The sequence below is a fragment of the Mesorhizobium sp. WSM4830 genome (assembly GCF_055811495.1).
The window spans coordinates 55,283-110,454 of sequence record NZ_JBVVQI010000017.1 but is presented as its reverse complement, the minus strand read 5'-3'; the positions used below and the strand labels follow the sequence as shown (position 1 = coordinate 110,454).

The following is a 55,172-nucleotide window of genomic DNA, read 5'->3' as shown; positions in this document are numbered from 1 at the left end:
GCTGCAGCCGCTGAACGCCGCGCATCTGTCGGTCTCGGCGCTTGCCGAAGTACAGACCAGCGACGAAGGCAGAAACCTGGTCCGCCAGGTCGAGCGATCGCTGGAGACGATGGAGGACCTGCTCCGCACCTTGCTCGACATTTCCAAGCTCGATGCGGGCGTCGTGCAGCCCGACATCACCGATGTCAGCCTGGAGACGCTGTTTTCGTCTCTGCGCTCGGATTTTCAGCCAGTCGCGGAGATGAAGGGGCTGACGCTGAAGTTCCGGCCGGTCAATGCGCTCGTTCGTTCGGACCGAACCTTGCTGCGCCGCATCCTGCAGAACATCCTGTCCAATGCACTGCGCTATACCCGCTCGGGCGGCGTGTTGGTCGGCACCAGGCATCGCGGCGACACCATCCGCATCGACGTCGCCGATACCGGCTGCGGCATCCCCGACGACCAGCGCGAGGCGGTGTTCGAGGAATTCCATCGCGGCGTGATCCCGACGGATGCCGGGCTTGCCGCCGGCGGGCTGGGGTTGGGGCTAGCCATCGTGCGCCGCATCGCCGCGGCACTCGGCCATCCCGTCACGTTTTCGTCGAAGGTCGGACATGGCACGATTTTCCATATCGACGTTCCGGTCGGGATCGGCGACACGGCCGATCCAATCGCCAGCACGATCGACATGGAGCGGCCGCGCGGCTACGGCCTGTTCGGCACAAGGGTGCTGCTGGTCGAGAACGACATCGACGTGCTGCAGGCGATGACCTCCCTGCTCGAGCGCTGGCAATGCCTGGTGCGCCCCGCCACCTCGACCGGTGATGCGCTCGACTTGCTTGGCGATACCGACTGGTTGCCAGATATTGTCATAGCCGACCAGCATCTCGACGCCGGCGACCTCGGCACCACCACAATCGCCGAGGTCCGTGATTATCTCGGTCGCGCCGTGCCGGCGCTGATCGTCACTGCCGACGGTTCGGAGACAGTCGCCAACGCCGCCCGCGCCGCCGGCATCGAGCTGATGCGCAAGCCGCTGAAGCCGGCCCAACTAAGGGCGCTGCTGGCGCATCTGCTGGCTTGATCCCTTGTGAGGGCATGGGCGAACTGCACCAGGCAGAACCAAATTTTGAAAAGGCCAAGGATGTATTGGAGAATTGAAGAAAACGCCCGAGACTACTGTATTCTCGTCGACGACGGAAATACAAATGGATCCCAGGCTTTCCTCGAGATGGAGGAAGCCGGGCCTATCGACAAAAGTAAGTTGCTTTTTCGCTTTGATGACGAGCGGCTGCTACCTATCCCGGATTTCGTACCAGGCTCTCATCCAGGCGTCTTGTTTGCAAAGCGCGAGATATTCGAGGCGTTTGGTCCGATTGTTTCGAGAAGCAAGCACCTCCTTTATACGGCCAAGACGGACAGAGGCGACTTGAAAATATATGTACCCATGGAGGAGATAAGTGGGTTCGACTTTTCCAAATCTATTTTCGAAACATTTGAGGACGGAGACATATACCGCATTGATCAGCTAAGATTGGTCGATGATTTCTCGACCGAGTTTGACATTTTTCGCCTGAATGATAATTTTGGGACGAGATTCCATATAATTGTTTCTGACAAATTCAAGTACATATATGATTCGCAGGGAATGACGGGGCTGCGGTTTTCTGCGACATGAGCCGCTGAAGCCGGCGCGACTGCGCGGCGTGCTGGCGCATGTGCTGGCTTGACGTCTCAGAGGCGTTAGCCTTGCGCAAGGGTCAGGTGTTCCATGTATACAATGAACACGACGAACGCTCGTTATTGGATTTCCGCGCATTAGTCCTTGTTCACTTTGAGGATATGTAGGCAGTGCAAGAATTCCAGTTGCGATACGATCATGGTCTGTGGCTCTTGGAGACGAGCAAGGGCTCCTACTCTCTCAGCGAGGTGAGAGATTTTTTCCGCCTTTTCATCCTCTTAGACGAACCGTTTGAGCGAGCGTCCAATATCATCGCTCGATCGCTAATTAGAGGCAGCGGCCAGCAGTTTCCTCTTTGGAAAATTGTGGCGGCGGCGTTTTTCAATGCTCAGAAGGCTCTGGTTTGGCTGCCGTCACTTTCGAGCGAGGATCGACAAGAATTGCAGCCGTATTTGTCATCAGTGTCATCGTCCCGATCGGCCAACCAGACGACGCGCCACCTCGTAAGGAAATACGTCAATCGTGTTTCTTGAAGCGACAAGCTGGAGAATTTGGAACAAGCAATGACGCCAGGAGTGAACGTTCGGATCTAATAGAAGCAAATACGGTGACAGTGCATTTTTACTGTTCGCCCGGCCGTCGTTGTCCGTAGATTGACTGCATGGTTCGCCTCGCCCGCATTATCGTTCCTGGTCTGCCGCACCAGGTAACGCAGCTGACCGGATTGCGGAGCAAATAGGCAAAGCCGTGAACCCACGAAAATGAGGCAGGTGACGAAGAAAAATGGTGCGCTGTCACCGGACTTGGATTGCAGACATTGAAGCCGTCGCGGGCAAGGCCAAGAATGACGCTGCGGGGGAACAAGGAGGCAATGAAGGTGGTGGCGAAGATGGCGGCGAACAAAACAATGACCAACCGCAATAAGAAAAAAGTTGAACACTATACATCTCCCTTTTGGCGCATTCTTCGAGGAGAGGCTGTGTACCAACTTGATGAAACGTCAGTGCCGGAAGCCATCAATCGGGCGCTTGGTCCCGACCCTTTTTGGGAGAAAGGGGAGAATATAATGTGCTTCGACGACCTCGAGGTCGGACTAGACGAAACAAACGAATTGAAAACTGTTGGGTACTACGGCTTATATCCTTGGAAAACGAGCAAGGGCGAGGTCAGCCTTCCAAAGCTTGATAGCGAAATAATTTCCAAAAAACTATTACAAATGAGTAACGTTCTAGAATATCTGATGATTAACTCTGTCGGATTCAACTACGATAAAACGTTTGACAGCGATTCCGACCGCGGTCTTCGCCTGCACGATGGAGGAAGTATTCATTTCTATAACAAAGCTGGAATATTCTATCTTGGTGCAGTTTTTTTGATGAAAATTTAGAACAACAGAAGGGGTGAAGTGTCCATCTTTGTTCGCAGGCGACCGGGCGATCAAAACCCCGCCTGGTCCCGAAACAGCTCAGCATTGTCGAGCTTCGAGACCTCGATCACCGCCTGTGTGCGGCTGTAGACGTTGAGCTTGCGCAGGATTTCGGAGACATGCGCCTTGACGGTGGTCTCGCCGACCTGCAGCTCATAGGCGATCTGCTTGTTGAGCAGGCCCTGGCGCAGCATCTGCAGCACCTTGAGCTGCTGCGGCGTCAGCGTAGCCAGGCGCTGCACCATCTCGGCGCGGTCGGTGCTGTCGGCGTCGGGCGGCCGGCCCTCATAGGTCCCAGGGACATAGATCGCGCCTTCCATCACCGAGCGGATGGCCGCGGCAAGGTCGCTCTTGCGCGCCGATTTCGGGATGAAGCCTGCCGCACCATAGGACAGCGCCTCGGAAATGATCTTCGGTTCCTCATAGCCGGATACAATGACCACCGGCAGGCGCGGATAACGCGTCCTGAGCTGCAGCAGCCCGTCAAACCCATGCACGTCGGGCATACTGAGATCGAGCAGCGCCAGGTCGAACGGCTTGGCATCCGTCAGAAGCTCGAGCGCCTCGGCAATCGAGCGCGCTTCCACCGTGTCAACCTCCGGATAGGCCATCTGGACGGCGCTGTGCAGCGCCTCGCGAAACAGCGGATGGTCGTCAATGATCAGGAATCTGGCGCGATCGGTCATCAGCTTCATTTCGGTTTGGTCTGGCCTAGAATAGTCCTGCAACCATGGCCAGCTTATTGGCAAATAGTACATTGCCATCTTGGCCGGCTAAAGCAGAATGTGCCCATGATTTCCGCGGTGCCACGCGGCAGATGTGGCCGTTCTGAAATGCAATGCCTTGCCCGGTGGCCCAAATCGGCCGAACTGGGCTGCGCCAAGTCAGAACCGAATGATCGCAGTCGCTGATGTTGAAGCCACACGATCCGGTTGGACCAATTCCAGCGTATTCCCGTTGAGCCCAACGCCCCCGAGGCTGACAGCACGTCGGCAATGACTTACGAAGCGCGTCCGTCTACGCGCTCGCCTGCGTTCGTTCCAACGCATGGGACCGGGCGATTTCGTCCGGCCCCCAAAGGATAATGTCTGATTGGTCGTTAGGCCGGCAACGCGCCGGATCTTTTTGCCGTCCAGGTGGCGATATAGTCCATCAGGCCGGGATTGAGGCAATCATAAGGTTCGAGCCCGATCGACTTCAGCTGTGACCGGATACCGTCCATGCGGCTCGGATCGACACCGGATTCAATGATCGACGAGACAAAGGCGGTGAAGCCCGGCGGCGACCAGCCGTCTTCCTGGAAGCGTTCCGGATGAATGAAGGACAGCCCCTTGAACGCGTGGTCGCGCTCGACCGGGCCGTGCATGTGGACGCCGCAGCCCGTGCAGGCATGGCGCAGGATCAGCGCGCCCGGATCGACCACCTTCAGCTTGTCGCCGTTTTCGGTCACCGTCACGTCGTTTGTAGCGGCAACCGCCACGACCGAGAACAGCGCGCCTTCCGGCTTCCAGCATTTGGTGCAGCCGCAGGCATGGTTGTGGGCGATCTGGCCCTTGACCTTCACCTTGACCGGGTTGCTGGTGCAGGCGCAGACCAGCGTGCCGCCGGCAAAATCGGCCTTTTCCCTGGGCAGTCCATTGTCGATTTTAGGATGCAGTTTTTCCGGCATTTTTGTCTCCTCCCTTGGTTCTATGCTGGTTCCGTTTCGATTACCGCTTCAGTTTCCATGAAGTGCACCTTTAGCAAGTGGTGTACCTCGGGCAGGCTCCTCTTCAAAAAAGTGTCGCGCACGAGAAAGGTAATTTCATCCACCGCACGATCGATCTCGCCCAAGTCGATCTGAATACGGTTATTATCCCTGAAGCTGCGCCACAGATCCTCTCCGAAATTCTGTATTCGATGGACCTCCGATCTCTCCCAATCGACGAACCGGATACGAACACGAATTTGAACCTCTTTCACGAGTAAACCACCACGCTCCTGATCGACTTGCCTTCATGCATCAGGTCAAAGCCCTTGTTGATGTCCTCGAGCTTCAGCGTGTGGGTGATCATCGGATCGATCTCGATCTTGCCGGCCATGTACCAGTCGACGATCTTCGGCACGTCGGTGCGGCCGCGCGCGCCGCCGAAGGCGGTGCCCATCCAGGTGCGGCCGGTGACCAGCTGGAACGGCCGCGTCGAGATCTCCTGGCCGGCGCCGGCAACGCCGATGATGACCGACTTGCCCCAGCCGCGGTGCGACGATTCAAGCGCCTGCCGCATGACTTTGGTGTTGCCGGTGCAGTCGAACGTGTAGTCGGCGCCGCCGATCTGGTCGGCGCCGCGCTTGGTCATGTTGACCAGATGGGCCACGACATCGCCATCGATCTCCTTCGGATTGACGAAATGCGTCATGCCGAATTTCTCGCCCCATTGCTTCTTGTCGTTGTTCAGGTCGACGCCGATGATCATGTCGGCGCCGGCAAGGCGCAATCCCTGGATGACGTTGAGGCCGATACCGCCGAGGCCGAAGACGACCGCCGTCGCGCCTTGCTCGACCTTGGCCGTGTTGATCACAGCACCGATGCCGGTGGCGACGCCGCAGCCGATGTAGCAGATCTTGTCGAAAGGGGCGTCGGCATTGACCTTGGCCACCGCGATCTCGGGCAGCACGGTGAAGTTGGAAAAGGTCGAGCAGCCCATATAGTGGAACAGCTTGTCCTTGCCGATCGAGAAGCGCGAAGTGCCGTCCGGCATCAAGCCCTGTCCCTGCGTGGCGCGGATGGCGGTGCACAGATTGGTCTTGCGCGACAGGCAGGACGGGCACTGCCGGCATTCCGGCGTATAGAGCGGGATGACATGGTCGCCCTTCTTGACCGAGGTGACGCCCTTGCCGACGTCGACGACGATGCCGGCGCCCTCATGGCCGAGGATCGCCGGAAACAGGCCTTCCGGGTCGGCGCCCGACAGCGTGAACTCGTCGGTGTGGCAGATGCCGGTTGCCTTGATCTCGACCAGCACCTCGCCATCACGGGGACCTTCGAGGTCGACCTCCATGATCTCCAGCGGCTTTCCGGCGGCAACGGCGACAGCGGCGCGCGTTTTCATCAGGCAATCCTCCCAAGACAACCCATAGAGTTTCACATTCCGGCATTGCTGCGGATGATCTCGGAGTCGAAGACCGCAACACGCTCATTCACCGCCGTATATCCCCGAAAAGCTATAGGACTAAAGCAGACACGTAAGTCCACTTGCAGGGCTTTGATAAATCTTGTGGGGTCCGCTAAGCTCATTGTGGGCACCTTGAATTCGCGCTGGTCCGGGAACAATCGGACTTTAGTGCAAGAATGGGCAGTTTTATCGATGACGAGCGCGGTGCCAGGCACTCTCGCGGCCTTTTTGTGCTTTTTTTTCCAGACCGCCAATGCTGCGGACCTGATGGCCCAGGAAGCGACGGGCAAGCAACCGGTCGCAACCGACAGGCCGGAAAGAAAGATAACCGAAATCAGAATAGGTTATTTGCGGGCCTACGCGCCGCAATTGGCGCTTTCGCTTCTGGACCTGCCGCCACGCGACGAAGGTGTCGCCGGCGCCAATGTGGCGATCGGCGACAACAATACGACAGGAAAGTTCCTCGGCCAGAAATTCAGCCTCGACATAGCCGAGGTCAAGCCGGACGCCGACGCGGTTCGGGCGTTCAACGATCTGATTGCCAAAGGTGACCGCTATGTTGTCGCGGACCTCTCAGCCAAGCAATTGCTGTCGATCGCCGACACCGCCCGCGACAAGGGCGTTCTGGTCTTCAATGTCGGCGCCACTGACGACAGCCTGCGCGAGGAAGACTGCCGCATAAACATTTTCCATGTGGCGCCGACGCGAAGCATGCTGGCCGACGCTCTGGCGCAGTATCTCGTGGTAAAGAAATGGCCGAATTGGGTGCTGCTCTATGGTTCGCACGAGCGGGATCATCTCTATGCGGCCGCGTTGCGCCGCGCGGCGGCCCGCTTCGGCGGCCAGATCGTCGCCGAGAAGGAATTCAAAGACACTGGCACGGCGCGCCGCACCGACACTGGCGCCACGCAGATACAGCATCAGATTTCCGTGTTCACGCAGGATCTGCCGGAGCATGACGTGGTGCTTGTTGCCGATGAGAGCGAGGTGTTCGGAACCTATGTGCCCTACCGCACCTGGACACCGCGGCTGGTCGCTGGCACGGCCGGTCTTGTCGCATCCTCCTGGCATCCCGCGAGCGAGCAATGGGGTGGCATTCAAATGCAAAGCCGTTTCCTGAGGACGACCGGCCGGCGAATGCTGTCCAAGGATATGTCGGCCTGGACGGCGGTGCGGGCGGTGGGCGAAGCCAGCACGCGCACCAATGGCGACGATCCGAAGAAGATCAGCGACTACATCCGCTCGGATGATTTCTCGGTCGCCGCCTTCAAGGGACAGAAGCTGACCTTCCGCAAGTGGAACCATCAGCTTCGCCAACCAATCCTGCTCGGCGACACCAAATCCGTGGTCTCGACATCGCCACAGGAGGGTTATCTCCACCAGATCTCCGAGCTCGATACGCTCGGCGTCGATCAGCCGGAAACCAAATGCGTCCTTAAGTAGAACCAATTGGGAGGAATTTTCGTGCAGAGACGAGCTTGCGCACTCGCCATTCTCGCAACCGGCTTCATGGTCAATCCGGCGTGGGCTTACACCGTTTATGTCTCCAACGAGAAAGACAATACGATAACGGTCGTCGACACGGCGACGATGCAAGTGGTGAAGACCGTCGAAGTCGGCCAGAGGCCGCGCGGCATCACCATCTCGCATGATGGCAAGTTCATCTATTTGTGCGCCAGCGATGACGATACGATCGAAATCATCGATACCGCGACGCTGCAGATCGTGGGCACGCTGCCATCCGGCCCCGATCCCGAACTGTTCGTGCTATCGCCCGACGGCAAGACGCTCTACGTCGCCAACGAGGACGACAATCTCGTCACCGCGATCAACATCGAGAGCAAGCAGGTCATGACCGAGATTCCCGTTGGGGTGGAGCCTGAAGGTATGGCCGTCAGTCCCGATGGCAAAACCATGATCAACACCTCCGAAACCACCAGCATGGCGCATTTCATCGACACCGACAGCCATGAGGTGACCGACAATGTCCTGGTCGACACGCGTCCGCGCTTTGCGCAATTCAAGCCCGACGGATCACAGATCTGGGTCAGCGCCGAAATCGGCGGCACCGTCAGCGTCATCGACAGTCTCAAACGCGAGGTGGTGAAGAAGATACAGTTCGCGATTGCGGGGCTGCGGCCCGAAACCATCCAGCCGGTCGGCATCGCGATCAGCGCCGACGGCAAGAAAGCCTATGTCGCGCTCGGCCCAGCGAACCACGTCGCCGTCATCAACACCGAAACCTACGAGGTGGAAAAATACATCCTGGTCGGCCAGCGCGTCTGGCATCTCGACTTCACCCCCGATCAGAAGACGCTGATCACCACCAACGGCAATTCCAACGACATCACCTTCATCGACACGGCGACCGACGAGCCGGTTCAATCGATCACGGTGGGCCAGCAGCCTTGGGGCGTGGCCATATCGCCCCACTAGACCGCATCGATTATCAGGGAGGCCGACATGACAAATCTTTGCCGCCGGGCTGTTGCAAGTGCACTAGATAACCAGCGCGCCCCGAAGGAGCCAGCCGCATGCAGCATGTGAGGACAGGCGAACCTGGAGAGGAGGTGGCGGCGCTCGATGTTGCCGGTATCAGCCATTCCTATGGTCCGAAGCGGGCGCTCCACGACGTCTCATTCTCGATCGCACCGGGAACTTTCACCGTTCTGCTCGGCCTCAACGGCGCCGGCAAGACAACTTTGTTTTCACTGATCAGCCATCTTTACGGCACCCGCCGCGGATCGATCCGCATCTTCGGCCATGACGTCAGCCGCGCTTCGGGCGAAGCGCTCAGGCGTGTCGGCATCGTGTTCCAGGCACGCACGCTCGACCTCGACCTCAGCGTCCACCAGAACCTCTCCTACCACGCCTCGTTGCATGGCATTGGCGGACACCAAGCCCGGCAGCGCATTGCCGCACTGCTCGATACAGTCAACATGCAGGGCCGTCAGCATGACAAGGCACGTAGTCTTTCCGGCGGCCAAATGCGGCGCATCGAGATCGCGCGGGCGCTGCTCCACCGCCCTTCCCTGCTGCTGCTCGACGAGGCGACGGTCGGACTCGACATCCAGTCGCGTGCGGGCATTCTGGCCACCATCCGCAAACTCGTCGAAACCGAGGGCATCGGCGTGCTGTGGGCGACGCATCTGATCGATGAGGTCGAAGACGGCGACCATGTCGTCGTGCTGCGGCAGGGCGAGCTGGTTGCCAAGGGTAAGGTCACCGATGTCGTTGCGACCAGCGGTGCCAGTTCGATCCGCGACGCCTTTTCCAGGCTCAACCGCATCGAGACAAGCGGCATCGCGGAGATGTCGCCATGAGCGCTCCGGCAATGCCCGCAAAAGTCGCCGCCCTCACGCCGGTGAAGTTCGAACAATTTGGGCTCCGCCACTACCTCGTTTGCCTGAAAGGGATCGTCGTGCGGGAGTGCCTGCGCTTCCTGCATCAGCGCGAGCGCTTTATATCCTCGCTGGTTCGGCCGCTCGTCTGGCTGTTCATTTTTGCAGCCGGATTCCGCCAGGTGCTCGGCGTATCGATCATCCCGCCCTACAAGACCTACGTGCTCTACGAGGTCTACATCACGCCGGGCCTGTGCGGCATGATTCTACTGTTTTCGGGCATGCAATCTTCGCTGTCGATGGTCTATGACCGCGAAATGGGCAACATGCGCACTCTGCTGGTCAGCCCCTTCCCGCGTTGGTTTTTACTGATCTCGAAGATGCTCGCCGGTGTCGCCGTGTCGATCGCACAGGTTTACGCGTTCCTGATCGTTGCCTGGTTCTGGGGCGTCAAGGCGCCGCCGCTTGGCTATCTCACCGTGCTGCCGGCGCTGTTCCTGTCAGGCATGATGCTGTGCGCGCTCGGCATGCTTTTGTCCTCAATGATCAAGCAGCTCGAAAACTTCGCTGGCATCATGAACTTCGTCATCTTTCCCGGCTATTTCGCTTCTCCGGCACTCTATCCCTTGTGGCGTATCCAGGAGGCTAGCCCCCTGCTCTACAAAATCTGCCTCGCCAATCCGTTTACTTACGCCGTCGAACTGATCCGCTTCGCCTTCTACGGCCAGGTCGACTGGCTGTCGCTGGGCGTCGTTGCCGGCTGCACGCTGCTGTTCCTTGCCGCCGCCATCATCGCCTACGACCCTTCGCGCGGCCTCATGACCCGCAAACAGGACACGGGAGGAAATGCCTGATGGCGCGAATGATTCACGTTCGCGGCCTGGCGCTGGTTGCCATGCTCGCGCCGGGCGTCAACGCCATGGCAGCCAACCCCGATCCAGACTGGCCCTGCATACAGCGCAAGGTACCGCAACTCTCGCTCGGCCAGATCTGGAGCGGACCGGACCTTCCTTCAGTGGCGAAGGGCTGGTCGAAGGACCCTACCATCTCCGCCTTGGTCGAGGAGCTGGCAGCTCGCCGCATGCCGATTGCGGAAGCTCAAAAGAAGATCAGGGATTTCGCCGCTTCCTTGCCGGCCGAGCAACTTGCACCCAAAATGGCGATGCTGGTGCAAGGTATGTTCGATCACATGGACGCCGAGCGCTCGCAGGTGATCTCCGGTATTTCCCGTTACGCCCACAAGCAGCTCGAAATGGCCGCCGCGTTGCGCAAGGAAGCGTCCGATGTCGATGCGTTGCGGGCAAAGCCGGATGCGGATCCCGAAGAGATCGATCGGCGAACCGAACAGCTGAAATTCGCAACGCGAATTTTCAATGAACGCGTCCAATCACTGACTTACGTCTGTGAAGTGCCGACGATAATCGAGCAGCGGCTTTATCAATTGTCCAAGGTCGTCTCGGAAACGCTGGCCGCGAAGAAATAGAACCTCATTCGGTCTTCGCGGCGGATATCACGATCCGCGGCCGGGCAGCACGCGCCAGCGCTGAACGAAATAACCGGGATGCGTCCCGATCCACTGGGCTACCAGCGATTGCGCCTGCATGAAGGCGGTCCCGGGATTCATCGCCAGGCCGTCCACCATCTGTTCGCGTTGTTCACAGGTCTGCGGCACATCCGTCAGGCAGACCATCATAACGAGCGTGTAGAGCATTACCCCTTGTCCCCATCGAATCCCGAACCCCATGCCCGGGAGCTTCCGTGATACCGACCAGTCTGCAGGGGTCGCACATACGGATCACTTACGGGTGTGAAAGGAACGTGGCCCCCGCTCTTTCGCGCCGCAATATAACATGGCGCTAATCTAACGCCAATGACCGCAGGGCTAAGTCGCGGACGCTGGCGCATCGAAGATGCGCGTCTGGCTGTGCCAGCGCCAAAAAATGTGAACTCCTGGAACGCGCGCTCGCATAGGTTCGACCGAAACAGGAATATCATTGTTGTCGACCTCAGACCGGAAGCCCGTTCTGCTTTCGCAGGCTTTTGTCGAATGCGGATGCCGGGACGAAACGGCGCAGGAAACTGACCTGGCGCGCCATTTTTCCAGCCGCATAGCGCCTCTTCGGAGCGGGATCGGTCGCAGCCGCCAAAACGGTCCTGGCCACCACTTCCGGCGCATCGCCTTTTTCCATCGCTTTCCGCACAGCTGCATTCATGCCGGCGCGCGCAGAGTCGTAGATATCAAGCAACTGGTCCGGCCTGGCGAGATTTTCTTCAAATGAGGTGCGGGTATAGGCGGGCTCCACCAACACGACGCGAATTCCGAAATTACGCAGTTCGTGGTCGAGCGATTCGGAATAGCCCTCAACGGCATGTTTGGTCGACGAATAGAGCGCGAAATAGGGAGCTGGAATGAACCCCTGCACCGAGCTCAAATTGACGATTCTGCCCTTGCCTTGGGGGCGCATTGTCGGCAACACCGCTTTGGTTACTCGCATAACGCCAAAGACGTTCACGTCAAATAATGACTTGGCCTGGGCCATCGAGGACTCCTCCGCGCCACCAAGCAGGCCAACGCCGGCATTGTTGACGAGCAGGTCGATGCGCCCGGTCTCGGCCAGCACGTCCTGGACAAGTTTCGCCACGGACGTGTCATCGGTCACGTCGCAGGCCAGCATGGTAACGCCATCGGATCGGTCGACGACCGCGCGACGGCTGGTTCCGAACACGCGAAAGCCCGCGTCCTGCAGGGCTTTGGCCGTCGTGTGCCCGATGCCGCTGGATGCCCCGGTCACTAGGGCGACGCCTAGATTGGTCTTGTTCATGGAGGTCACTTCTTTCTTCGTATTGAATTGGCGTGGGGGAAGTCCGAAAGGTCGGAGCGAAAGGCGTCAATCATGAGCGCCTCCGGTGCTCGCACCGGCCAGATCATCCGTCCAGCGCCGGAACAGCGCGCTGGCATTAACGCCTCCGAAGCCGAAGCCATTGGAGATTGCATAGCCCATCGCCATCGGCCGGGCCCGGTTTGCGACGAAGTCGATCCCGTCGCCGGCTGGATCGGGAGTGCTCAGATTGAGGGTCGGCGGTGCCATCTGATCCCTAAGTGCCAGGATTGCGAAGATAGCGCCGAGCCCGCCGGCGGCTCCGAGCAGGTGTCCGGTCGCCGATTTCGTTGCACTGACAGCTATCGCGAAATCGCGCCCGAACACGCTCTTGATCGCTTCGATCTCACCGAGGTCGCCTACCGGCGTGGAGGTCGCATGGGCATTGAGATGACGAACCTCACGCGGCGAAATCCCTGCTTGGGCGATTGCGATCTCCATGGCCCGGCGCGCGCCATCGCCGTCCTCGGGACCGGAGGTGACGTGATGGGCATCAGCCGTCGTGCCGTAGCCGACAAGCTCGGCCAGCGGTCTTGCGCCGCGCGCCAGCGCGTGGGTCAATTCCTCGATGACCAGAATGCCGGCTCCTTCGCCCATGACGAAGCCGTCGCGCGACTTGTCGAACGGTCGGGAGGCCTCATCAGGACGGTGATTAAAGGAGGTCGAAAGAGAGCGTGCCGCGGCAAACCCACCGAGGCTGACAAGATTCATGCATGCTTCCGTCCCGCCGCACACGGCAATATCGGCTTCATTGGCGCGGATTAGGCGAGCCGCATCACCGATCGCCTGAATGCCGGCCGCGCACGCCGTCACCGGTGCACCGAGCGGACCTTTGAAGCCATAGCGGATCGAGACGTGGCCTGCCGCGAGGTTCACCAGGAAGGACGGCACCGTAAAAGGTGATAGCCGGCGGACGCCGCGCCGGTCGACCGTGCGCACCGCCTCGGTTATGGCCGGGAACCCGCCGACGCCCGAGGCGATGATCGTGGCCGTGCGCAAGCGATCCCGTTCCGAGGCGGGGACCCATCTTGCTTGGGCAAGCGCCTCTTCTGCCGCCGCCAGGGCAAAGACAATGAACCGGTCTACCTTACGCTGATCCTTCGGCGGAAGGACGGCTTCCGGATCGAAACCAGCGTCCGGATCTTCTTCTGCGGAGGGCACTACCCCGCCGACCTTCGCCGGCAGGTCGCCCACCACATCATCCACAAGCCTCCGGATGCCCGAGCGGCCGGCCAGGAGACGCGACCAGGACGTTTCAACATCGGCAGCAAGGGGCGTGACCGCTCCCATGCCCGTAACAACAATCCGTCGCATCTATTTTCCTATCAATTCGGGCGCGCCGCCACGCCGTTCAAGCGCCGGCTGATTCACGAACGTGATTGGCCGCCGCATCCAGAAAGGCCTGCGCGAGCTCAGGATCGTTGATGACGCGCGATAACATCAGCGCACCGACCATCGTCGAGAGAATGGCCATGGCCTTACCATCGAACTCCCCGCCATTGGCCTCGGCAAGGAAACGGCCGAGGATCTCGAGATGCTCCTTGATCCCGGCTTCGAACGGCGCTTTCACGTCCTTGCCCTGTCTGGCGGCATCCGAGCCGAGCGCCACGATCGGGCAGCCGTCCATCTTTTCTCCCCGATGGTCCATACTGAGGTAGAACGCGATCACCGCACCAAGTGGATCATCGGGGTTTGCCGCAGTCGCGGCCGACCATCGATGCGTGGCGCTCTCCATCGCCCGCCTGGACGCCTGCGCCGCCAGGTCGTCCTTGGATGCGAACTGCTTGTAAAACGCGCCTTGGGTCAGTCCGGCACCCTTCATCAGATCCTTAAGGCCGATACCGTCAAAGCCGCGCTCCCGAAAAAGGCGGCTTGCCACGTTGATTACGGTTTCGCGGTTTTCCGCTGCCCGAGTACGACTTACGCGCATCGTTGACCTCTTTTTTAGATTGCGTTGGTAATCTATAGCCTGTATAGAGTTCGAACGCAATCTAAAAAGGAGATATGAAAATGTTCCGCGAAACCCTGAACGCATCGCTCCTGGCCGCGCTGTTTCTTGCGACCCCGGCTTTTGCCGAGGAAGTCACCATCGGACGCCCGATCGAGGGCGGCAGCCTGCACGAGGGACACCTTGACATGGTGGTCTACTACGTCCCGGTCGACGGCGACCTCCTGGAGGTCACCGCCACTTTCGCGCCGAAGACCGGGGGCGATCCGCTGCGCGTCGTCATGGGTCTCGCCGAAAATGACTCCGTGGCCTTTTCCATGCCGGGCTACCAAGGCTCGCTTTACGCGTTCTCAAGGTCCGGCGAGCAGGTGACGGTCTCGACCGAGACTGACATGGATCTGCGAGCCGACGCGACAATACGCTGACCCGACGTGCAGACCGCAACCTGCGTGCTGCTGACCGTGCGCTCTCGCTCCGCGCGGCCGACATAGAGGTCGAACGCAATCTACTCGATATGAGGAGATGGGCATGAAAACGAGACCCGCCATTGTGCTGGCGGGCGTCCTGTTCGGATGGTCCTCTCGAGACCGCCAGGAGCAGGCAAAAGCCGTATTAGAGACGGCCACGGCAGCGGCCACCGGACAGAAACCAGTAAGGTTCCACCGGATCAACGCCAGCGTTCCCCAATGGCGGCGAGCATCATCAGAATCAGCGGACGGAGCGCCACGGTGCCCTCGATCACGCCATCAAATAAGCTTGGAAGAGAGGTCAAATGCTATACAGTTATTTTGTCGAGAAATCGATCCGAGAGAGCTTCGACCACGTCAACAACCATCGCTGGGATGAGGCGGTGAAGGCACTCGCGCCGCATGTCCATCACCGCGTTTCCGGCGCCCACGCGCTTGGTGGTGAGCGCCACGACAACGAAGCCATGCGCCGCTGGTTTGAGCGCCTCGGCCGCGTCCTGCCCAATCTCCATCTCACGGTCAACCACATCTGGGTGAAGGGCTGGCCGTGGCATACTACCGTGTTTGCCCAGTGGGACGGCACCGCAACGCTGCTCAATGGCGACGCGTCGTACACCCCAAGCGCTACCTCGCCGTGCAGGAAATCTTGAAACAGCGGCATCGACGTTTTTACCGCAGTCAATATCCAGCACATCGAGAGCCTGAACGATGTCGTTGCGCAGATTACACGAATCTGCGTTCAGGAGACGGTTCCGGATTCGATCTTCGACGGGGCGGATTCCGTCGAGTTGATCGATCTCACCCCTGACGATCTCATCAAACGCCTTAAGGAAGGCAAGGTCTACATTCCCAAGCAGGCAGAGCGGGCGCTGGAGCATTTCTTCTCGCCAGCCAATCTGACGGCGCGGCGCGAGCTTGCCCTGCGCCGCACGGCTGATCGCGTCGACGAGCAATTGCTGACGCAGATGCAGGCACGTGCCATTGTCGGACCATGGCCGGCCGGCGAACGCATTCCGGTCTGCGTCAGCGAGGATCCACGCGCCGCAGGGTTCGTACGCTATACCAAACGCCTCGCGGATCGCCTGCACGCTCCTTGGACGGCCCTCTCAATCGAAACGCGTCGCAGCTTGCAGCTGAATGAAGAACAGCGTGACCGGATAGCAGATACGCACCATCCCACGGGAGCGGGTACAGGAGTCTCCGGATGGCCAATACCATATTTGCGAGAATACCGAAGATACCTACGACATAACTAATCAGCCGTCTTTGCGTTGCTTTTTCGCACCCCGTGTCCTGTCTCTACTGAAATTATGCGGCAAGTAAGTGGAACCGCCGTCGATCATGGACCGTACCGAAGACGAAGGTATGGCGCGGCAATCAAAGCCCCCGCAACATTTGAATTTCGTCTGTGGGTCAATCTTGTCATCGTACCCATCGTGGGCGTTAGCGGCCGTTGCGACGGCAATGCACATTGCCGTAAAGATGAACCTTCGCATGGCTTTCCTCAAGTATTTGGCAGGCCCTGATCGTTCGAGCGTCTATGTGTATTAGCCTTCAATTAACGATACTTTGGCCGGGGTTGATAGGCTTATCCATCTTATTCGTCATGGGTTGGCTCAACCCGCATGCACCGCCAAACTCACTATCGAGTCCCCCTAAATGAAACGCGCCGTAATCGGTCCTACCGTCCTATCAGCGCGGCGGCAGTTATGTGTCTGTACAATGGGACAGGGCCCCCGATAGGCCCTGCGTCACCTATGCATTGGTTTCAATGAGTTATGCTGGGGAATGTGACGATGCAGCACCTCGCCGAGTATCCATTTTCAAACGTCTGGCCACAAATGGGCCAGAACTCAAAGTGCCCTGCTTCCTCGTTGGCCGGCGGACCGCGAAGCCTGCCTTGATGGGTTTGTCGGTTCTAGCTCGTCTCACGTCGTCACCGTCCGGCCTGAGGGGACGGCCCGACAGCATTTCGGGGGACGATTTGACCGCCGCTCACCGGCTGAGAGCGTCAGTGGGCGCCAACAAAGGGCGGTAAGTCTATTCGACCGATGGAAGCCGTCTTGGTGGCACAGCCGCCCGAGTAGGACGGATGGACTCATGAATTCAAATCGACGGCTCTCAGTTCACCGTCGATGCCGACGGCGCGCGGATCATCACCCGGCTAGCAGGAGGGCGAAGGACGGAGACGTACCAACCTCTGGTCAATAAACGGTGCGGTGACGGCCGATCGCGGCTTCGCACCAAGCGCCAGCATAGAAGCCCAGGCACGCGGCGGACGAGCACGAGCGTCGGCAGGCGCTTTGCGCGAAGGCATCATCCAGAAAAGTAAGTCTCGTAGTAGTGAAGCTCGAGCAGCAGGCACCCGGTGTGCGACCGGAAGGGACCGTGATAGATGCCAGGCGGCGGCAGGCGTAGTGTTCGCGGCAAAACTCAGCGACGGCTCTGCGACCGAAGATCCGCCGATGACGAGATCTCCCGATACCGGATAGACCTCTTCCCAGTACTCTTGCACGAACGGCACCGTCGTATAGGCGCCCGGCGTCTTGCCCGCCTCGTCGAGCCGGCCGGCGGAAATGCTTCACCGTGGCAATGAACAGCACATGATCGCCGGCCTCATGCCTGGCCCAAGTTCGCACTCGAACAGCGCCGCCACCCCTTGCAGCACCGGGGCGCCAAAGCCGCCCTGCTCGAACCGCACCCCTTCCCATTTGTTGGAGAGCGGTCGCGCGAAACGGTTGGCAATGTCCCTCTGGTTTTCCGAAAGAACAGGCTAGCTGAACGACGGTCGATGCTGAACAGGACGAGGGCGGGTCGAGAGACAGCGAGTTGAACGAGCTTATCGATAGCGTACCATGTGGGGGCCCGACAGCGACATTGATAGCATCCAACGAATCGATTTAGCGGCATGTCACCGGCGTGTCCTAGATATTGGTTGCCAGCTTCGGTAGATTTTGTTAATATATTAGCAAAGGGACATATTATCCCTGCTGACGTCGTACTGGAGCACGACAATGAGTGCTGCCGATTTGCACAGGCCAAGTATTGCGGCGATTTTGCGCGCTGCGGAGGGTGCTTCACGCGAAAGAGTCATGAGAGGCCCGGCGGCCTAGACTTGCTGCTGAAGGCCTCATAGCTTCCGCATCTTCCAAACGATAGTCGATCAAAGTAATCGAGGGCTTTGTCGCGCCCTCATGCTGCCGACCAGTGCCAGAGATGGCCTGCGCAGCACGCCTTTGCTCTGGCAAACTTGGGAGGAAAACATGATTATTGGATCTAGTGGCTTAAAGGTGGCCGCGGCTGCGGCTTTCATTGGTGGGACACTGTTGCTCGGAACAGGCGGAGCGCTGGCACAGAACACCTGTCCTGGCGTGTCGGCGACGCAGTGCACAGACTTCTGCGGCACCGCTGGCGTGGCTTCCTGTACAAAGACGGGATCGGTTCCGGACTGCGTATGCAATGAGACTACGAAGGATGTGAATGGCAATGCGTTCGGCACGGCAACGCAGGATACGGCTGAAGGCAAGGGCAATGTCGGCAACAAGACCGAGACGGGCTGCGAGGGTAACCCAGGTCAATGCAAGCAGTAACAGCCGAAATATTCGAATCAGTGTCTATGTGGTTGGCCGCTCATGAACTTATTCTATTGCGGTGTGATCTCCGCTGCGTCATTGCCAACTACAGATTTAAGAGCCGGAAGGGATTACCTTTCCCTTCCGGCTCGGAGGTGGTCAGAACATGATGCGCAGCATTCTGTTCGTTACGGTAATCCTCGGCGTAGCGGTGACGCCCGAGAGCTCGATGGGACCGACGCCATCGGCGACTTCCGGCCAGGTTTTGTCGGTCTTCAATCACCTCTCGGCTCTCCTCAAGCCGTCCTCGATCCGGCCCGATACCGCTGCTTATCGCACGCAAGTCGTGGAGCGCGGCGACGTCGTAACAACTGTGCAGGCGGCTGGCACGCTGAACGCACTTGTTATGGTGGAAGTCGGCTCTCAGCTCTCGGGTCGGGTGAAGGAACTCTATGTCGACTTCAACTCCAAGGTCACCAAAGGCCAAGTCATCGCCCGGGTTGACCCGGAGATTTACGAAGCAAGAGTAGCGCAAGCCCTCGCCGAGCGAGAGATGGCCCAAACGCAGGTTTCCGTCCATCGGGCACAGATCGAGCGGGCCAGGGCCGAGATGGAGACCGCCGAGGCCAGATATGATTCTGCCGCGGCACAGACTAGACGCGCTGAAATCACACTGGATGGTGCGGCGCAGGAAGTGAACCGCAAACGCTCGCTGGCTAAGCAGAAGATTATTGCGGTGGGTGAGTGGGAGCGGGACAACACCGCGCATAATTCCGCCAAGGCGCAGGCGAGCGCCGCCCAAGCGGAGGAACTGTCGCAATCGGCAGCCGTTCGAGCCGCCAAGGCGACACTCATTATGGCCGAAGCGGAGCTCGCCAATACGCTTGCCCAGGTGAAGCAGAAGGAAGCCGTGCTTCAGCAGGCCCAAATTGACCTTGATCGCACTTTTGTACGCGCGCCGGTCACCGGTACAGTGGTCAATCGCGCCGTCAGTGGCGGTCAGACCCTGGCGGCTAGCCTGCAGACGCCGATATTGTTCACCATCGCTCAGGACCTGACAGAGATGCAGGTGGAGGCTTCGGTGGTGGAAGCCGATATCAGCCGTTTTGCGATTGGGCAGCCGGTCACGTTCACCGCCGATGCGTATCCAGACCGAATTTTCACCGGCACGGTGAAGCAGATTCGCAAAGCGCCGCAGGTCGTTCAAAACGTCGTCACATACACAGTGGTCGTTAGCGCCGAAAATCGCGATGAGCTGCTGTTGCCAGGCATGACAGCCAATCTCAGCGTGATAGTGGCTAAGCGACAGGGAGTCTTAAAAGTACCCAATGCGGCCCTGCGCTTTCGGCCGCCGAGCGATACCGGGGACGAGGGGCGCTCAACCGCGCCGCCCATCGAAACAGGCGCAGGAGTGGGGAGCCCGGGCGAGGTATTTGTAATTGGCCCAGACCGCGAGCCGAAGCTAGTTTCGCTCCGGCTTGGAATCACCGACGGTCGTACAACAGAGGTGCTGGCAGGCGACCTGACCGGGGGGCAGCAGGTCATCACAGGGCTTGCCACTGCTCCGCATCGGGACGATGAGGCGTCTTCCGTCCTGGTCAAGTTCCGGTTGCGGTGAGGCATCCATGGCTCTCATCGAAGTCGACCGGCTGCGCCATTGCTACCGCATTGGCGGAGGGCCGGTGTGGGCGCTCGAAGGGGTGAGCGTGTCGATTAAACGCGGCGAATTCGTCGCGGTGATGGGACCTTCTGGATCAGGCAAGTCTACCTTTATGAACATTCTGGGCTGCCTCGACAGTCCCATCGAAGGCGGCTATCGGCTGAACGGGGTTAACGTCAGCGGACTTCATCACGATGAGCTCGCTGCGATCCGCAATCGCAACATCGGTTTCGTGTTTCAGTCGTTCAATCTGCTGCCGCGGGCCAGCGCGTTGGAAAATGTGGAACTGCCGCTTGTCTATCGCCGCATGTGGGCCGGAGAGCGGCGGCGCGCAGCCCTGGCGATGCTGGCCAGGGTAGGGCTCGCCGATCGGGCCAGACATACTCCTGCCGAACTCTCAGGCGGACAACAACAGCGCGTTGCCATTGCCCGTGCTTTGGTGACCGAGCCTTTACTTCTGCTCGCCGATGAACCTACAGGTGCGCTCGACAGCCAGACCGGGCTGGAGATCATGGCAATTCTGCGCCGCCTCAATGCGGAGGGCCTGACCATTGTGCTGGTCACCCATGAGGCGCAGATTGCTGCCCATGCCGATCGCATTGTGGCCTTTCGAGATGGTCACGTCGTGTCCGACACTCCTGTCGCGCAACAGGCCCGATCTCGCCATCTATCGCTGGCTTACAACGATGTCCGGTAGCACAAGAACGGCACTGCGATCGTTACGCTCCCATCATCTGCGGAGCGCGCTCACCATGTTGGGCATCATCATCGGTGTTGCAGCCGTCGTGGTGATGATCGCGATCGGAGTTGGTGCGCGCGAACGCATCGCAGCCCAGATCCGCAGTCTCGGCGCCAACCTCATCAGCATCAGTCCGGGCAGTGCCAAGATGGGCAGTGTTCGGCTTGGGGCCGGTGGCGCGCCGCGGCTGAGTGAAGAGGATGCGGCGGCAATCGGAATGGAAATTTCGGGCGTCGTAGTGGCCGCGCCACTCCTCCACGCCCGCGAGCAATTCACGATCGGCTCCAGCAATTGGCAAGGAGTGGTGCGCGGCGTGACGCCGGACTATTTCTCGGCCCGCGAATGGCGCGTTATCGCCGGGCAGGAGATAACCCCCGCGGACAACAAACGGGTCGCCAACGTGGTGCTTCTCGGAACGACGATGCGGGAGAAGTTGTTCGGAAAAGCCGATCCGGTAGGCGCTGCGATTCGCATCCGCGACGTGCCGTTCACGGTGATCGGACTGCTGGAGCGGAAGGGTCAGAGCGTGTGGGGCGATGATCAGGACGATGTGGCACTTGTGCCGCTGAGGACCGTCCGCCGTCAGTTCATCGGCACGAGCCGTGCCAATCCGACGTTCGTCCACAACATCACCGTCAAGTTTGCCGATTGGGCCTCCGCCGAGGACACGATGGCAGCTATCCGCAACCTTCTGTGGCAGCGCCACCGATTGCGGACGGGTCAGGAAGACAGCTTCCTGGTGAGCAACCTCGCCGAAGCTGCGAATGTCGAGGGTTCGACGACACGCGTGGTGTCGCTGCTGCTTTCGGCGGTGGCCTCAATTTCGCTGGTGGTGGGCGGGATCGGCATCATGAACATCATGCTCGTGACGGTGACGGAGCGGGTCCGCGAGATCGGACTGCGGCTTGCGGTCGGCGCGCGACGGCGAGATATCCTTGCCCAATTTCTCGTTGAGGCAGCAGCGCTGGCCTTGCTCGGCGGCATTCTAGGTGCGGCTATTGGGATTGCTGCAGCAATCGCCGTTGGCGCTATCGCCCAATGGCCCGTGATCATCGACCTCAGTGCCGTCCTGCTGGCTATCGGCTTTGCCGCGGCTGTAGGCGTCTTCTTCGGGTATTATCCCGCCCGCAAGGCTGCAAGATTACAGCCGATCGAAGCGCTGCGCGCAGAATGATCGGCGCGATAGTTGAATCCTCTGCGTGCCCGCAAAAATCGAGAGAGCTTTTTGGGGGCACTGCGCGATAATCAGTCAATTTCGAAACCGCCAACGCTTCCCACAAATATCCAGGGACGGAACAGTCCTGTCCGATCCCGCGCCGCGTGATGGGCGGCCACACGCCGTATTTGCCAGAGGCCGACTATTTGAACGAGTGGATCAGGTCCAGCGACGTGACGTACGTCAACCGTGGTCTCCACGTGTTCACCCTGCGGTGGGGCAGAGTCTATGCACTTGAGGAATTCTACGATTCACAAGCAGCAGCCCGCGGTCTTGCCGCCCAAGCGGCAGCTGGCCTCGAAGAAGCTGTCGCCGAACCAATTGTTGGCTAGCAGAACTCAGTCAAAGCCCACCCGTTCCGTGAACGCGGGGGCGCTACCCCGTGGCCCAGCGCTTGGATCGGGTCGCCTCGGCTCCGCAAATGCGTGCCACCAGCGAAGCCTCCCGATCCTCGGCTCGTGGACGTCGGTCTGGAGATCACAGCCGATCAGCCGCTGGTACGCACCATCGTTTGTCTGAAGTGTTTGCCTTGGGCCGCGCGCCCTAACTCGCGCGACGTTCGGTGTTCGGCTCCTCGTGCGGATAGAGCTTGCCGAACAGCGGCAGGTACATCGCGCCCTTGCGCATCAGAAAATCGTGAAAGGTCGCCATCGCCGGCGAGATCGCGTGATCGCTGCGCATCACCGAAAACCATTGCCGGCGGATCGGCATGCCGACGACGTCGAGGATGACCAGCCGGCCAGCCTCGATTTCCGAGGCGATGGCGTGGGCAGAGATGAAGGCGACGCCGAGCCCGGCCATCACCGCCTGTTTGATCGTCTCGTTCGAGCCCATCTCGACGCCGAGATCGTCAATGCGGCCAGGCACGTCGCTCAAAAATATTTCCAGCGAGATGCGCGTGCCGGAGCCGGACTCGCGAATGAGGAAATGTTCCTGGGCGATCCGCTCCTTGGATATCTCGCGCACCGAGGCCAGCGGGTGGTCGGGCGGCGCGATGATGACCAGCGGATGATCGCCGAAGACCGAGGCACGCACCGGGACTTCTTTCGCCGGGCGTCCCATCAGCGCGATGTCGATGTCGTGATTCTTCAGACTGTCGATCGTCTCGGCGCGATTGCCAATGGCAAGCCGCATGTCGATGTCGGGATGTTCCTTCATGAAGGCAGCCATCAGCCGCGGTGCGAAATATTTGGCCGTGGAAACGACACCGAGTCGCAAGCTGCCGGCGCGCACGCCCTTGATCGCATCCATCTTGTCTTCGAGCAGACGAAGCCGCTCCTCGATGGCCTGTGCCGTTTCGACGAAGGCAAGACCTGCGGCAGTGGGACGCATACCGTCCGCCGTCCGATCAAACAAGGCCAGCTGGAACTCTTCCTCAACCTGCCGCAACTGGATCGTCACCGCTGGAGGAGACAGGCCTAACACCTTGGCTGCACTGACGATTTTCCCGTGGGCGACGATTGCCTGAACGGTCTTGAACTGCTTGAGCGTGAGGTTTCTCATATAGCATACTAAAATTTTTTTAGTGGCAAAGTAAAGTTATTGAATTTTACTTATCCAGCGTCGTTTGTTTTCATTCCCCAATCCGGCCGATCCGAGGAGAGGCGGCTGGATGGGGAGGTTACGATGCCAGCGGCAACGCTCGACGCTTTTCTGAACTCCTATCTCGGCGAGCCGGACGAACTGCGCGCCGCGGTCGTAGTGACCGTCCGTCGGCTGACGCAGGCGGCCACCACGATTCGCAACACCATCAATCAAGGGGTACTCGGCACCGCCTTTGCCGGAACCCGTGGCGCCAATGCTGACGGCGATGTTCAGAAGGATCTCGATGTCTTCGCCGACGACATCTTTCTCGATGCCATGCGCCACGCTCCGGTCGCGCTCTACGCTTCCGAGGAACTGGAGCAGCCGGTGCTTCTCGACCCGCAAGCGCCTCTCGCCATCGCCATCGACCCGCTCGACGGCTCTTCCAACATCGACACCAACGTGTCGATCGGAACGATCTTCTCGCTTCTCCCTGCAATTGGTGCGCCGGATAAGAATCCGGCCGCCACATTTTTGCAGGCAGGGGTGAACCAGCTGGGCGCCGGTTTCTTCATCTACGGGCCGCAGCTGGCGCTCGTTCTGTCTCTCGGCAGCGGCACGCATGTCTTCGTTCTCTCAGCCAGGCTCGGCACCTTCGTCCAGGCCTACGAGAGCCGGGTCATCCCCCAGCGTACCCAGGAATTTGCCATCAACGCCGCCAACTACCGGCACTGGGACGAGGCGGTGAGGCTCTACATCGACGACTGCCTCGAAGGCACCGAAGGCCCACGCGAGAAGGACTTCAACATGCGCTGGATCGCCTCCCTGGTCGCCGACTGCTACCGCATATTGATGCGCGGCGGCGTATTCCTGTATCCAGGCGACAAGCGCAAGGGCTACAGGCAGGGGCGACTTCGCCTCGTCTATGAGGCAAACCCGATCGCCTATCTCATCGAACAGGCGGGCGGTGCCGCCACCGATACGATCACCCGCATCCTCGAAATCGAACCCGAGAGCCTGCACCAGCGCGTGCCCATGATTTTCGGATCGGCGCGGGAAGTCGCGCGCATCACCCGCTACCACACCGAGCCGAGCGCCATTGGCGAGCGCGCGCCGCTGTTCAGCCGCCGCGGCCTTTTCAGGGCCTGAAGATCATGTCGGCAAAGCACCCCATCATTACCATCACCGGGTCGTCGGGCGCAGGCACTACCTCTGTCAAGCGCATCTTCGAGTTGATCTTCAGGCGCGAGAACATCGGGGCCGCCTTCATCGAAGGCGATGCTTTCCATCGCTACGACCGCGCCACGATGAAAGCCAAGGTGGCCGAGGAGGAAAAGGCAGGCAATCCGAACTTCACCCACTTTCATGCCGAGGCCAATGAACTGGCAATCCTCGAAGAGGTATTCGAGGAATATGGCCGCCGGGGAACCGGAAAGACCCGCACCTACATCCATGACGAGGATGAAGAGAAGCAGTACGGCACGCCGCCGGGACATTTCACCGAATGGCGCGAATTTCCGCCGAGCGACCTGCTCTTCTACGAGGGCCTGCATGGCTGCGTCGTCACCGACAAGATCAACCTGGCCAGGCACGCGGACCTCAAGATCGGTGTGGTGCCGGTCATAAATCTCGAATGGATCCAGAAGATCCATCGCGACCGCGCAACGCGCGGCTATTCCACCGAGGCAGTGATGGACGTGATCCTGCGCCGCATGCCGGACTATGTCCGCTACATCGTCCCGCAGTTTTCGCAGACCGCCATCAACTTCCAGCGCGTGCCGATCGTCGACACGTCCAATCCATTCATCGCGCGCTGGATTCCGACGCCCGACGAATCGATGCTGGTTATCCGCTTCGCCAATCCCCGCGGCATCGATTTCCCCTACCTGCTTTCGATGATCCACGACTCGTTCATGTCGCGGCCGAATTCCATAGTGGTGCCCGGCAACAAGCTCGACCTTGCCATGCAGCTGATCCTGACACCGCTCATCCTGCAATTGATCGAACGCAAGAACCGTGTGTCGTGAGGAGGACGCCATGAACAGCCAAGCCGCAGCATTGAAGCCCGTCGCCGCCGTCTCGGAACGCGACATGGCCAACGCCATTCGCGCATTGGCGATGGATAGCGTCCAAAAGGCGAATTCCGGTCATCCGGGCATGCCGATGGGCATGGCCGACGTCGCGACGGTGCTGTTCAGCCGCTTCATCAACATCGATCCGTCGGCCCCCAACTGGCCCGATCGCGACCGCTTCGTGCTTTCGGCCGGGCACGGCTCGATGCTGCAATATGCGCTGCATTATCTGCTCGGCTACGCAGACATGCCGATCGAGGAATTGCAGCGGTTTCGCCAGCTGGGCAGCCGCACCGCCGGACATCCGGAACATGGCCATGCGCTTGGCATCGAGACGACGACCGGTCCTCTTGGACAAGGCATTTCGACGGCTGTCGGTATGGCGCTGGCAGAGCGCATGCTTGCTGCCCGCTACGGTGCCGATCTCGTCGACCATTTCACCTACGCGATCGCTGGCGACGGCTGCCTGCAGGAAGGCATCAGCCATGAGGCGATCGATCTTGCCGGTCACCTGAAGCTCTCCCGGCTGGTCGTCTTTTGGGACGACAATGCGATCTCGATCGACGGACCGACTTCGCTGTCGACGTCGATGGACCAGCCGGCACGGTTCAAAGCCGCTGGATGGCATGTCCAGTCGGTGAACGGCCACGACGCCGAAACCGTTGCGGCGGCAATCGAAGCGGCACAGCAATCGGACCAGCCGTCTCTGATCGCTTGCCGCACGGTGATCGGCAAGGGAGCGCCCAATCTGGCTGGTTCGGAAAAGACGCACGGCGCCCCGCTGGGCGATGCGGAGATCGCCGCGACGCGCGAAAACATCGGCTGGGCCTACGCGCCGTTCGAGGTGCCGGACGATATCCTTTTCGCCTGGCGCGAGATTGCCGGCCGCGGGCAAGCGGCACGCCGCGCCTGGCAGCAGCGGCTTGCCACCTCGCCGCAGCGCGAGGCCTTCGAGAGCGCGGTCGCGGGCACCCTGCCCGATGCGGTCTTCGAAGCACTCGGCGCTTTCCGCAAGGAGCATGTCGAGAAGGCGACCAAGGTTGCAACGCGAAAAGCCTCCGAAATGGCGCTCGCTGCGATCAATGGCGCAACCGACCTGACCGTCGGCGGCTCCGCCGATCTGACGCATTCGAACCTGACGATCACCAAGGGGATGGATCGCATAGCGCCTGATGACTATGCCGGCCGCTACATTCACTACGGCATCCGTGAGCACGGCATGGCAGCAGCCATGAACGGCATCGCGCTGCATGGCGGCTTCGTGCCTTATGGCGGCACCTTCCTGTGCTTCGCCGACTATGCGCGCGGCGCGATGCGGCTCTCGGCGCTGATGGGCCAGCGCGTTGTCTATGTGATGACGCATGATTCCATCGGTCTCGGCGAGGATGGTCCGACCCACCAGCCGGTCGAGCATCTGGCAATGCTGCGGGCCACGCCGAACCTCAACGTCTTCCGTCCGGCCGACATCATAGAAACGGCGGAGTGCTGGGAACTGGCGCTGAAGAGCGAGAACCGGCCGAGCGTGCTGGTGCTTTCGCGCCAGACCCTACCGATGCTGCGCCAAGCACAAAGCGACGAGGCACACAGCGACGAGAACCGGTCGAGCCGGGGCGCTTACATCCTGCGCGAGCCAGCCGAGCACCGCGCCGTGACGCTGATCGCCACCGGGTCTGAGGTCGAGATCGCCGTTGCCGCCGCCGAACGGCTGGAAGCCGAGCACGGCATCGCCGCCGCGGTCGTCTCGATGCCGTGCTGGGAACTATTCGAGGAGCAGGATGCGGACTACCGCAAGTCCGTCCTCGGCTCGGCGCCGCGCATTGCCGTCGAAGCCGCGGCGCGGCTCGGCTGGGACCGCTGGATCGGCGACACCGGCGCTTTTGTCGGCATGGCCGGTTTCGGCGCCAGCGCCCCTGCCCCGGATCTCTACCGGCATTTCGACATCACGCCCGAAGCCATCGCCGCAGCGGCGCTGAAGCTCATCATCTAGCCCAACTTCCGCAGCTAAGAGGACCCGACAATGGCCCGCATCACCCTTCGCCAGCTTCTCGACCATGCCGCCGAGCACGGCTATGGCGTGCCCGCATTCAACATCAACAACATGGAACAGGGCCTCGCCATCATGGAGGCCGCCAGGGCCTGCGATGCGCCGGTCATCATCCAGGCCTCGCGCGGCGCTCGCTCCTATGCCAACGACATCATGCTGGCCAAGATGATGGAGGCGTTGACCGAAATCCATCCGGCCATTCCGCTATGCATCCATCAGGATCACGGCAACAACGAAGCCACCTGCCTGTCGGCGATCCGCCACGGCTTCACCTCGGTGATGATGGACGGGTCGCTGATGGCGGACGCCAAGACGCCGGCGAGCTACGATTACAATGTCGCCATCACCGAACGCGTCGCACGCATGGCGCACTGGGTCGGCGCTTCGGTCGAAGGCGAGCTCGGCGTGCTCGGCTCGCTGGAAACCGGCCAGGGCGAGGCCGAGGACGGGCACGGCGCCGAAGGTGCGCTTTCCCACGACCAGCTTTTGACCGATCCCGATCAGGCGGTCGACTTCGTGACCGCCACCCGGGTCGACGCGCTGGCGATCGCCTGCGGTACTTCACACGGCGCCTATAAATTCAGCCGCAAGCCCGACGGCGGCATCCTGGCCATGCAGGTGATCGAGGCGATCCACGAGAAACTGCCCAACACTCATCTGGTCATGCATGGATCTTCCTCCGTGCCGCAGGAACTGCAGGACATCATCAACAACTATGGCGGCGAGATGCCCCAGACCTTTGGCGTCCCGGTCGAGGAAATCGAGCGCGGCATCCGCTACGGCGTGCGCAAGGTCAACATCGACACCGATTGCCGAATGGCCATGGCCGGGCAGTTCCGCCGCGTCGCGACGGAGGACCCGCGCGAATTCGATCCGCGTAAATTCCTGAAACCCGCCATGGACGCCCTGCGCGACCTTTGCCGCGATCGCTTCGAACGCTTCGGCACCGCAGGCCACGCGTCGAAGATCAGGGTGATCGCCATGGATGAGATGGCGAAACGTTACGCCGCAGGAAAGCTCGACCCCCAAATCGCAACCGCGAAAGCCGCCTGAGCGGCAAACAGGAGACCTGCCATGAACAAGATCGACATGCCCTCAGCAGGCACGCTCAAGGAAGGCAAGGAACGCTACAGGTCGGGCGTCATCCCCTACAAGAAGATGGGCTACTGGGAGCCGGACTACCGGCCCAAGGAGACCGACCTGATCGCCATGTTTCGGATCACGCCACAGCCCGGCGTCGACCACGAGGAGGCGGCCGCCGCCATCGCCGGTGAATCCTCTACCGCGACATGGACCGTGGTATGGACCGACAGGCTGACCGCCTGCGAGCTCTACCGCGCCAAGGCGTTCAAATCGGAGCCGGTGCCGAACACAGGTCCAGGCACCAGGATCGAGCAACAGTACTTCGCCTATATCGCCTACGACCTCGACCTGTTCGAGCCCGGCTCCATCGCCAACCTGACTGCATCGATCATCGGCAACGTGTTCGGCTTCAAGGCCGTCAAGGCCTTGCGGCTCGAGGACATGCGCATCCCGGTGGCTTACCTCAAAACCTTCCAGGGCCCGGCGACCGGCATCGTGGTGGAACGCGAGCGGCTCGACAAGTTCGGCCGGCCGCTGCTCGGCGCGACGACGAAGCCGAAGCTTGGCCTGTCCGGCCGCAACTACGGCCGCGTCGTCTACGAGGCACTGAAGGGTGGCCTCGACTTCGTCAAGGACGACGAGAACATCAACTCACAGCCCTTCATGCATTGGCGCGACCGTTTCCTCTACTGCATGGAGGCAGTGAGCAAGGCGTCGGCCGCTACCGGCGAAGTAAAGGGCCATTATCTAAACGTCACCGCCGGCACGATGGAGGACATGTACGAGCGCGCCGAATTTGCAAAACAGCTTGGCTCCTGCATCGTCATGATCGACCTCGTCATTGGCTACACGGCGATCCAGTCGATGGCCAAGTGGGCACGTCGCAATGACATGATCCTGCACCTGCACCGGGCCGGCAATTCGACCTATTCGCGCCAGAAGAACCACGGCATGAATTTTCGCGTCATCTGCAAATGGATGCGGATGGCCGGCGTCGATCACATCCATGCCGGCACGGTGGTCGGCAAGCTGGAAGGCGACCCGCTTATGATCAAGGGGTTTTATGACACGCTGCGCGAGGAGCGCACGCCGCAGAACCTCGAAACCGGGCTGTTCTTCGATCAGGACTGGGCCTCGCTCAACAAGGTGATGCCCGTCGCCTCGGGCGGCATCCATGCCGGCCAGATGCACCAGTTGATCCATTATCTCGGCGAGGATGTCATCCTGCAGTTCGGCGGCGGCACGATCGGCCATCCTGACGGCATCCAGGCCGGCGCGACGGCCAATCGCGTCGCGTTGGAGGCGATGATCCTCGCCCGCAACGAGGGCCGCGACTACCTGCGCGAAGGAACCAAAATCCTCGAACAGGCCGCCAGATGGTGCACGCCGCTCAAGGCGGCCCTGGAGACGTGGAAGGACGTCACCTTCAACTACGAATCGACCGACACGGCCGACTTTGTGCCAACCGCAACGCCGAGCTTCTAGACGAAAGGAACCGTCGCCATGATGACCAATCCCGGAAACAAGGTCACGCAGGGACAGTTTTCGTTCCTGCCCGAGCTGACCGATGAGCAGATCTCGGCGCAGATCAAATACGCGCTGAAAAACCACTGGGCGGTCAGCGTCGAATACACCGACGATCCGCATCCGCGAAACACCTATTGGGAAATGTACGGCAACCCGATGTTCGACCTTAGGGACCCGGCGGGCATCCTGCTTGAAGTCAACAATTGCCGGAAAGCCATGCCCAACATGTATGTCCGGGTCACCGCCTTCGATTCGACCAAGGGCTGGGAAGCGCCGCGCATGTCGTTCATCGTCAACCGCCCGCCCAATGAACCCGGGTTCCGGCTGCTGCGCCAGGAGCGTGACGGCCGCAGCCAGGGCTATTCGATCGTGCCTTATGCGACCGACAGGCCCGAAGGCGAACGGAGCTAGGCAAAACCATGCTGGACACGATAGCAAAGGGCGCTGCCGCGCAGGGCGAATCGGTTGATCTGCAGGCCGAGTTCGAGGCATCCAACATCGACGAGGTGATGGAAAAGCTCGACCGCGAACTCGTTGCCCTGAAGCCCGTCAAGAACCGGATCCGCGAGATCGCCGCGCTGCTCCTGGTCGACCGGCTTCGCCGCAAGTTCGGGCTGATCTCGGGCGCGCCGACGCTGCACATGAACTTTACGGGAAATCCCGGTACGGGAAAGACCACCGTGGCGCTCAGAATGGCAGAAATCCTGCATCGTCTCGGCTATGTCCGCGAAGGGCACATGGTCGCGGTGACGCGCGACGATCTCGTCGGCCAGTATGTGGGCCACACCGCGCCCAAAACCCGCGAAGTGATCAAGCGCGCCATGGGCGGGGTGCTTTTCATCGACGAGGCCTACTATCTCTACAAGCCCGAGAACGAACGCGACTACGGCCAGGAATCGATCGAAATCCTGCTGCAATGCATGGAAAACAACCGTGACGATCTGGTTGTGATTCTTGCCGGCTACAAGGACAAGATGGACCGCTTCTTCGACAGCAATCCCGGCATGCGCTCGCGCATCGCCCATCACCTCGATTTTCCGGACTACGGGGTCAGCGAACTCAAATCGATCGCCGAGATCATGCTGGCGCAACAGAATTACCGTCTCAGCGAAGCGGCGGCTAAGGCGCTCGACGAGTATCTCCCGATCCGCATGCGGCTGCCGCATTTCTCCAACGCCCGCTCGGTCCGCAATAGCCTCGACCGGGCGCGGCTTCGCCAGGCCAGCCGGCTTTTCGCATCGCGCGACCGGGCGTTGACGAAAACCGACCTTATCACCATCGAGGAATCCGACATTCGCGGCAGCCGCGTATTCGCGGAAGGTAAGCTCGAAGGCGAACCGGAGACGAAGGTGCGCTGACAAGACGACGCCGGTTGGGTGTGCAGCGACCAGAAACGGACGACAGAATGGGAGCCGACGATCATGGATACCAAGACAATCATTGCGCCCTCGGTGCTTTCCGCGGACTTCTCACGGCTCGGCGACGAGGTCGAAGCGGTCGTCCGGGCAGGCGCCGACTGGATTCATCTCGACGTGATGGACGGCCATTTCGTGCCCAACATCACCTTCGGTCCGCCGGTGATCAAGGCGATCCGTGATCGAACGGACAAGATCTTCGACTGCCACCTGATGATCGCGCCGGCCGACGCCTATCTCGGCGCCTTCGCCGATGCCGGCTGCGACATCATCACAGTGCATGCCGAGGCCGGACCGCATCTCGACCGTTCGCTGCAGGCAATCAGAAACCTCGGCAAGAAGGCCGGCGTTTCGCTGAACCCCTCGACGCCAGAAAGCGTCATCGAATATGTGCTCGACCGGCTCGATCTGGTGCTTCTGATGACGGTCAATCCGGGCTTCGGCGGCCAGGCCTTCATTGCGGCGGTCGTCGATAAGGTCAGGCGGGTCAAGGCCCTAGTCGGCCATCGTCCGATCGACATAGAGATCGACGGCGGCGTCACGCCCGAAACCGCTCCGCTGGTCACCGCGGCCGGCGCCAATGTGCTGGTCGCCGGCTCTGCCATCTTTAGGGGTGGCACCGAGGCTGCCTATCGCGCCAATATCGGCGCCATCAGGCAGGCGGCCGACGGGGCGATCCGGAAAGCTGCATAAAACCGTTTCATCCGAGGGCAACTATGGCGGCAATTCCACCTGTCTGCGATTTCGGCTGGCGAGCCATCGACGCCGTTTTGCCTGGTGTCGACGGCACATCGCATTCGATCTTAAGCCATGCCGGCCCGAACGGGCTGGTCGTGGCCTTCATCTGCAATCACTGCCCCTATGTGAAGGCGGTGATTTCACGCATCGTCCGCGATGCCAACGACCTCAAGGCGCAAGGCATCGGCTTTGTCGCGATCAACTCAAACGATGCCGACGCCTACCCCGACGATTCCTTCGACAACATGAAGCGCTTCGCCATGACGAACGGCTTCACCTTCCCCTATCTCCACGACGAGCGCCAGACGGTGGCGCGCGCCTATGGAGCCGTTTGCACTCCGGATTTCTTCGGCCTCAACAGAGATTTGACGCTGCAATATCGCGGCCGGCTGGACGCGTCGCGACGCGACGCCGAATCGCCCGGGCTGAGGCGCGACCTGTTCGAGGCGATGAAGCAAATTGCCCGAACCGGCGACGGACCGCTTGACCAGATGGCGTCGATCGGCTGTTCGATCAAGTGGAAGGATGCTGCATGAACGTCGGCGCAGGCAGGCCGTTTCGCTCGCCGAAGGCGATCCTGTTCGATCTCGACGGCACACTGGTCGATTCGGCGCCTGATATAGCGGCCGCCGTCAACGAATTGCTGGCCGACCGCGATCTGCCGCCGCTGCGGCTGGATCAGGTCAAGGCCATGATCGGCGGCGGCATCAGGAAACTGGTCGAACGAGCCTTCGCGGCTTCCGGCACGCCGCTCCTCGGCAGCACGCTCGATGAGGCCAACCGCGTCATGGCGCCGATCTATCGCAGGAATCTGACCGGGCGCACGAGGCTGATGCCTGGCGTCAGGGAGGTTCTCACGCACTTGCATTTGAGCGGAATGGCCATGGGCGTGGTGACCAACAAGCCGCAGCTGGCGGCTCGTGAAATTCTGCTGCATTTTCGGCTGACGGATTATCTTGGCGCGATCGTCGGCGGAGACGCGGTGACATACTTGAAACCGGCGCCAGACGCGCTGTTGCTGGCGCTCGACCAGCTTGAGGTCGAGCCTCGTGACACGTTGATGGTCGGAGACAGCAGCGCCGACGTGGCCGCCGCCCGCGCCGCCGCCATGGCAGTCATTCTGCTGCGTGGCGGATACAGCCAAATTCCCGTTGAAGAGCTTGGCGCCGACCTCGTTTGCGACAGCCTGTTCGATCTGCCGTCCGCGATGCAGAGGCTGCAAGACGCTGCGTGACCCCAAGCGCAAGGCCCAGTCAACGCCGGCCGGGCGCAGTCCAATGGCCGGCGGTACCGCGTTATTTCGAGAATTGCTTCAGATAAGCAATGACGTTGGCGATGTCCTCGTCCTTCTTGAGGCCGGCAAACGCCATCTTGGTTCCCTTGACCATCGCCTTGGGATCGCGAAGGTAGGTCGTCAGTGTGGCTTCGTCCCATTTGACGCCGGACTTGCCGGCCTCGGTCATCGCCTTGGAATAGCTGAACCCCGGATGCGTCCCGGCCGTTCGGCCGATGACGCCATTCAAGGACGGACCGACCTTGTTCTGGTCCTTGTCGGCGACGTGGCAGATCTTGCATTTGGCGAAGACCTTCTCACCCGCCGCGGCATCCTGTGCCTGAGACTGGGTAGTGACAAAGGTGGCGACGGACACGGCGGCGAAAAATGCGACTGCGCGCATGGCATTTCCTCATTGATCGTGTGAGTGCCCTGGACACTTTACGCGTGTCGATGCCTTGATCGCCGGCATCCGTTTTTACGCGGGAGAGCGAACTATTCGTCCTTCCGCCCCGGGCCGGCAGCACCTGCACACCTCGAAAAGCTAGACTGCCGATGAAGGAAGTCAATCGTACAAAGGTCCTGTTTCGTTTCCCGACCGCGCGAAGGGGAAGTGTGTACCGACACGCGGTACACATCATTGACGCCTATTGGCCGAACGCGTAGCCTCACTCCAACCCGTTTCCTGTTTGGGCACCTTCAGGAAATCCGATGAAACTCCAAAGCACGAACTCTGGAGAGATCGCCGTACAGGCGACGATAGGTGCTAAATGGATATGGTCGATCTCATATTAACGGTGTGCCTGAGCGCCAATCCGGGCAATTGCCGAGATGAACACCTCTATTTCGAGAGCCGCGGCTCCCTGTTCCAATGCATGTTCCTGGCGCCCGCCGAGATCCCAAAATGGTCTCAGGAACATCCGAGTCTCAAGGTCGTGCGCTGGAAATGTGCCGTTCCGAGCAAGGAACGAGCGATTTGATCGACATTCCTGGTTCGTCGACGACCCTGAAAGAGGAGACGCGATGATGATTTCGCGGCGCATGATGCTACGCTTGGCGGCTCTTGGGGCCATCCTCGCCTCAAAGCCGTTTGCCGTCTTTGCGGCAGCCAAGGTCCGGATTGGTGTCCTGAAGTTCGGCACCGTGAGCTGGGAACTCGATACGCTGAAACGTCACAAGCTCGACGAGGCCAACAGGATCGATCTGGAAATTGTCTACTTCGCCGGGGAGGATGCGACCAACGTCGCGCTGCTGGCCGGCGCGATCGACATGATCGTGACCGACTGGCTGTGGGTCTCGCGCCAGCGCTCCGAGGGCGGCGACCTTACATTGGCCCCTTATTCGACCGCCGTGGGGGCAATCATGGTGAAGGAGGAATCGCCGATCCGGGCGCTCGCCGACCTCAAGGAAAAGAAAATCGGTGTCGCCGGCGGCCCGCTCGACAAGAGCTGGTTACTGGTCCAGGCGCTGGCCAGACGCGATCACGGCCTCGACCTGCCGACAGCCTGCGACGTCGTCTTTGGCGCGCCGCCGCTGATTTCTGAAAAGGCGATGCAGGGCGAACTCGATGCCGTGCTCAATTTCTGGCATTTCTGCGCCCGGCTCGAGGCCAACGGCTTTCGTCGGCTGATCGGCGCGGATGACGCGGCGAAAGCGCTTGGTGCCTCGGGCCCCGTATCGGCACTCGGCTACGTCTTCCACGACCAATGGGCGAACGACAATCCGGATGCCGCCCAGGGCTTCGTCAAGGCGTCCATGCAGGCCAAGGACTTGCTGGCCAGATCCGATGATGAATGGCTGCGCCTGGCGCCACTCATTCACGCAGAAGGCAAGGAGCTGGAAAAACTGCGTGACCGCTATCGCCAGGGCATCCCAAGACGGCCGGTCGCCGAAGAAGCGGCCGATGCGGGCAAACTCTATCACGTGCTGGCCGCGATAGGCGGCGAGAAGCTGGTTGGCAGGGCGCCCGAGATGGCGCCCGGCACGTTCTGGCCGGAACTCGCGAAATGACCGCAACGGAAGACAAGTCGGGTCGATCCGGCATTGCGACGCCGCTGACGCCAGCGCTGACGGTAACGGTTTCCCTGCTGGGACTTTGCCTGCTGTGGAGCCTCGCGGCCCATCTGTGGCAAAGCCGTGCTTTCCCCTCACCAGGGCAGGTCTGGCAGGTGCTGCTCAGGGAAGCGGCGAGCGGCGAGCTTTTTTATCATCTTGGCGCGACGCTCGGACGGGTTGCTGCGGCGTACGTCGTCGCAATGATCATCGGCTCCGTCATCGGTGTCATTCTCGGGAGCCACCGCGGTGCGGACCGATTCTTCAGTCCGTGGGTGGTCCTGTTTCTCAACATTCCCGCGCTGGTGGTCATCGTGCTCGCCTATATCTGGTTCGGCCTCAACGAGGCGGCGGCGATTGGCGCAGTTGCCGTCAACAAGATCCCGAACGTCGTGGTGACAATGCGCGAAGGCGCCAGGGCGTTTGATCCGCGTTATGCCGAAATGGCCGCCGTCTACCGCTTCGCCCCGCTCGAGCGCATCCGCCATGTCCTGCTGCCGCAACTGCAGCCCTATTTTGCCGCGGCCTCGCGGTCCGGCATCGCCCTCATATGGAAGATCGTCCTGGTGGTCGAACTGCTCGGCCGCTCCAATGGCGTCGGCTTCCAGATCTATCTTTATTTCCAGCTCTTCGACGTCGCCGCCGTTCTTGCCTACACGCTGGCTTTCGTGGCGGTGATGCTTGTCATCGAACTTGTCCTGGTGCAGCCCATTGAACGACATGCAACCCGTTGGCGCCGCCGTCCCGCTTAGGGTCGACATCGCCGAAAAAACCTTCAGGTCCGCGCAAGGCGTGTCGATCACGGCGCTTCAGGGTCTGTCCTTCGAGGTCCGGCAGGGCGAATTCGCTTGCCTGTTTGGGCCGTCGGGCTGCGGCAAAACCACGACGTTGCGCATCCTGCTTGGACTGGACAAGGACTTTTCCGGCTCTTTCCAACTGCCGCAGGGCGGCTCGAACCGCATCGCCGCCGTGTTCCAGGAGCCTACTTTGCTGCCGTGGCGGACGGTGGAGCAGAATGTCAGGCTGGCGCTGCCGAAAAGCCTAAGAGCGAACAGTCTCGACGAGCTGTTTGACACTCTCGGCCTCGCTGGCATGCGCTCGCTCTATCCGGCGGAGCTTTCGCTCGGCCTTGCGCGCAGGGCAGCGCTTGCCAGGGCCTTCGCCACCGAACCGGCGGTGCTTTTCCTGGACGAACCCTTCGCCTCCCTCGACGAACGGATGGCCGAGCGGCTTCGGCAATTGCTTTTGAGCGTCTGGTCGGCGCGGCCCACGACCGCCTTGATGGTAACGCACAATCTGCGCGAGGCACTGATGCTGTCGGACCGCATCATCGTGCTTGCGCAGCGCCCAGCCCATGTGCTCGGCATGTTCGACGTAAGAGTGCCGCGACAACATCGCAATCCACTGGTGATGAGCGACCTTTTGCGATCATTCCAGCAAAAATTTCCGGGTGTGGCCTGATCGCCTTGCCGTTCGGAATGCATATCGGAGAAGACATGCTTATCTGACAGCGTACGACGCAAGCTTGTGAACGGCTTCGCCTGCACCGCGGCCAGCGCCGCGATGCTGCCTTGTTGCCTCGGGCGGGCCGCTCTCGCCGCTAGGTCAGGAAAGTCGCCGACAACGTCTTTGTTTTTCCAGGGTGCGGATGAATTGATGAGCGCCGCCAACCAGGGCGCGATCTCGAACCTGGCCGTCGTCGTCAGGACTGACGCCGTTGCCGTCATCGACAGGGGCGGCAGCCTGATCGAGGCGCACGCCTTCATCGCCGCGGTCGGCAAAATAACCGCCAAGGCGGTTCGCTACCTGATCAACACTCACATGCACCCCGACCACGTCTTCGGCAACGCTGCGTTCCGGGAGATCGGCGCGACCATCGTCGGCCATCGACGGATCGCTGCTCGGCTGGCTCCGCCAGATGCACGCGCTCGCCGCGATCGCCGCCGCGCGGGCCGTGCCGAGTCACGGCCCGGCGCCGGCGGCTGGCCGGAGGCGCTGACGGCGGAGCGGCGCTATTTCGACATCCTGCCGCGCGACATTCGCAAGGCGATCGCGGAATGGTTGCCGCTCAGCGAGGCCATCAAGACCGCCGGCCAAAGCGAACGCGGCAATTGGCATCTGTTCGACGACTACAACGTGCGCAACGCGACAGCGGGTTTTGCCGAGCTCGAATGGGAATAAGCGACAACGACAATGCTGGGGGTGGCCGTTCGCAAATTTACCGGCCGTCGTCTGCTGCGCTACGATCGCTTCGAGGCGCGTTCCGTCGCGGGCTACTTGTGCCCGCCGGGCGAGCCAGGCTACCGTCCGCTTGCAGTGTCTGTGGTGCGACTAAGAGAGGTCGCGGAGGTTGTCGAGTTCGCGGGGCTGATGAGTTTCCGCTCCGACGCCATTTCAACAAGGATTAGGTCGAACATAGGAGGTCGGATGAAGGTCGCGACTGAGCAGGAGTGGCAGGCTGCCCGCAAGGAGCTGCTGGCGGCCGAGCAGGAGCTGGCAGCGCACGAACGGCGCGTGACTGAGCAACGGCGAGAGTTGCCCTGGGTGCCGGTCGAGAAGCACTACGCCTTCGCAACCGAGGAAGGGCCAAAGTCCTTGCCGCAGCTGTTCGATGGCCGCTCGCAGCTCCTCATTTACCACCTAATGTACGGAGAGGACTGGAAGACGGCGTGCCCGGGGTGCGCCTCGGTCGGCGATGGGCTGGGCGGCATGATCACGCACGTGAACGGCCGCGACGTGACGCTCATCGCGATGTCGCTGGCGCCGCTGGAGAAGCTGATGGCAACTAAGACACAGCGCGGGTGGACGATGCCCTACGTGTCGGGCTACGGCGACGACTTCCTGTTCGACTACGGCTTCGCATTCCGCCGGGAGGAGATGTCCGGAATCGCCCGCGACGAGTTCGACATGGGGCAGCTGCTCCGCGAGGCCCCGCAATGGCTGCAGGATTACCGGGACGATGTAGGTGCGCCGGACCTCCAGTCGGCCGTGTCGGTGAGCGCAGGGTGGAGCGTCTTCGCGATGGAGGACGGAGCGGTCTACAACACCTACCGCCGCTATCCGCCGCTGGTCGGGCCGCCGTACGCGCCGTTGCTCGAGTTCGTGCCAAAGCGGTGACACCCGGTATTTCATTCCCGCGCACTTCATCCACGAACTGTCGATCTCTCAAGGCGACCAGCCGATTCTCTTGATGGAGGGCGGAATATCGATTTCGGAGGATGCCAATTTCCGGTTCGATTTCACCGCGCACGGCAAAGGCGAAATCCGTGTCGAGGCGACAGACACGGATGGCAACATATTTCGCGGCCACTGGCCGATGGAAAACGGCGGGACTGTGAGGCGCACGGCCACGCGTACCCGTTCCGGCTGATTAAAAGCAACGTACGTCGGCTTCAGCCTGCGCGCGTTTCAGTTCGGTGCGCGCCGCCTTGGCTGGCGCGCTTTCGCGAAACAACCCTGCCGCCTCCCCTGTCGTCAACGACATGCTTTTGAAGGTCTCCGCCCTCTCATAGTGATCGTAAGGAAGGATCGAGGCGATAACATCGATCGAGCAGGAACAGCTTTCAAGCGCCTGACGTGTCTGGCCATTTGTTTGCATGCAGCCGAGCACGTAGTCGGCAATCGTTGCCGTCGGGTAGTCTCCCGCGGCGTTAGCCGAGTTCGCAAAGGCCAGCGACCCCGCAAAGGCCACCGCCAAGGTGAGAGATCCAACAGACCTTATCATGAGGAACCTCCAGTTGGCCTGGACACCATGCATCCAGACGGGATCATCGCTCCAATTTGGCGACGTGCCGCAATGCCCGTCAAGCTCCAATGGCCTGCGTATAGGACCAAAGGAGGAATGCCCCATCGGCCGTCAAGAGCCAGCTTCATGACCCGCTGCGCACCCTCCTTCACGCGTTCATTTCATGCTTCGCTCACTATCGGGAGCCAGCGAGATGCACGCATACTTACGCCGAGGTGCCCCGTAGAATATATCGAAATAAAGTCAAATGTGTATCACCTCGAGAATACGGGAATAATATGGTTGCTATATACATAGGAGCTGGCGGCCATCCTCTTATTAGTTTTTCACACGGCGCTTATTTTAATTGTTTCTAAATATTGCGGTGCAACATATCGATATTGCAGCGCAACGATGCATTGTAGGTTTTTGCTTGCCTGGTCTTTTACGATGACATAGTTTTTTCTTGTTTCCGGCTTCAAGAGCGCCACCGTTATCAGGGAGCGGCGGCAGTCTTTCGAAGACCAAGGGGGGCGGGCGGTATGGTGCCCTCTGCTTCGGGGTAGGTCGTGACAGCTGTCGGAAAATAACTTCCCAACATGAATTGCTTGGGCAAGCCCTTGTGGGGCTTGACGGTCGATTCTTCACTGTGAACCCGGGAGGATTTTGGATGCGTGTACTTGCGAAAACTACCTACATTCTGACGACCGCGGCGTTTTTATCGCTCGGCGCTGCCTATACGGCTTCGGCCAATGAAGACCTTGCAAAGCTCGCATCGGATGCGAAGAACTGGGCGATGCAGACGGGTGACTACGCCAACACCCGCTATTCCAAACTCAAGCAGATCACTGCCGACAATGTGAAGAACCTGCAGGTCAAATGGAGCTTTTCCACCGGCGTGCTGCGCGGTCACGAAGGCGGGCCGCTGGTCATCGGCGACGTGATGTATGTCCACACGCCTTTCCCAAACAACGTCTTTGCTCTCGATCTCAAGAACGACGGGAAGATCCTGTGGAAATACGAGCCCAAGCAGGACACGAACGTCATTCCGATCATGTGCTGCGACACGGTCAATCGTGGTGTTGCCTATGGTGACGGCAAGATCATTCTCAACCAGGCCGACACCACCGTCGTCGCGCTCGATGCCAAGACCGGCAAGGTCGTCTGGTCTGTCAAGAACGGCGACCAGACCGACGGCGGAAAGGGCGAATCCGGCACGTCGGCACCCGTGGTCATCAAGGACAAGGTGCTCGTGGGAGTTTCCGGTGCTGAATTCGGTGTTCGCGGCTGGCTGGCCGCCTACAACCTGAAAGACGGCAAGCTCGCCTGGAAAGCCTATTCGGAAGGTCCTGATGCAGACACCCTTCTCGATCCCGAGAAGACGACCCATCTTGGCAAGCCTGTCGGAAAGGATTCCGGCACCAACACCTGGGAAGGCGAACAGTGGAAGACGGGCGGCGGCACGACATGGGGATGGTATTCCTATGATCCCAAGCTGAACCTGGTCTATTACGGCACCGGCAATCCCTCGACGTGGAACCCGGTCCAGCGCCCGGGTGACAATCGCTGGTCCATGACAATCATGGCTCGCGATGCGGATACCGGTGTTGCCAAATGGCTCTACCAAATGACCCCGCATGATGAGTGGGACTATGACGGCATCAACGAGATGATTCTCGTCGATGGCATGGAGGTCAATGGCGCCAAGCACGACGTGCTGGTGCATTTCGACCGCAACGGCTTTGCCTACACCATGGATCGAGCCACCGGCGAACTTCTCGTCGCCAAGAAATACGATCCGGCAGTGAACTGGGCGACGGAAGTCAACATGGATCCCAAGAGCGACCAGTATGGCCGCCCGCAGGTGGTAGCCAAGTATTCGACCCAGCAGAACGGCGAAGACACCAACTCGACCGGTATCTGCCCGGCCGCGCTTGGAACCAAGGACCAGCAGCCGGCCGCCTACTCGCCGAAGACCGGGTTGTTCTACGTGCCGACCAACCATGTCTGCATGGACTATGAGCCTTACAAAGTGAGCTACACCGCCGGTCAGCCCTATGTGGGCGCCACCGTGTCGATGTATGCGGCGCCTGGCGGTGACGGCAACATGGGCAACTTCATTGCCTGGGATGCAGCCAAGGGTGAGATCGTCTGGTCGAAGCCCGAGCAGTTCTCGGTGTGGTCGGGCGCATTGGCGACAGATGGCGACGTCGTCTTCTACGGTACCCTCGAAGGCTACATCAAGGCGGTCGATAAGGACGGCAAGGAGCTCTACAAGTTCAAGACCCCGTCCGGCATCATCGGCAACATCACGACCTACGAGCATGACGGCAAGCAGTACATCGCCGTTCTGTCCGGCGTCGGTGGATGGGCCGGTATCGGTCTGGCAGGTGGGCTGCTTTCGCCCGACAACGCCGCTGCCTGGCATGGGGCCGTTGATCAGGGCCGTGCGCAGGGCGACCAGGCCGCAGTCGTTGGAACCGCTGGTCTGGGTGCCGTCGGCGGTTACGCGGCACTTGCGGACTATACGACGCTGGGCGGCCAGCTCACCGTCTTCGGCCTCCCGGACTGATAACCCGGAGGAGCCTAACGACCAGGTTCGAAAACGAGAGCCCGGGCCACCCGAAGCCGGGAACCGGGCTCTCGATTGCGCCGCGCACCCAACACCGATCAATGCCGCTGCACGACGGCAGCCAGGGTTTCTGGCAAACGAAGGAAGAGTCTGAATGATCGTTCGCATTGCAGTTTCCGCTCTCGCCCTGGTCCTGCTGCCTCTGGCCAGCTCAAGTCTGGTACGGGCCGAAGACAGCATGGAAAAAGCCAAGGCGGTGAAGCAAGAAGGAGGCAAATATCTAGATGCGGACGGAAATCCGACCTACAAGATCGAAAACGGAACCGTCGATTGGTACACCTTCAGCGGGTACCGCCGGTATCACTCGGATTGCCATGTCTGTCACGGACAGGACGCCACAGGTTCGAGCTATGCGCCTGCCCTGGCTAACAGCCTGAAGAACATGGATTACGCCACGTTCCTGTCGATCGTCGCCGAGGGCCGCAAGAATGTCGGCGGCGGCAAGGAAAATGTCATGCCTGCCTTTGGCGACAACAAGAACGTCTATTGTTACCTGGACGATCTCTACGTCTATCTGCGCGCGCGCGCCGATGGCGCCGCACCCCGCGGCAGGCCGCCCAAGCACGAAAACAAGTCCCAGGCAGCCAAGGATGCCGAAGCATCCTGCATGGGTGGATGATATGACCGGCTGCACTGCATCGAAGCTACGCATCGTTCTGTCGATCCTCGGCGCGCTCGCCTTGCTGCCGTCGAATGTTCTGGCACAAAATGCCGGGCTTGGCGCGGCGGGAGAACTGGTCGATCCCGACAATCTGCGCGTCTGCGCAGATCCCTCGAACATGCCCTTTACCGACAAGAACGGCCAAGGCTTCGAAAACAAGCTGGCTGAACTGGTTGCCAAGAAGACGGGGCGGAAATCAGTCGCTTACACGTGGTTTCCCACTGTCACCGGCTTTGTGCGCAACACGCTTGGGGCCAACCGATGCGACATCATCATGGGCTACGCCCAAGGTGATGAACTGGTGCAGAACACCAATGCCTACTACCGCTCCGCCTATGTGCTCGTCTACCCGAAAGGCAACGGTATCGAAGGCGTCGAGACGATCGAAGACCCGAAACTTTCCGGCAAGAGAATCGGCGTCGTCGAAAGCACGCCGCCAACCGCCAACATGGCCGCCAACAAGCTTCTGCGGACCGCCAAGATCTACCCGCTGGCGGTGGATACTCGCGTCACCCCTTCCATGGGGGAGGTTATGATCAAGGACATGCTCGCCGGCAAGATCGACGCGGCGGTCCTGTGGGGCCCGATGGCGGGCTACTATGCCAGGGAACTCGGAGCCGACGTCACGATCGTTCCGCTGCTGAAGGAAAAAACCGGCTCGCGCATGTCTTATCGCATCACCATGGGCGTACGCCCGTCCGACCAGGAATGGAAGCGGACGCTCAACCGGGTGATCAGGGAAAACCAGGCGGAGATCATCAAGATCCTGCTCGGCTACAACGTGCCGCTGATCGACGAGCATGACAATCCGATCACGCAATAGTTGGGATGGGCCCGGCGGAGGCCAGAATGTGGCAGGTGATGAACGGAAGGAAGTGGTGTTGCTGCTCATGATGGGCCTCCTGGGCATTACGGAGCCGGCATGGGCAGGCGGGGTTGACGAGCCCGCCGGCTACCGGCTGGACGAATATCGGGCACCCGTGCCGGACACGCCGCAGCGGGCGACAGTGGTGACCACGGAAGAGGCGGAAGCGCTGTGGCGAGGGAAAAAGGCAGTCTTCTTCGACGTGTTGCCGAACACGCCGAGGCCGACCAATCTGCCGGCAGGAACGATATGGAGAGACAAGGTCAGAAAGGACATTCCAGGCAGCATATGGCTGGCCAACGTGGGATACGACGCTATTTCGGAGGAGACCGCCAGCTACTTTCGCCACGGCCTGGCAGCCGCGGCCGGCACCGACAAATCGCGCGCTATTCTGTTCTATTGCAGACGAATTGCTGGATGTCGTGGAATGCCGCGAAACGGGAAGTCGAGGGGGGCTACAGTTCAGTGATCTGGCATCCGCTCGGCGCATATGGCTGGGAAGGTGCAAGTCTTCCGCTGGAGGAGAAGAAACCCTACGCGATGAACAATTGAAGAAAGACCACAGCTACTTTCGATTTCTTTTTTGACTTTTTAAAACCTATTGATTCATTTGTCCATTTTGAAACCTGATGGACGAGCCATTGCTTCGGTGCCCTGCAATGGTTGACTAACGACAGCATCGGCCCTTCGGGCTGGTAGAAGAGGAGAAGTGTTATGAAGAAGAGCTGGACAAAACCGACCATGTGCCAGGTTGCTGCGGGCTTTGAAATTTCGCGGTATCTGCCTGCTGAAATTACTCCCAAGAAGTAGGCCGCAGAGGTGCGTGTCCCTGGCAACGGGGGCACGCATCCCCTTGCCGCATGGGATTTTCGTGAAAGAGTTTGAGGCACGCAGAGCGGGCGGGACGTTTTTTGCGACTGCAAATTGGCTGCTGGTCAGAGAAGCCGCGGGGCGGGCGTTTTCATGCGCTTGAGAATCATCGGATCGGCTGCCGGCGGTGGCTTTCCGCAATGGAACTGCAATTATCGTCTGAGCCGTGCGGCTCGCACCGGGGTAGCTGGCGTGCATCCACGAACCCAATCGAGTGTCGCCGTGTCGGCGGATGGGCTCGGCTGGGTTCTGTTCAACGCCTCGCCCGACATTCGCCAGCAGATGGCGGCAACGCCTGAATTGCAGCCCGCGCACGATGCGCCGCTGCGCTCGACACCTATTCGCGCGGTGGTGCTGACCAATGCCGATGTCGATCATGTCGCCGGCCTGCTCAGCCTGCGTGAGCGGCAGCCTTTCGCTATCTATGCAACGACACAGGTTCTGGCGACGCTGGAGGCGAATTCGATTTTTAATGTCCTCGATCCGGCGCTCGTGCCGCGACGCATCTTGCCGCCTGCGCAAGAACTGTCGATCTGCGATGCAGACGGCCACGACACCGGGGTGGCTGTCGAGAGCTTTCCCGTGCCCGGGAAGATTGCCCTCTATCTCGAAGAAAAAGGCCAGCCGGATGCCAATTTCAGCTCCGATGCCGGCGACACGATCGGCGTTCGTATCGCCAGTGCCGACAGTCGCGGCTCCGTCTTCTACATCCCCGGCTGCGCCCGCATCGATGCGACCCTGCGCAGGCGTCTAGCCGATGCCGCATGCCTTCTGTTCGACGGCACGGTCTTCACCGACGACGAGATGATTGCTGCCGGCGTCGGCCAAAAGACCGGTGCGCGGATGGGGCATCTGGCAATGTCGGGAGACGCGGGATCGATCGCCGGCTTGGCCGATGTGAGGATCGGCCGCCGTGTCTTTGTCCACATCAACAACACCAACCCTGTTCTGGACGAGAATTCTGCCGAACACGCAGCAGTCGAAGCGGCTGGCTGGGAAGTGGCCCGCGACGGGATGGAGATGGACCTTTGAGTGATTTCCGCGACGCGGCCAAGAACGGCCTGTCCTCCAGCGAGCTCGAAGCCGTGCTGCGGCAGGTCGGTGCCGAGCGCTATCACAACCGCCATCCTTTCCATCACAGGATGACCAGCGGCGCGCTGTCGAGGACCGAGATGCAGGCTTGGGCGCTGAACCGTTATTGTTATCAGGCTGTCATTCCGCGCAAGGATGCCATGATTCTCGCGCATGCCGAGGATCCGGCGTTTCGCGCCGCCTGGCGCAAACGCATCGAGGATCATGACGGCGAGGACGGCTGGAGCGGCGGTATTGCGCGCTGGTTGCACGTGGCGACCTCGCTCGGTCTCGATGCCGACGCGGTGAAGAGCGAGAGGCTGGCCCTGCCGGCGACACGTTTTGCGGTTGGCGCTTACCTCTCCTTTTGCACGAACCGGACCCTGCTGGAGGCGGTCGCGTCGTCGCTGACCGAGATGTTCTCGCCGCTCATCATCGGCGAGCGGGTACCGGCGATGCTGGCCAGATACGATTATATCACCGAGGATACGCTCGCCTATTTCACCCGACGGCCCGAACAGGCCTCGCGCGACGCCGACTTCGCGCTCGCCTATGTGCTCGAACATGCCGACACGGCCGAACGCCAGCAGCAGGCGATCGATGCACTGGTGTTCAAATGCGATATACTGTGGACCATGCTTGACGCGCTTCAACACGCTTATGGCGAGCCGGGCAATATCCCGCCCGGCGCCTTCCGTCCGGAGGCAGCCCAATGATGGCACTGCGCGAAAGAGCCGTGGTGTCGCCGCAGTCGGTTCCATCGCTGCCGAAGCACGTGCGCATACAGTATGACCCCGTGCGCCAGGCGTTCGCCGTGCTTTCGCCCGAGAAGGTATTCTGGCCAAACGACATCAGCCTCGACATATTGCGCCGCTGCGATGGGCGGTCCACCGTCGGCCACATCATTGCCGACCTTGCAGCGGTTTATGACGCCGAACAGGAGGCTGTGGCCGCCGACGTCGTCGCCTTCCTGCAGGAATGGTCTGACAAGCTGCTGGTGAAGCTATGAGCGAGCCCCTCCTCCCTCCTATCGGCATGCTGGCGGAACTGACGCATCGCTGCCCGCTGCAATGCCCTTATTGCTCCAATCCGCTCGAATTGCTGAAGGCCAATCGCGAACTCGATACCCAGAGCTGGCTCGACCTGTTCTCGCAGGCGGCCGACCTTGGCGTTCTCCAGGTGCATCTGTCCGGCGGTGAACCGACGCTGCGTCGCGATCTCGAGCAATTGATCGCCGGGCTTTCGGCGCGCGGCGTCTACACCAACCTGATCACCGCGGGTGTCGGCATTGCGGATGGCCGCATCGAGGCATTTGCCGAAGCCGGGCTCGACCATCTGCAACTGAGCTTTCAGGGCGCACGGCCGGCGACCACCGAGCGCATCGGCAATCACAGGGGCAGCCACGAAAAGAAGCTGGAAACCGCACGCCACGCTCGCGCGGCCGGCTTGCCGCTTACCATCAACGCGCCTATCCATCGCCACAATATCGAGGAGGTACCGGAATTCATCGATCTCGCCCTTTCGCTGGGTGCGGAGCGTCTTGAGATCGCCAACGTGCAGTACGCCGGCTGGGCGCTGACCAATCGCGATCAACTGATGCCCGAGCGTGCTGCCGTCGACCGCCAGGCGGAGATCGTCGCGGCGGCGCGCGAACGGCTCACCGGCATCATGAACATCGATTTCGTCACGCCGGATTATTTCGCCATCTATCCCAAGCCGTGCATGGGCGGCTGGGCGCGCGACGCCTTCATGGTGACGCCGGACGGCACTGTGCTGCCATGCCATGCCGCCCAGACCATCCCGTCGCTCAGTTTTGAGCGTTTTGGACCACGCAGCCTGGCCGCGATATGGACCGATTCCCCGGCATTTAACGCCTTTAGAGGCACGGACTGGATGCAGGAGCCCTGCCGCAACTGCGAGCGGCGCGAGATCGACTGGGGCGGCTGCCGCTGCCAGGCGATGGCAATCGCCGGCGATGCCGCCGCGACGGACCCAGCTTGCGCGAAATCGCCGATCCATGCGCGCATGGCAATGCTGATCGACGAAGCCCAGCGCGCTGCGACGGTTCCTTCGAGCGACGCACCATTCGTCTACCGGCGTATCGGCGTCGTCACCGAGCCCGCCTGACTGCCGACCTATTCCTACTGCCCTACCCTCGTGAAAGCCGTTCGGCATGCCACGTCATATGGTCATGCATGAAGGTCGAAATGAAAAAATAGGAGTGATCGTATTCGTCCTGCATCCGCAATTTCAACGGGATGCCTGCCTTGGAGCAGGCGTCTTCGAGCAGCCAAGGCCTGAGGCCCTCCTGAAGGAAACCGTCTGACGTTCCCTGATCGACCAGGAATTCCGGGAAACGGTGTCCATCCTCGATGAGCGAAGTGGCATCGTAGCGCCGCCACGAGGCCTCATCCAGGCCGAGATATTTTTCGAAAGCTGGCTTCGACCAGCCGGCTGTGCTTGGCTGCACGATCGGCGCAAAGGCCGAGCAACTTCTGAAACGCGTGGGATTGTTCAGTGCGATCGTCAGCGCACCGTGCCCGCCCATCGAATGGCCGAAGATCGACTGGCGTGCCATATCGGCGGGAAATTCGCGCCCGATCACGGCTGGCAGCTCCTCGACGATATAGGAATACATGCGATAGTTCTTGGCATACGGCTCTTGCGTCGCGTCGAGGTAGAAGCCGGCGCCGCTGCCGAACTGCCAATTGTCCTTTTCATCGGGAATGTCGGCACCACGCGGGCTGGTATCGGGACAGACGACGATCAAGCCAAGTTCGGCGGCCATTCGTCTGTATTCGCCTTTTTCCATTACATTCGCATGGGTGCAGGTGAGCCCGGAGAGGTACCACACCACGGGGCAACGGCTTTCCCGTGCCTGCGGAGGCACGAAAATGGCAAACGTCATTTCGCACGAGCAGCTCGTCGAGAGATGAGAGTAAACATGCTGGGCGCCGCCATGCGACTTGGCAGTCGAGACGAGTTTCGGGTGCTCTGGCATATATTCTTCTCCACCAATCTTAGCCGCCGACCGTAGGCTCTACGACATCGAGGGTAATCGCGGCAACCTTGGTGGCCGGCCGGCATGCAGGGTTCTTGTTCGCAGTCGGGGATGACCTGCCTTGGCCGACGGTTTTGGCAACGAGCCGCCATTCGCTGGCGCTGCGTTGCCCAACGTCTTTCGCAACCATACGGGCCCAGGCTGGGGCGCCCGTTGGCGATGCTGGCTACAGCAAGGACGCAGTGCGCAGGGGATCGGCGATGCCTTCCGGGACACCGAACTCTGCGCAAATGCACTTGCCATGGCTTTCAGCGGCGACAGCCGCTTCGACGCGGCTATGGCGGACTATCGGCGACAGCGCGACAACACTCGCTGCCGATGCAAGAGTTCACCTGCCAACTCGCAGCGATGCCTCGTTCAGATGCAGCAACATCGCAGAGGCACCCAACGCATGACACCACGTTCCGATTTCGCCACCCCTGAGCCGACGGCTATCCCCGACGGTCGAAAGCAACGGACAGGCCCAGGGCAGTTGCTGCCTCGACGATCGCCTCGGTTAGCTCTTCGTCGGATGCGACGAGATGAGGGGCGGCTTGCCGTGTCGCGTTTAGTGTCGCTGTGATCGAGATGGTGTCACCACGATCCTCCCTATTGAGGACTGCGGCGATTGCTTGCTCTACTACCGGACTGACCCTCTGCACCTTGCTCATCCAACCCTCCCCGTATGCGGCCCAGGGTGATGGTAATCTATCCACGGTTGTATTCAATTCGATGTATGAAACGTACAGATCGGCTGGACCGTGATGGCCAAAGACCTCTAGTTTTGATGGCATTCGATCGGGTTTCTCAGCAGGTTGCTCGCACGCTGCGGAGCCATGGCAATTTGCCAGGTTCGTATGTGAGCCCGGCCCAGGAGCTGGGCTCGGCCCACGTGCGCGCCCCCTGCGCTGGGCGAAGATGTGGCCTAGAAATAGCCGAGGATAGATTTTACCTCGAGATACTCCAACATACCCTCGATCCCATATTCGCGTCCGTTTCCGGACTGCTTGAATCCGCCAAACGGCGCGTGCGGATCCCAGGCCGGGTAGTTGAGATGCACCTGACCGGAGCGGATCCGCGAGGCCACGTCCCTGACGGCGTCCATATCCTCGCCCTGCACATGGGCCCCCAGACCGTAGACCGTGTCGTTGGCGATGGTAACGGCCTCCTCGATTGTGTCGTAGGGGATGATGCAGAGAACTGGCCCGAAGACCTCTTCCTGGGCAATACGCATGCTCGTGCGCACGTCGGAAAAGATGGTCGGCTTCACATAGAACCCGACGTTCAGATCGTGCGCACGACCCGGTCCGCCGGTGAGTAGCCTGGCGCCCTCGGAAATGCCGACGCCGATCATGGTTTGGATGCGGTCGAATTGGGCACGGTTTGCGATTGCACCATGAGTTGTGGCTTCGCAAAGTGGATCACCAATGACGATCTGGGCTGCTGCCCTTTTGGCGATTGCCTCGATCTCGGAGAGCAGCGCGCGCGGCACGATCATGCGCGTCGGGGCGCTGCATGACTGGCCGAGATTGCGGAAGGCGGCGGCTACGCCCAGAGAAACGGCGCGATCGAGATCTGCGTCCGGCAGGATCACGTTCGGCGACTTGCCGCCGAGCTCCTGCGCGACACGCTTGACCGTGGTCGCTGCCGCCTGGGCCACCGCAATGCCCGCGCGGGTGGACCCGGTAATGGAGATCATGTCGACATCCGGATGGGAGGCGAGCCCCATACCCACGCCTGGACCATCACCTTGCAGGAGGTTGAAAACCCCGGCAGGGAAGCCGGCTTCCTCGAGCGCCTCGGCGAATAGCAGGGCGTCCAAGGGAGAAAGCTCACTCGGCTTCAGCACGATCGTGCAGCCTGCAGCGAGCGCCGGCGAAACCTTGGCGGTGATCTGGTAAAGTGGCCAGTTCCACGGAGTGATCAAGGCGCAGACACCGATCGGTTCGTGGGTGACGGCGGTTTGCCCCCGTTGCTTGACGAAGCGAAAGTCTGTCAGCACATCGCGAGCGACCTTAACATGCGTGATCGCCAGCGGCACCTGGGCGCTGCGCGCATAGCCGATCGCCGCGCCGATTTCGAGGCTCAGGCATTGAGCCAGCAGTTCGCCGCGCGCCTCGAGCAGCGCTTGCAGGCGATCGAGCAGACCCACGCGGTCTTCTGGCGTGGTCCGACTCCAGGTGGCGAATGCCCTGCGAGCCGCTGCAACGGCCGCGTCCACGTCCTCGCCATTTCCAAGCGGAAATTGGCTCACAACCTCTTCTGTGGCTGGGTTGACGACGACGCCCGTCGCGGTGCCGCTCGGCTCAACCCATAGACCGTCGATGAAGAACTTGTCCAGGTGGCCGCTGCGGGCCAGGTGTTCGAGGGGCGTTATCACCCTACAAGGTCCTTCATGCGGTAATAGGCGCCGAGAACCGGCAGGAACCAGGGGCGCCCGAAATAGCCGGGGATCGCTGGCCAGTCGAAATCCTTCCAGGGATTGAGCTCAGGGTGCCCGTCCATGACTTCGGCCATGATGGTGCCCATCAACGTCGACATCTGGGTCCCGTGTCCGCTATAGCCCATCGAGTAATAGATGCCATCGCGCTCTCCGGCGCGCGGCAGGCGATCGCGGGTCATATCGACCATGCCGCCCCAGCAGTAGTCGATGTGGGTGCCGGCCAGTTCCGGAAAGACCTCGACCATCGCCGCCTTGAGTATCCGGCCGCTTTTTTCGTCGGATTGAGGATTGGACACGGCAAAGCGCGCCCTCCCGCCGAACAGAAGGCGATTGTCCGGCGTGAGCCGCCAGTAGACAACGAGGTTGCGCGTGTCGACGACGTTGCGACGGGTCGGCATGAGACGCTCGATCTGCGCAGGCGACAGCGGTTGCGTCACGATGAGGAAGGCACCGACCGGCACGATGCGGCGGCGGATCCATCTCAGCGGACCGACCTGGGAAATGCCGCTCGCCAACAGGACCTGCCGAGCGAGGATCTTGCCCTTTGGCGTCGTTACCTCATGCCCGCCTGAAACCTTGCGCATCGCCATGACAGGCGAGCGTTCATGGACCGCTGCGCCACGCCGGGCAGCGGCGGTCGCGAGGCCCCGGACGAACCGGCCGACATGCATGCCCGCGCTCTTGGGAAACAGCAACCCGCCATAGTAACGGTCGGTCCCGACTTCCGCCCGCAGGTCGCAGCGCGCGATCATCCTGGTTTCGGGATCGACATTGGCCGCCAGCAGTTCCTGGCTGCGCGCCAGCATATCGTAGTGCTCGGGCTTGGCGGCAAGCTTGAGCTTGCCGACGCGGGAGAAGCTGCAGTCGATCTTCTCTTCCTGCACCAACCGCTCGACCGTATCGACGCCGGCGTCGAAAGCCTTGTAGAGCGCATTTGCGGCCACCTTGCCGTGCTTGCCAGCCATGATTGCATAGTTCTGGGCAAAGCCGTTGTTGCACATCCCGCCATTGCGGCCGGACGCGGCGCTGCCGATCGTTTCGGCCTCCAGCAGGGCAACCCGGGCGCCCTTTTTGGCAAGAGCCAGCGCGGCGGAGGAGCCGGTCAAGCCGCCGCCCACAATCGCCACGTCGTAGTGGCCTTCGAGCGGTTTGGACGACCCTTCATTGAACGGCTGAGACGTATCCAGCCAATAAGAGGTAAACTTCATCTTCTTGACCACCAGTGTTGATTTGAGTGGGGCGACATTCGAGCGTAGTTGCGCGTCTACCAGCCGCGCATCCGCTCCCAACGCGCTTCAATCTTGGGGCTGTCGCCGTTGACGACGCTGTAGAAATCATGCTGGGCGGCCATCGCACAGGCATGGTTGGGCAAAATGCGTACCCGAGTCCCGAGCGGCAACTCGGGCATGGACTTTCCAGAACCGTCACGAATGGCGAGGATACCGTGCTCCTGGCTGGCCTGGGCCACGATCACATCTTCAAGCACCCGCCCCTTTTCGTCGCAGACCACGCCGTAGCCCTGGTCGATCTGCTGGTTTGCGGTTCCCCGGTCGCGCGAAAGCGCCATCCACCCTGCGTCGACCAGCACCCATCCCTTTTCCGGCTTGGACCCGATCACCGTGGCCAACACGGAAATCGCGATGTCGCCCAGTTCGCACACCCCGACCCCGTGCTGGACGAGGTCGAAGAACATGTAGACTCCAGCGCGCAGCTCTGTGACCCCATCAAGATTACTGGCGAAATGCGCAGTCGGCGTCGAACCGAGGCTGATGATCGGGCAGGCATGGCCGTGGGCGCGCAAAGTTTCGGCCGCGCGCAAGCTGGCCGAACGCTCGTTCGCGGCTGCTTTGACCAGCGCATCGGGCGTGCTCAAGCCATAGGACTCGCCCGCATGGGCGAGGACGCCGAAGAGATTAGCGCCCTTCTCGACGACCCTGTTGGCCACCTCGAGCAGCTTGGGATCGTCCGGTCTCAATCCACCGCGATGGTCATCACAGTCCAGTTCGATGAAAATAGATGGTGTCATACCGGTGGCTTCGCGGACGTCGGCCAGGCCGTCGGCCTGGCCGACGGAATCGAGCAACAGTTTCAAATCAGCGCCGGTGCGGCGACAAAGCTCCATGGCGCGCCTAGCCGAAGCCGGTGAGATACCAACCGCATAGGTTATGTCTCGAAAGCCATGGCCCGCAAAATACTCCGCCTCGGCGATGGTCGAGACCGTGATCGGACCGGGTTCGCGGTGGAACGCGCATCGGGCGACGTCGATGCTTTTGGCCGTCTTCATATGCGGGCGCAGCACCACGCCAAGCTTCCTGGCGCGCTCGGCCAGACCCTGGATGTTGTGCTCGAGCCGGCCACGGTCGAGAAGCAGCGCCGGAGTGACCAAGGCGTCGATCGTCCGAGCCGGCTCGCTCACCGCCACGTTTGCTGCCCTCGTGTTCATAAGTTCGTTTCCTAAGTGAACGACTGGTTTGCCAACGCATACATATGGGCGGGCCGCTCGGAGACGGGCCGTTGCCCTTTGACCATGGCGGTCGCACTGCCGGACCGCTGCAGGCCAAGGCTCTCAAGCCAGTCGCCCAATCCATCCTCGGCATAGACGTCGATGCGAACGAATTGATTGTGAAGCTTCGAAAGCTGGGCCAGGATCAGAAGCCGCGCGTCTTGCTCGCTCTCGGCTGCACAAGGGCCGACGACATAGCCGCGGCCAAACCTCCTCGCGATAGCGTAGCCTGCAATCCCTCCCCTGCGCTCAATGACCAATGCGTTGCCGACATCGGCGAGCGCAGCCACCATCGCCAGCCGGGGCATGCCCGTGGCCCGTTCGTCGAAGGCCTGGATCGCCTCGAGGTCAAAAACTGTCGCTTGACGGATGTCGTCGCAAGCACTGCGCGTCACGGCGACGTTCAGCGAGCCCTGGTGCTGATGCACCCTGCCCCAGGCAGTGAAGCCGCGTCGCTTGTAAAGCGCCAGCCCCTCTTCGGTTGAGTTGAGCAGCACGTTGCGACCGTGTGCCGCCTCAAGCAATCCATCAAAGAGCCGGGCGCCGTTGCCACCGCCTTGCGCGGAGCCAGTAACTATAATCATCCCGACCGAGGCATAGGACTGTCCGTAGTTCCAGGACATGGCCGTGCCAATCACCTGTCCTGCCCGCTCGAGCACCAGGCCGTTGCCGACCATCAGGGCAAATTCCCAATCCTCCTGGCGGTAGGGCCAGGCCATCTCCTGCGACAGCTTCAGTGCGCCCGGCAAATGGCGGGTTTGGAATTTCATCAGCTCGGTTGGGGCGCTGACGATATCTCTGTCATGCTCAAAGGCCATAAGGTGCAACGCTGTCACTTGATCCAGAGTCGGATTGAAGTCGGATCTTAGAGTCGCGCCCGGCGGACAGATTTCGCTGCTGTTTTGCCCCTTCAAATCAGCGGGATAATTCGTTTTGAGCAGTTCCTCGGCATGCCAAATCGCGCAAATCGGGCCAGGAATACCTGGCCGTTGGATCGCGGCTTCGTGGTTGCCCGTGATCGACGTTACGTCCGCACCAGTCCCAATGGATGTGATCTCAGCCTCTGCAATGGCATAGCCGCAGCACGATAAAGCGTTTGATGCTCAGAAGGAATTTGATGATCTACATCAGCGAAGAGGAGTCAGCCGCCCTCGTCACGCATGAACTTGCTTTCGAGGCGGCGCGCGAGGCCCTCGTGGCGGCAGCATCGCAGCAGAGCTGGGTCTTTCCGGCTGTTCTCGGACGCACACAGGACGCGACCAACACCTTCTCAATCAAATCCGGTTCGTCGGGCGACCTCACCGGGGTGAAAATCGGCTCCTTCTGGTCGGGCAACCTGGCACGTGGCCTTTCCCGCCACAACTCCACCATCGTGCTGCTCGATCAGCATACAGGTCGGCTCGGCGCCGTAATTGAGGCCGGGAAGGTCAACGCCTACAGGACGGCGGCCGCCGACGCGGTTGCGGCCGATCTTCTTGCGCGCAAGCAAGCCAAGGTTCTGGCGATCTTCGGCGCCGGCAACCAGGCGAGCTTCGAAGTGATGGCGCTGGCACGCATCCGCCCAATCGAAACCGT

General features: G+C 60.8%; 58 protein-coding genes and 2 pseudogenes (2 of these 60 running past the window's edge). 42 read left to right on the top strand and 18 right to left on the bottom strand.

Annotated elements, in window-relative coordinates:
- The 4 genes from AC0L2Y_RS21550 to AC0L2Y_RS21535 all read left to right on the top strand — a co-directional run.
- A protein-coding gene (locus AC0L2Y_RS21550; RefSeq protein WP_352567128.1) for an ATP-binding response regulator crosses the window boundary here: on the top strand, nt 1-1,063 show its 3' portion. It extends 278 nt beyond the left edge of the window; 1,063 of the gene's 1,341 nt are visible here — the last part of the coding sequence; its start codon lies beyond the left edge, outside the window; it ends in the stop codon at nt 1,061-1,063.
- Nucleotides 1,064-1,123: 60 nt separating this feature from the next.
- Nucleotides 1,124-1,657, top strand: coding sequence for a hypothetical protein (locus AC0L2Y_RS21545; protein ID WP_473559295.1), 534 nt, complete (start codon nt 1,124-1,126; stop codon nt 1,655-1,657).
- Between the two features lie 173 nt (nt 1,658-1,830).
- Nucleotides 1,831-2,193 (top strand): hypothetical protein, encoded by a 363-nt coding sequence (locus AC0L2Y_RS21540; RefSeq protein ID WP_473559294.1) that lies wholly within the window; start codon nt 1,831-1,833, stop codon nt 2,191-2,193.
- A gap of 338 nt (nt 2,194-2,531) precedes the next feature.
- A complete protein-coding gene (locus AC0L2Y_RS21535) occupies nt 2,532-3,047 on the top strand; it encodes a hypothetical protein (protein WP_473559292.1) in 516 nt (171 codons plus the stop codon).
- 50 nt (nt 3,048-3,097) lie between these two features.
- Here the strand turns inward: AC0L2Y_RS21535 and AC0L2Y_RS21530 are convergent, their stop codons facing one another.
- From AC0L2Y_RS21530 to AC0L2Y_RS21515, 4 genes are all read right to left on the bottom strand, one after another.
- On the bottom strand, nt 3,098-3,781 hold the full coding sequence (locus tag AC0L2Y_RS21530) for a response regulator transcription factor (RefSeq protein ID WP_352492980.1): 684 nt from the start codon (nt 3,779-3,781) through the stop codon (nt 3,098-3,100).
- A gap of 404 nt (nt 3,782-4,185) precedes the next feature.
- Nucleotides 4,186-4,755, bottom strand: coding sequence for an S-(hydroxymethyl)glutathione synthase (gfa, locus tag AC0L2Y_RS21525; protein ID WP_352492736.1), 570 nt, complete (start codon nt 4,753-4,755; stop codon nt 4,186-4,188).
- 20 nt (nt 4,756-4,775) lie between these two features.
- Nucleotides 4,776-5,048: a hypothetical protein gene (locus AC0L2Y_RS21520; protein ID WP_473559290.1), complete on the bottom strand. Its 273-nt coding sequence runs from the start codon at nt 5,046-5,048 to the stop codon at nt 4,776-4,778.
- A complete protein-coding gene (locus tag AC0L2Y_RS21515; protein WP_473559289.1) occupies nt 5,045-6,175 on the bottom strand; it encodes an S-(hydroxymethyl)glutathione dehydrogenase/class III alcohol dehydrogenase in 1,131 nt (376 codons plus the stop codon). Before AC0L2Y_RS21515 ends, AC0L2Y_RS21520 begins: the two co-directional genes overlap by 4 nt.
- Nucleotides 6,176-6,505: 330 nt before the next feature.
- Here AC0L2Y_RS21515 and AC0L2Y_RS21510 point away from each other — a divergent pair, with 330 nt between their 5' ends.
- The 5 genes from AC0L2Y_RS21510 (at nt 6,506) to AC0L2Y_RS21490 (ending at nt 11,062) form a co-directional block, all read left to right on the top strand.
- Nucleotides 6,506-7,681, top strand: coding sequence for an ABC transporter substrate-binding protein (locus tag AC0L2Y_RS21510; protein WP_473559287.1), 1,176 nt, complete (start codon nt 6,506-6,508; stop codon nt 7,679-7,681).
- A gap of 21 nt (nt 7,682-7,702) precedes the next feature.
- Nucleotides 7,703-8,674 carry a YVTN family beta-propeller repeat protein gene (locus AC0L2Y_RS21505; RefSeq protein ID WP_473559285.1) on the top strand — a complete coding sequence of 324 codons (972 nt, stop codon included), beginning with the start codon at nt 7,703-7,705 and terminating at the stop codon, nt 8,672-8,674.
- Between the two features lie 98 nt (nt 8,675-8,772).
- Complete coding sequence (locus AC0L2Y_RS21500; RefSeq protein WP_473559283.1) at nt 8,773-9,561, top strand: ATP-binding cassette domain-containing protein; 789 nt, start codon at nt 8,773-8,775, stop codon at nt 9,559-9,561.
- 11 nt (nt 9,562-9,572) lie between these two features.
- The gene (locus AC0L2Y_RS21495) at nt 9,573-10,433 is read left to right on the top strand and encodes an ABC transporter permease (protein WP_352503305.1); all 861 of its coding nucleotides are present in this window, start codon (nt 9,573-9,575) and stop codon (nt 10,431-10,433) included.
- A complete protein-coding gene (locus AC0L2Y_RS21490; RefSeq protein ID WP_473559281.1) occupies nt 10,433-11,062 on the top strand; it encodes a hypothetical protein in 630 nt (209 codons plus the stop codon). Before AC0L2Y_RS21495 ends, AC0L2Y_RS21490 begins: the two co-directional genes overlap by 1 nt.
- A gap of 27 nt (nt 11,063-11,089) precedes the next feature.
- Here the strand turns inward: AC0L2Y_RS21490 and AC0L2Y_RS21485 are convergent, their stop codons facing one another.
- The 4 genes from AC0L2Y_RS21485 to AC0L2Y_RS21470 form a co-directional block, all read right to left on the bottom strand.
- Nucleotides 11,090-11,290 carry a hypothetical protein gene (locus AC0L2Y_RS21485; RefSeq protein ID WP_352493646.1) on the bottom strand — a complete coding sequence of 67 codons (201 nt, stop codon included), beginning with the start codon at nt 11,288-11,290 and terminating at the stop codon, nt 11,090-11,092.
- Nucleotides 11,291-11,585: 295 nt separating this feature from the next.
- A complete protein-coding gene (locus AC0L2Y_RS21480) occupies nt 11,586-12,401 on the bottom strand; it encodes an oxidoreductase (RefSeq protein WP_473559279.1) in 816 nt (271 codons plus the stop codon).
- Nucleotides 12,402-12,467: 66 nt separating this feature from the next.
- Nucleotides 12,468-13,772 (bottom strand): beta-ketoacyl-ACP synthase II, encoded by a 1,305-nt coding sequence (fabF, locus tag AC0L2Y_RS21475; RefSeq protein ID WP_352492350.1) that lies wholly within the window; start codon nt 13,770-13,772, stop codon nt 12,468-12,470.
- Nucleotides 13,773-13,809: 37 nt separating this feature from the next.
- Nucleotides 13,810-14,388 (bottom strand): TetR/AcrR family transcriptional regulator, encoded by a 579-nt coding sequence (locus AC0L2Y_RS21470; protein WP_473559277.1) that lies wholly within the window; start codon nt 14,386-14,388, stop codon nt 13,810-13,812.
- Nucleotides 14,389-14,468: 80 nt separating this feature from the next.
- Between AC0L2Y_RS21470 and AC0L2Y_RS21465 the strand changes: the two genes are divergently transcribed.
- The 3 genes from AC0L2Y_RS21465 (at nt 14,469) to AC0L2Y_RS21455 (ending at nt 16,129) form a co-directional block, all read left to right on the top strand.
- The gene (locus tag AC0L2Y_RS21465) at nt 14,469-14,831 is read left to right on the top strand and encodes a hypothetical protein (protein WP_473559276.1); all 363 of its coding nucleotides are present in this window, start codon (nt 14,469-14,471) and stop codon (nt 14,829-14,831) included.
- Nucleotides 14,832-15,178: 347 nt separating this feature from the next.
- Nucleotides 15,179-15,523: a nuclear transport factor 2 family protein gene (locus AC0L2Y_RS21460; protein ID WP_473559381.1), complete on the top strand. Its 345-nt coding sequence runs from the start codon at nt 15,179-15,181 to the stop codon at nt 15,521-15,523.
- A gap of 138 nt (nt 15,524-15,661) precedes the next feature.
- Nucleotides 15,662-16,129, top strand: coding sequence for a hypothetical protein (locus tag AC0L2Y_RS21455; RefSeq protein WP_473559385.1), 468 nt, complete (start codon nt 15,662-15,664; stop codon nt 16,127-16,129).
- Between the two features lie 1,325 nt (nt 16,130-17,454).
- Here the strand turns inward: AC0L2Y_RS21455 and AC0L2Y_RS21450 are convergent.
- Nucleotides 17,455-17,631, bottom strand: a pseudogene (locus tag AC0L2Y_RS21450) (flavin reductase family protein); the annotation flags it as partial.
- Nucleotides 17,632-18,067: 436 nt separating this feature from the next.
- On the opposite strand from AC0L2Y_RS21450, the gene AC0L2Y_RS21445 reads away from it, so the two are divergent.
- The 4 genes from AC0L2Y_RS21445 (at nt 18,068) to AC0L2Y_RS21430 (ending at nt 22,018) form a co-directional block, all read left to right on the top strand.
- Nucleotides 18,068-18,463: a hypothetical protein gene (locus tag AC0L2Y_RS21445; RefSeq protein WP_473559274.1), complete on the top strand. Its 396-nt coding sequence runs from the start codon at nt 18,068-18,070 to the stop codon at nt 18,461-18,463.
- 148 nt (nt 18,464-18,611) lie between these two features.
- Nucleotides 18,612-20,063, top strand: a complete 1,452-nt coding sequence (locus tag AC0L2Y_RS21440) for an efflux RND transporter periplasmic adaptor subunit (RefSeq protein WP_473559272.1) — start codon at nt 18,612-18,614, stop codon at nt 20,061-20,063.
- A 7-nt stretch (nt 20,064-20,070) separates the two neighbouring features.
- A complete protein-coding gene (locus AC0L2Y_RS21435; protein ID WP_473559270.1) occupies nt 20,071-20,802 on the top strand; it encodes an ABC transporter ATP-binding protein in 732 nt (243 codons plus the stop codon).
- Nucleotides 20,792-22,018, top strand: coding sequence for an ABC transporter permease (locus tag AC0L2Y_RS21430; RefSeq protein WP_473559379.1), 1,227 nt, complete (start codon nt 20,792-20,794; stop codon nt 22,016-22,018). Before AC0L2Y_RS21435 ends, AC0L2Y_RS21430 begins: the two co-directional genes overlap by 11 nt.
- Nucleotides 22,019-22,603: 585 nt before the next feature.
- On the opposite strand, the gene AC0L2Y_RS21425 is transcribed toward AC0L2Y_RS21430, so the two are convergent.
- The gene (locus tag AC0L2Y_RS21425) at nt 22,604-23,563 is read right to left on the bottom strand and encodes a LysR family transcriptional regulator (RefSeq protein WP_473559269.1); all 960 of its coding nucleotides are present in this window, start codon (nt 23,561-23,563) and stop codon (nt 22,604-22,606) included.
- 123 nt (nt 23,564-23,686) lie between these two features.
- Between AC0L2Y_RS21425 and AC0L2Y_RS21420 the strand changes: the two genes are divergently transcribed.
- The 10 genes from AC0L2Y_RS21420 to gph all read left to right on the top strand — a co-directional run bounded on the left by AC0L2Y_RS21420 (nt 23,687) and on the right by gph (nt 33,697).
- Complete coding sequence (locus AC0L2Y_RS21420) at nt 23,687-24,733, top strand: class 1 fructose-bisphosphatase (RefSeq protein ID WP_473559267.1); 1,047 nt, start codon at nt 23,687-23,689, stop codon at nt 24,731-24,733.
- 5 nt (nt 24,734-24,738) lie between these two features.
- Nucleotides 24,739-25,611, top strand: coding sequence for a phosphoribulokinase (locus tag AC0L2Y_RS21415; RefSeq protein ID WP_023678839.1), 873 nt, complete (start codon nt 24,739-24,741; stop codon nt 25,609-25,611).
- A gap of 10 nt (nt 25,612-25,621) precedes the next feature.
- The gene (gene tkt, locus AC0L2Y_RS21410; RefSeq protein WP_473559265.1) at nt 25,622-27,643 is read left to right on the top strand and encodes a transketolase; all 2,022 of its coding nucleotides are present in this window, start codon (nt 25,622-25,624) and stop codon (nt 27,641-27,643) included.
- Nucleotides 27,644-27,673: 30 nt separating this feature from the next.
- Complete coding sequence (fba, locus tag AC0L2Y_RS21405; RefSeq protein WP_023678837.1) at nt 27,674-28,753, top strand: class II fructose-bisphosphate aldolase; 1,080 nt, start codon at nt 27,674-27,676, stop codon at nt 28,751-28,753.
- Between the two features lie 21 nt (nt 28,754-28,774).
- Complete coding sequence (locus AC0L2Y_RS21400) at nt 28,775-30,268, top strand: ribulose-bisphosphate carboxylase large subunit (RefSeq protein WP_473559263.1); 1,494 nt, start codon at nt 28,775-28,777, stop codon at nt 30,266-30,268.
- 18 nt (nt 30,269-30,286) lie between these two features.
- Nucleotides 30,287-30,721 carry a ribulose bisphosphate carboxylase small subunit gene (locus AC0L2Y_RS21395; RefSeq protein WP_023678835.1) on the top strand — a complete coding sequence of 145 codons (435 nt, stop codon included), beginning with the start codon at nt 30,287-30,289 and terminating at the stop codon, nt 30,719-30,721.
- An 8-nt stretch (nt 30,722-30,729) separates the two neighbouring features.
- Nucleotides 30,730-31,668, top strand: coding sequence for a CbbX protein (cbbX, locus tag AC0L2Y_RS21390; RefSeq protein ID WP_473559261.1), 939 nt, complete (start codon nt 30,730-30,732; stop codon nt 31,666-31,668).
- 63 nt (nt 31,669-31,731) lie between these two features.
- Nucleotides 31,732-32,418, top strand: a complete 687-nt coding sequence (gene rpe / locus AC0L2Y_RS21385) for a ribulose-phosphate 3-epimerase (protein WP_352492360.1) — start codon at nt 31,732-31,734, stop codon at nt 32,416-32,418.
- 23 nt (nt 32,419-32,441) lie between these two features.
- Nucleotides 32,442-32,999, top strand: coding sequence for a thioredoxin family protein (locus AC0L2Y_RS21380; protein WP_473559259.1), 558 nt, complete (start codon nt 32,442-32,444; stop codon nt 32,997-32,999).
- Nucleotides 32,996-33,697, top strand: coding sequence for a phosphoglycolate phosphatase (gene gph / locus AC0L2Y_RS21375; RefSeq protein WP_473559257.1), 702 nt, complete (start codon nt 32,996-32,998; stop codon nt 33,695-33,697). The genes AC0L2Y_RS21380 and gph overlap by 4 nt, the downstream gene beginning before the upstream one ends.
- 61 nt (nt 33,698-33,758) lie before the next feature.
- Here the strand turns inward: gph and AC0L2Y_RS21370 are convergent, their stop codons facing one another.
- Nucleotides 33,759-34,139: a c-type cytochrome gene (locus tag AC0L2Y_RS21370; RefSeq protein WP_473559255.1), complete on the bottom strand. Its 381-nt coding sequence runs from the start codon at nt 34,137-34,139 to the stop codon at nt 33,759-33,761.
- 367 nt (nt 34,140-34,506) lie between these two features.
- Between AC0L2Y_RS21370 and AC0L2Y_RS21365 the strand changes: the two genes are divergently transcribed.
- The 7 genes from AC0L2Y_RS21365 (at nt 34,507) to AC0L2Y_RS21335 (ending at nt 39,158) form a co-directional block, all read left to right on the top strand.
- Nucleotides 34,507-34,716, top strand: coding sequence for a hypothetical protein (locus AC0L2Y_RS21365; protein WP_473559254.1), 210 nt, complete (start codon nt 34,507-34,509; stop codon nt 34,714-34,716).
- A 43-nt stretch (nt 34,717-34,759) separates the two neighbouring features.
- Entirely contained in the window at nt 34,760-35,746 is a 987-nt protein-coding gene (locus AC0L2Y_RS21360) for an ABC transporter substrate-binding protein (protein ID WP_473559253.1), read from the top strand.
- On the top strand, nt 35,743-36,540 hold the full coding sequence (locus AC0L2Y_RS21355) for an ABC transporter permease (protein WP_473559252.1): 798 nt from the start codon (nt 35,743-35,745) through the stop codon (nt 36,538-36,540). Before AC0L2Y_RS21360 ends, AC0L2Y_RS21355 begins: the two co-directional genes overlap by 4 nt.
- Nucleotides 36,509-37,249: an ABC transporter ATP-binding protein gene (locus AC0L2Y_RS21350; RefSeq protein WP_473559377.1), complete on the top strand. Its 741-nt coding sequence runs from the start codon at nt 36,509-36,511 to the stop codon at nt 37,247-37,249. Before AC0L2Y_RS21355 ends, AC0L2Y_RS21350 begins: the two co-directional genes overlap by 32 nt.
- A 195-nt stretch (nt 37,250-37,444) precedes the next feature.
- Complete coding sequence (locus AC0L2Y_RS21345; RefSeq protein ID WP_473559250.1) at nt 37,445-37,969, top strand: MBL fold metallo-hydrolase; 525 nt, start codon at nt 37,445-37,447, stop codon at nt 37,967-37,969.
- Nucleotides 37,970-38,215: 246 nt separating this feature from the next.
- Complete coding sequence (locus AC0L2Y_RS21340; RefSeq protein ID WP_473559248.1) at nt 38,216-38,905, top strand: DUF899 family protein; 690 nt, start codon at nt 38,216-38,218, stop codon at nt 38,903-38,905.
- Nucleotides 38,847-39,158 carry a thiosulfate oxidation carrier complex protein SoxZ gene (locus AC0L2Y_RS21335; RefSeq protein ID WP_473559375.1) on the top strand — a complete coding sequence of 104 codons (312 nt, stop codon included), beginning with the start codon at nt 38,847-38,849 and terminating at the stop codon, nt 39,156-39,158. The genes AC0L2Y_RS21340 and AC0L2Y_RS21335 overlap by 59 nt, the downstream gene beginning before the upstream one ends.
- Here AC0L2Y_RS21335 and AC0L2Y_RS21330 read toward each other — a convergent pair whose 3' ends face one another.
- Complete coding sequence (locus tag AC0L2Y_RS21330) at nt 39,159-39,512, bottom strand: hypothetical protein (RefSeq protein ID WP_473559247.1); 354 nt, start codon at nt 39,510-39,512, stop codon at nt 39,159-39,161. It lies immediately after the preceding gene.
- A gap of 796 nt (nt 39,513-40,308) precedes the next feature.
- On the opposite strand from AC0L2Y_RS21330, the gene AC0L2Y_RS21325 reads away from it, so the two are divergent.
- The 8 genes and pseudogenes from AC0L2Y_RS21325 to pqqE all read left to right on the top strand — a co-directional run bounded on the left by AC0L2Y_RS21325 (nt 40,309) and on the right by pqqE (nt 47,738).
- A complete protein-coding gene (locus AC0L2Y_RS21325) occupies nt 40,309-42,084 on the top strand; it encodes a methanol/ethanol family PQQ-dependent dehydrogenase (protein ID WP_473559373.1) in 1,776 nt (591 codons plus the stop codon).
- A 154-nt stretch (nt 42,085-42,238) separates the two neighbouring features.
- Nucleotides 42,239-42,763: a c-type cytochrome, methanol metabolism-related gene (locus AC0L2Y_RS21320; protein ID WP_473559245.1), complete on the top strand. Its 525-nt coding sequence runs from the start codon at nt 42,239-42,241 to the stop codon at nt 42,761-42,763.
- A gap of 1 nt (nt 42,764) precedes the next feature.
- Complete coding sequence (locus AC0L2Y_RS21315; protein ID WP_473559243.1) at nt 42,765-43,628, top strand: substrate-binding domain-containing protein; 864 nt, start codon at nt 42,765-42,767, stop codon at nt 43,626-43,628.
- Nucleotides 43,629-43,695: 67 nt separating this feature from the next.
- A pseudogene (locus AC0L2Y_RS21310) lies at nt 43,696-44,222 on the top strand (PQQ-dependent catabolism-associated CXXCW motif protein).
- A 411-nt stretch (nt 44,223-44,633) separates the two neighbouring features.
- Nucleotides 44,634-45,572, top strand: a complete 939-nt coding sequence (pqqB, locus tag AC0L2Y_RS21305; RefSeq protein WP_473559241.1) for a pyrroloquinoline quinone biosynthesis protein PqqB — start codon at nt 44,634-44,636, stop codon at nt 45,570-45,572.
- Nucleotides 45,569-46,327, top strand: coding sequence for a pyrroloquinoline-quinone synthase PqqC (pqqC, locus tag AC0L2Y_RS21300; protein ID WP_473559240.1), 759 nt, complete (start codon nt 45,569-45,571; stop codon nt 46,325-46,327). Before pqqB ends, pqqC begins: the two co-directional genes overlap by 4 nt.
- A complete protein-coding gene (gene pqqD / locus AC0L2Y_RS21295; RefSeq protein WP_473559238.1) occupies nt 46,324-46,620 on the top strand; it encodes a pyrroloquinoline quinone biosynthesis peptide chaperone PqqD in 297 nt (98 codons plus the stop codon). Before pqqC ends, pqqD begins: the two co-directional genes overlap by 4 nt.
- Nucleotides 46,617-47,738, top strand: a complete 1,122-nt coding sequence (gene pqqE / locus AC0L2Y_RS21290; protein WP_473559236.1) for a pyrroloquinoline quinone biosynthesis protein PqqE — start codon at nt 46,617-46,619, stop codon at nt 47,736-47,738. The genes pqqD and pqqE overlap by 4 nt, the downstream gene beginning before the upstream one ends.
- A 22-nt stretch (nt 47,739-47,760) precedes the next feature.
- Here the strand turns inward: pqqE and fghA are convergent, their stop codons facing one another.
- The 6 genes from fghA to AC0L2Y_RS21260 form a co-directional block, all read right to left on the bottom strand.
- Nucleotides 47,761-48,612 (bottom strand): S-formylglutathione hydrolase, encoded by an 852-nt coding sequence (gene fghA, locus AC0L2Y_RS21285; RefSeq protein ID WP_473559234.1) that lies wholly within the window; start codon nt 48,610-48,612, stop codon nt 47,761-47,763.
- Nucleotides 48,613-49,103: 491 nt separating this feature from the next.
- Nucleotides 49,104-49,322, bottom strand: coding sequence for a hypothetical protein (locus tag AC0L2Y_RS21280; protein ID WP_473559232.1), 219 nt, complete (start codon nt 49,320-49,322; stop codon nt 49,104-49,106).
- Nucleotides 49,323-49,576: 254 nt separating this feature from the next.
- On the bottom strand, nt 49,577-51,031 hold the full coding sequence (locus AC0L2Y_RS21275) for an aldehyde dehydrogenase family protein (protein WP_473559230.1): 1,455 nt from the start codon (nt 51,029-51,031) through the stop codon (nt 49,577-49,579).
- Nucleotides 51,028-52,302, bottom strand: a complete 1,275-nt coding sequence (locus tag AC0L2Y_RS21270; RefSeq protein WP_473559229.1) for an NAD(P)/FAD-dependent oxidoreductase — start codon at nt 52,300-52,302, stop codon at nt 51,028-51,030. The genes AC0L2Y_RS21275 and AC0L2Y_RS21270 overlap by 4 nt, the downstream gene beginning before the upstream one ends.
- A 56-nt stretch (nt 52,303-52,358) precedes the next feature.
- Entirely contained in the window at nt 52,359-53,537 is a 1,179-nt protein-coding gene (locus tag AC0L2Y_RS21265) for an alanine racemase (RefSeq protein WP_473559227.1), read from the bottom strand.
- Between the two features lie 11 nt (nt 53,538-53,548).
- Nucleotides 53,549-54,415 carry a GNAT family N-acetyltransferase gene (locus AC0L2Y_RS21260; protein ID WP_473559226.1) on the bottom strand — a complete coding sequence of 289 codons (867 nt, stop codon included), beginning with the start codon at nt 54,413-54,415 and terminating at the stop codon, nt 53,549-53,551.
- A 299-nt stretch (nt 54,416-54,714) separates the two neighbouring features.
- On the opposite strand from AC0L2Y_RS21260, the gene AC0L2Y_RS21255 reads away from it, so the two are divergent.
- On the top strand, nt 54,715-55,172 hold the beginning of the coding sequence (locus AC0L2Y_RS21255) for an ornithine cyclodeaminase family protein (protein WP_473559225.1). 481 nt of this gene lie beyond the right edge of the window; only the first 458 of its 939 coding nucleotides appear in the window; it begins with the start codon at nt 54,715-54,717; its stop codon lies off the right edge, out of view.

Bases quoted from the DNA above. Each gene is read 5' to 3' on its own strand.
- AC0L2Y_RS21345 (WP_473559250.1), top strand. From the start codon at position 37,445: ATGAGCGCCGCCAACCAGGGCGCGATCTCGAACCTGGCCGTCGTCGTC.
- AC0L2Y_RS21415 (WP_023678839.1), top strand. From the start codon at position 24,739: ATGTCGGCAAAGCACCCCATCATTACCATCACCGGGTCGTCGGGCGCA.
- gph (WP_473559257.1), top strand. From the start codon at position 32,996: ATGAACGTCGGCGCAGGCAGGCCGTTTCGCTCGCCGAAGGCGATCCTG.
- fabF (WP_352492350.1), bottom strand. From the start codon at position 13,772: ATGCGACGGATTGTTGTTACGGGCATGGGAGCGGTCACGCCCCTTGCT.
- AC0L2Y_RS21435 (WP_473559270.1), top strand. From the start codon at position 20,071: ATGGCTCTCATCGAAGTCGACCGGCTGCGCCATTGCTACCGCATTGGC.
- AC0L2Y_RS21360 (WP_473559253.1), top strand. From the start codon at position 34,760: ATGATGATTTCGCGGCGCATGATGCTACGCTTGGCGGCTCTTGGGGCC.
- AC0L2Y_RS21485 (WP_352493646.1), bottom strand. From the start codon at position 11,290: ATGCTCTACACGCTCGTTATGATGGTCTGCCTGACGGATGTGCCGCAG.
- AC0L2Y_RS21265 (WP_473559227.1), bottom strand. From the start codon at position 53,537: ATGAACACGAGGGCAGCAAACGTGGCGGTGAGCGAGCCGGCTCGGACG.
- AC0L2Y_RS21445 (WP_473559274.1), top strand. From the start codon at position 18,068: ATGCTGCCGACCAGTGCCAGAGATGGCCTGCGCAGCACGCCTTTGCTC.
- tkt (WP_473559265.1), top strand. From the start codon at position 25,622: ATGAACAGCCAAGCCGCAGCATTGAAGCCCGTCGCCGCCGTCTCGGAA.
- AC0L2Y_RS21470 (WP_473559277.1), bottom strand. From the start codon at position 14,388: ATGCGCGTAAGTCGTACTCGGGCAGCGGAAAACCGCGAAACCGTAATC.
- rpe (WP_352492360.1), top strand. From the start codon at position 31,732: ATGGATACCAAGACAATCATTGCGCCCTCGGTGCTTTCCGCGGACTTC.
- AC0L2Y_RS21495 (WP_352503305.1), top strand. From the start codon at position 9,573: ATGCCCGCAAAAGTCGCCGCCCTCACGCCGGTGAAGTTCGAACAATTT.
- pqqB (WP_473559241.1), top strand. From the start codon at position 44,634: ATGCGCTTGAGAATCATCGGATCGGCTGCCGGCGGTGGCTTTCCGCAA.
- AC0L2Y_RS21440 (WP_473559272.1), top strand. From the start codon at position 18,612: ATGATGCGCAGCATTCTGTTCGTTACGGTAATCCTCGGCGTAGCGGTG.
- AC0L2Y_RS21320 (WP_473559245.1), top strand. From the start codon at position 42,239: ATGATCGTTCGCATTGCAGTTTCCGCTCTCGCCCTGGTCCTGCTGCCT.
- AC0L2Y_RS21330 (WP_473559247.1), bottom strand. From the start codon at position 39,512: ATGATAAGGTCTGTTGGATCTCTCACCTTGGCGGTGGCCTTTGCGGGG.
- AC0L2Y_RS21530 (WP_352492980.1), bottom strand. From the start codon at position 3,781: ATGAAGCTGATGACCGATCGCGCCAGATTCCTGATCATTGACGACCAT.
- AC0L2Y_RS21430 (WP_473559379.1), top strand. From the start codon at position 20,792: ATGTCCGGTAGCACAAGAACGGCACTGCGATCGTTACGCTCCCATCAT.
- AC0L2Y_RS21315 (WP_473559243.1), top strand. From the start codon at position 42,765: ATGACCGGCTGCACTGCATCGAAGCTACGCATCGTTCTGTCGATCCTC.
- cbbX (WP_473559261.1), top strand. From the start codon at position 30,730: ATGCTGGACACGATAGCAAAGGGCGCTGCCGCGCAGGGCGAATCGGTT.
- AC0L2Y_RS21500 (WP_473559283.1), top strand. From the start codon at position 8,773: ATGCAGCATGTGAGGACAGGCGAACCTGGAGAGGAGGTGGCGGCGCTC.
- AC0L2Y_RS21535 (WP_473559292.1), top strand. From the start codon at position 2,532: ATGAAGGTGGTGGCGAAGATGGCGGCGAACAAAACAATGACCAACCGC.
- AC0L2Y_RS21460 (WP_473559381.1), top strand. From the start codon at position 15,179: ATGCTATACAGTTATTTTGTCGAGAAATCGATCCGAGAGAGCTTCGAC.
- AC0L2Y_RS21545 (WP_473559295.1), top strand. From the start codon at position 1,124: ATGTATTGGAGAATTGAAGAAAACGCCCGAGACTACTGTATTCTCGTC.
- AC0L2Y_RS21370 (WP_473559255.1), bottom strand. From the start codon at position 34,139: ATGCGCGCAGTCGCATTTTTCGCCGCCGTGTCCGTCGCCACCTTTGTC.
- AC0L2Y_RS21340 (WP_473559248.1), top strand. From the start codon at position 38,216: ATGAAGGTCGCGACTGAGCAGGAGTGGCAGGCTGCCCGCAAGGAGCTG.
- AC0L2Y_RS21355 (WP_473559252.1), top strand. From the start codon at position 35,743: ATGACCGCAACGGAAGACAAGTCGGGTCGATCCGGCATTGCGACGCCG.
- AC0L2Y_RS21280 (WP_473559232.1), bottom strand. From the start codon at position 49,322: ATGAGCAAGGTGCAGAGGGTCAGTCCGGTAGTAGAGCAAGCAATCGCC.
- AC0L2Y_RS21365 (WP_473559254.1), top strand. From the start codon at position 34,507: ATGGATATGGTCGATCTCATATTAACGGTGTGCCTGAGCGCCAATCCG.
- AC0L2Y_RS21325 (WP_473559373.1), top strand. From the start codon at position 40,309: ATGCAGACGGGTGACTACGCCAACACCCGCTATTCCAAACTCAAGCAG.
- pqqD (WP_473559238.1), top strand. From the start codon at position 46,324: ATGATGGCACTGCGCGAAAGAGCCGTGGTGTCGCCGCAGTCGGTTCCA.
- AC0L2Y_RS21260 (WP_473559226.1), bottom strand. From the start codon at position 54,415: ATGGCCTTTGAGCATGACAGAGATATCGTCAGCGCCCCAACCGAGCTG.
- AC0L2Y_RS21400 (WP_473559263.1), top strand. From the start codon at position 28,775: ATGAACAAGATCGACATGCCCTCAGCAGGCACGCTCAAGGAAGGCAAG.
- fghA (WP_473559234.1), bottom strand. From the start codon at position 48,612: ATGCCAGAGCACCCGAAACTCGTCTCGACTGCCAAGTCGCATGGCGGC.
- AC0L2Y_RS21490 (WP_473559281.1), top strand. From the start codon at position 10,433: ATGGCGCGAATGATTCACGTTCGCGGCCTGGCGCTGGTTGCCATGCTC.
- AC0L2Y_RS21350 (WP_473559377.1), top strand. From the start codon at position 36,509: ATGCAACCCGTTGGCGCCGCCGTCCCGCTTAGGGTCGACATCGCCGAA.
- AC0L2Y_RS21480 (WP_473559279.1), bottom strand. From the start codon at position 12,401: ATGAACAAGACCAATCTAGGCGTCGCCCTAGTGACCGGGGCATCCAGC.
- AC0L2Y_RS21395 (WP_023678835.1), top strand. From the start codon at position 30,287: ATGATGACCAATCCCGGAAACAAGGTCACGCAGGGACAGTTTTCGTTC.
- AC0L2Y_RS21465 (WP_473559276.1), top strand. From the start codon at position 14,469: ATGTTCCGCGAAACCCTGAACGCATCGCTCCTGGCCGCGCTGTTTCTT.
- AC0L2Y_RS21420 (WP_473559267.1), top strand. From the start codon at position 23,687: ATGCCAGCGGCAACGCTCGACGCTTTTCTGAACTCCTATCTCGGCGAG.
- gfa (WP_352492736.1), bottom strand. From the start codon at position 4,755: ATGCCGGAAAAACTGCATCCTAAAATCGACAATGGACTGCCCAGGGAA.
- AC0L2Y_RS21270 (WP_473559229.1), bottom strand. From the start codon at position 52,302: ATGAAGTTTACCTCTTATTGGCTGGATACGTCTCAGCCGTTCAATGAA.
- AC0L2Y_RS21515 (WP_473559289.1), bottom strand. From the start codon at position 6,175: ATGAAAACGCGCGCCGCTGTCGCCGTTGCCGCCGGAAAGCCGCTGGAG.
- AC0L2Y_RS21425 (WP_473559269.1), bottom strand. From the start codon at position 23,563: ATGAGAAACCTCACGCTCAAGCAGTTCAAGACCGTTCAGGCAATCGTC.
- fba (WP_023678837.1), top strand. From the start codon at position 27,674: ATGGCCCGCATCACCCTTCGCCAGCTTCTCGACCATGCCGCCGAGCAC.
- AC0L2Y_RS21380 (WP_473559259.1), top strand. From the start codon at position 32,442: ATGGCGGCAATTCCACCTGTCTGCGATTTCGGCTGGCGAGCCATCGAC.
- AC0L2Y_RS21510 (WP_473559287.1), top strand. From the start codon at position 6,506: ATGGCCCAGGAAGCGACGGGCAAGCAACCGGTCGCAACCGACAGGCCG.
- pqqE (WP_473559236.1), top strand. From the start codon at position 46,617: ATGAGCGAGCCCCTCCTCCCTCCTATCGGCATGCTGGCGGAACTGACG.